The 57,671-nt window shown below is 44.2% G+C and carries 54 protein-coding genes, 2 tRNA genes and 1 riboswitch (1 of these 57 running past the window's edge); of the genes, 35 read left to right on the forward strand and 21 right to left on the reverse strand.

Features of this window, described 5'->3' with window-relative positions; all coding sequences use genetic code 11:
- Nucleotides 1-183 precede the first annotated feature (183 nt).
- The 11 genes from AC0YOD_RS27675 (at nt 184) to AC0YOD_RS27725 (ending at nt 9,796) form a co-directional block, all read left to right on the forward strand.
- Entirely contained in the window at nt 184-1,377 is a 1,194-nt protein-coding gene (locus AC0YOD_RS27675; protein ID WP_475802573.1) for a GNAT family N-acetyltransferase, read from the forward strand.
- Between the two features lie 144 nt (nt 1,378-1,521).
- Complete coding sequence (gene guaB / locus AC0YOD_RS27680; RefSeq protein ID WP_475802574.1) at nt 1,522-2,979, forward strand: IMP dehydrogenase; 1,458 nt, start codon at nt 1,522-1,524, stop codon at nt 2,977-2,979.
- A gap of 233 nt (nt 2,980-3,212) precedes the next feature.
- Nucleotides 3,213-4,502, forward strand: coding sequence for a D-alanyl-D-alanine carboxypeptidase family protein (locus tag AC0YOD_RS27685; RefSeq protein WP_475802632.1), 1,290 nt, complete (start codon nt 3,213-3,215; stop codon nt 4,500-4,502).
- 129 nt (nt 4,503-4,631) lie between these two features.
- Complete coding sequence (gene pdxS / locus AC0YOD_RS27690) at nt 4,632-5,513, forward strand: pyridoxal 5'-phosphate synthase lyase subunit PdxS (protein WP_475802575.1); 882 nt, start codon at nt 4,632-4,634, stop codon at nt 5,511-5,513.
- A 77-nt stretch (nt 5,514-5,590) separates the two neighbouring features.
- Nucleotides 5,591-6,175, forward strand: a complete 585-nt coding sequence (pdxT, locus tag AC0YOD_RS27695) for a pyridoxal 5'-phosphate synthase glutaminase subunit PdxT (protein WP_475802576.1) — start codon at nt 5,591-5,593, stop codon at nt 6,173-6,175.
- 74 nt (nt 6,176-6,249) lie between these two features.
- Nucleotides 6,250-7,530 carry a serine--tRNA ligase gene (serS, locus tag AC0YOD_RS27700; protein ID WP_475802577.1) on the forward strand — a complete coding sequence of 427 codons (1,281 nt, stop codon included), beginning with the start codon at nt 6,250-6,252 and terminating at the stop codon, nt 7,528-7,530.
- A gap of 84 nt (nt 7,531-7,614) precedes the next feature.
- Nucleotides 7,615-7,703 (forward strand) — tRNA-Ser (locus tag AC0YOD_RS27705).
- Nucleotides 7,704-7,822: 119 nt separating this feature from the next.
- Nucleotides 7,823-8,170 (forward strand): hypothetical protein, encoded by a 348-nt coding sequence (locus tag AC0YOD_RS27710; RefSeq protein WP_475802578.1) that lies wholly within the window; start codon nt 7,823-7,825, stop codon nt 8,168-8,170.
- Nucleotides 8,171-8,185: 15 nt separating this feature from the next.
- Nucleotides 8,186-8,362, forward strand: coding sequence for a hypothetical protein (locus tag AC0YOD_RS27715; protein WP_475802579.1), 177 nt, complete (start codon nt 8,186-8,188; stop codon nt 8,360-8,362).
- 79 nt (nt 8,363-8,441) lie between these two features.
- Nucleotides 8,442-8,594 (forward strand): small acid-soluble spore protein P, encoded by a 153-nt coding sequence (locus AC0YOD_RS27720; RefSeq protein WP_475802580.1) that lies wholly within the window; start codon nt 8,442-8,444, stop codon nt 8,592-8,594.
- A 149-nt stretch (nt 8,595-8,743) separates the two neighbouring features.
- Nucleotides 8,744-9,796: a hypothetical protein gene (locus AC0YOD_RS27725; RefSeq protein ID WP_475802581.1), complete on the forward strand. Its 1,053-nt coding sequence runs from the start codon at nt 8,744-8,746 to the stop codon at nt 9,794-9,796.
- Between the two features lie 74 nt (nt 9,797-9,870).
- Here AC0YOD_RS27725 and AC0YOD_RS27730 read toward each other — a convergent pair whose 3' ends face one another.
- From AC0YOD_RS27730 to AC0YOD_RS27740, 3 genes are all read right to left on the reverse strand, one after another.
- Complete coding sequence (locus AC0YOD_RS27730) at nt 9,871-10,227, reverse strand: DUF4870 domain-containing protein (RefSeq protein ID WP_475802582.1); 357 nt, start codon at nt 10,225-10,227, stop codon at nt 9,871-9,873.
- 127 nt (nt 10,228-10,354) lie between these two features.
- Entirely contained in the window at nt 10,355-10,747 is a 393-nt protein-coding gene (locus AC0YOD_RS27735; protein ID WP_475802583.1) for a YhjD family protein, read from the reverse strand.
- Nucleotides 10,748-10,894: 147 nt separating this feature from the next.
- Nucleotides 10,895-11,419, reverse strand: coding sequence for a PadR family transcriptional regulator (locus tag AC0YOD_RS27740; RefSeq protein ID WP_475802584.1), 525 nt, complete (start codon nt 11,417-11,419; stop codon nt 10,895-10,897).
- A 246-nt stretch (nt 11,420-11,665) separates the two neighbouring features.
- On the opposite strand from AC0YOD_RS27740, the gene AC0YOD_RS27745 reads away from it, so the two are divergent.
- The 3 genes from AC0YOD_RS27745 to AC0YOD_RS27755 all read left to right on the forward strand — a co-directional run bounded on the left by AC0YOD_RS27745 (nt 11,666) and on the right by AC0YOD_RS27755 (nt 14,143).
- Nucleotides 11,666-12,310: a lysoplasmalogenase gene (locus AC0YOD_RS27745; RefSeq protein ID WP_475802633.1), complete on the forward strand. Its 645-nt coding sequence runs from the start codon at nt 11,666-11,668 to the stop codon at nt 12,308-12,310.
- Nucleotides 12,311-12,465: 155 nt separating this feature from the next.
- Nucleotides 12,466-12,804, forward strand: coding sequence for a PadR family transcriptional regulator (locus AC0YOD_RS27750; RefSeq protein ID WP_475802585.1), 339 nt, complete (start codon nt 12,466-12,468; stop codon nt 12,802-12,804).
- Nucleotides 12,794-14,143, forward strand: a complete 1,350-nt coding sequence (locus tag AC0YOD_RS27755) for an FtsW/RodA/SpoVE family cell cycle protein (protein ID WP_475802586.1) — start codon at nt 12,794-12,796, stop codon at nt 14,141-14,143. The genes AC0YOD_RS27750 and AC0YOD_RS27755 overlap by 11 nt, the downstream gene beginning before the upstream one ends.
- Before the next feature lie 172 nt (nt 14,144-14,315).
- Here the strand turns inward: AC0YOD_RS27755 and AC0YOD_RS27760 are convergent.
- A tRNA-Arg gene (locus tag AC0YOD_RS27760) sits at nt 14,316-14,392 on the reverse strand.
- A gap of 204 nt (nt 14,393-14,596) precedes the next feature.
- Here AC0YOD_RS27760 and AC0YOD_RS27765 point away from each other — a divergent pair.
- From AC0YOD_RS27765 to AC0YOD_RS27775, 3 genes are all read left to right on the forward strand, one after another.
- On the forward strand, nt 14,597-15,715 hold the full coding sequence (locus tag AC0YOD_RS27765; protein ID WP_475802587.1) for an HD-GYP domain-containing protein: 1,119 nt from the start codon (nt 14,597-14,599) through the stop codon (nt 15,713-15,715).
- A gap of 398 nt (nt 15,716-16,113) precedes the next feature.
- Nucleotides 16,114-19,125: a BclA C-terminal domain-containing protein gene (locus tag AC0YOD_RS27770; RefSeq protein ID WP_475802588.1), complete on the forward strand. Its 3,012-nt coding sequence runs from the start codon at nt 16,114-16,116 to the stop codon at nt 19,123-19,125.
- Nucleotides 19,126-19,200: 75 nt separating this feature from the next.
- A complete protein-coding gene (locus tag AC0YOD_RS27775; RefSeq protein WP_475802589.1) occupies nt 19,201-20,301 on the forward strand; it encodes a tetratricopeptide repeat-containing glycosyltransferase family 2 protein in 1,101 nt (366 codons plus the stop codon).
- A 125-nt stretch (nt 20,302-20,426) separates the two neighbouring features.
- Here AC0YOD_RS27775 and AC0YOD_RS27780 read toward each other — a convergent pair whose 3' ends face one another.
- From AC0YOD_RS27780 to AC0YOD_RS27790, 3 genes are all read right to left on the reverse strand, one after another.
- The gene (locus AC0YOD_RS27780) at nt 20,427-21,140 is read right to left on the reverse strand and encodes an aspartate/glutamate racemase family protein (RefSeq protein WP_475802590.1); all 714 of its coding nucleotides are present in this window, start codon (nt 21,138-21,140) and stop codon (nt 20,427-20,429) included.
- Between the two features lie 185 nt (nt 21,141-21,325).
- The gene (locus tag AC0YOD_RS27785; protein WP_475802591.1) at nt 21,326-22,810 is read right to left on the reverse strand and encodes a UDP-N-acetylmuramoyl-L-alanyl-D-glutamate--2,6-diaminopimelate ligase; all 1,485 of its coding nucleotides are present in this window, start codon (nt 22,808-22,810) and stop codon (nt 21,326-21,328) included.
- Nucleotides 22,811-22,852: 42 nt separating this feature from the next.
- Nucleotides 22,853-24,037: a carboxylate--amine ligase gene (locus AC0YOD_RS27790; RefSeq protein ID WP_475802592.1), complete on the reverse strand. Its 1,185-nt coding sequence runs from the start codon at nt 24,035-24,037 to the stop codon at nt 22,853-22,855.
- Between the two features lie 532 nt (nt 24,038-24,569).
- On the opposite strand from AC0YOD_RS27790, the gene AC0YOD_RS27795 reads away from it, so the two are divergent.
- Entirely contained in the window at nt 24,570-24,764 is a 195-nt protein-coding gene (locus tag AC0YOD_RS27795) for a Spo0E family sporulation regulatory protein-aspartic acid phosphatase (RefSeq protein ID WP_475802593.1), read from the forward strand.
- Nucleotides 24,765-24,769: 5 nt separating this feature from the next.
- Here AC0YOD_RS27795 and tadA read toward each other — a convergent pair whose 3' ends face one another.
- On the reverse strand, nt 24,770-25,234 hold the full coding sequence (tadA, locus tag AC0YOD_RS27800) for a tRNA adenosine(34) deaminase TadA (RefSeq protein ID WP_475802594.1): 465 nt from the start codon (nt 25,232-25,234) through the stop codon (nt 24,770-24,772).
- A gap of 264 nt (nt 25,235-25,498) precedes the next feature.
- On the opposite strand from tadA, the gene AC0YOD_RS27805 reads away from it, so the two are divergent.
- Genes AC0YOD_RS27805 through rluF form a run of 3 tightly spaced genes read left to right on the forward strand, consistent with a single transcriptional unit; the run spans nt 25,499 to nt 28,853 of the window.
- The gene (locus AC0YOD_RS27805; protein WP_475802595.1) at nt 25,499-27,313 is read left to right on the forward strand and encodes an ATP-binding protein; all 1,815 of its coding nucleotides are present in this window, start codon (nt 25,499-25,501) and stop codon (nt 27,311-27,313) included.
- Nucleotides 27,314-27,370: 57 nt separating this feature from the next.
- Nucleotides 27,371-28,144 (forward strand): NAD(P)H-binding protein, encoded by a 774-nt coding sequence (locus AC0YOD_RS27810; protein ID WP_475802596.1) that lies wholly within the window; start codon nt 27,371-27,373, stop codon nt 28,142-28,144.
- 7 nt (nt 28,145-28,151) lie between these two features.
- The gene (rluF, locus tag AC0YOD_RS27815) at nt 28,152-28,853 is read left to right on the forward strand and encodes a 23S rRNA pseudouridine(2604) synthase RluF (protein ID WP_475802597.1); all 702 of its coding nucleotides are present in this window, start codon (nt 28,152-28,154) and stop codon (nt 28,851-28,853) included.
- A gap of 81 nt (nt 28,854-28,934) precedes the next feature.
- Here rluF and AC0YOD_RS27820 read toward each other — a convergent pair whose 3' ends face one another.
- The gene (locus tag AC0YOD_RS27820; RefSeq protein WP_475802598.1) at nt 28,935-29,768 is read right to left on the reverse strand and encodes a flagellar motor protein MotB; all 834 of its coding nucleotides are present in this window, start codon (nt 29,766-29,768) and stop codon (nt 28,935-28,937) included.
- The gene (motA, locus tag AC0YOD_RS27825; RefSeq protein WP_475802634.1) at nt 29,752-30,552 is read right to left on the reverse strand and encodes a flagellar motor stator protein MotA; all 801 of its coding nucleotides are present in this window, start codon (nt 30,550-30,552) and stop codon (nt 29,752-29,754) included. The genes AC0YOD_RS27820 and motA overlap by 17 nt, the downstream gene beginning before the upstream one ends.
- Before the next feature lie 180 nt (nt 30,553-30,732).
- Here motA and AC0YOD_RS27830 point away from each other — a divergent pair, with 180 nt between their 5' ends.
- On the forward strand, nt 30,733-31,026 hold the full coding sequence (locus AC0YOD_RS27830) for a hypothetical protein (protein ID WP_475802599.1): 294 nt from the start codon (nt 30,733-30,735) through the stop codon (nt 31,024-31,026).
- Between the two features lie 129 nt (nt 31,027-31,155).
- Nucleotides 31,156-32,379, forward strand: a complete 1,224-nt coding sequence (locus AC0YOD_RS27835; protein WP_475802600.1) for an EAL domain-containing protein — start codon at nt 31,156-31,158, stop codon at nt 32,377-32,379.
- On the opposite strand, the gene AC0YOD_RS27840 is transcribed toward AC0YOD_RS27835, so the two are convergent.
- Nucleotides 32,376-32,897, reverse strand: a complete 522-nt coding sequence (locus AC0YOD_RS27840) for a GNAT family N-acetyltransferase (RefSeq protein WP_475802601.1) — start codon at nt 32,895-32,897, stop codon at nt 32,376-32,378. The genes AC0YOD_RS27835 and AC0YOD_RS27840 overlap by 4 nt on opposite strands.
- Before the next feature lie 112 nt (nt 32,898-33,009).
- Between AC0YOD_RS27840 and AC0YOD_RS27845 the strand changes: the two genes are divergently transcribed.
- Nucleotides 33,010-34,251 carry an MFS transporter gene (locus AC0YOD_RS27845; protein WP_475802602.1) on the forward strand — a complete coding sequence of 414 codons (1,242 nt, stop codon included), beginning with the start codon at nt 33,010-33,012 and terminating at the stop codon, nt 34,249-34,251.
- 193 nt (nt 34,252-34,444) lie between these two features.
- On the opposite strand, the gene AC0YOD_RS27850 is transcribed toward AC0YOD_RS27845, so the two are convergent.
- The 3 genes from AC0YOD_RS27850 to AC0YOD_RS27860 form a co-directional block, all read right to left on the reverse strand.
- The gene (locus AC0YOD_RS27850) at nt 34,445-34,921 is read right to left on the reverse strand and encodes a C40 family peptidase (RefSeq protein WP_475802603.1); all 477 of its coding nucleotides are present in this window, start codon (nt 34,919-34,921) and stop codon (nt 34,445-34,447) included.
- Between the two features lie 3 nt (nt 34,922-34,924).
- Nucleotides 34,925-35,075, reverse strand: a riboswitch (cyclic di-AMP (ydaO/yuaA leader).
- 369 nt (nt 35,076-35,444) lie between these two features.
- A complete protein-coding gene (locus AC0YOD_RS27855) occupies nt 35,445-36,257 on the reverse strand; it encodes a hypothetical protein (RefSeq protein WP_475802604.1) in 813 nt (270 codons plus the stop codon).
- Between the two features lie 27 nt (nt 36,258-36,284).
- The gene (locus tag AC0YOD_RS27860) at nt 36,285-38,300 is read right to left on the reverse strand and encodes a M1 family metallopeptidase (protein ID WP_475802605.1); all 2,016 of its coding nucleotides are present in this window, start codon (nt 38,298-38,300) and stop codon (nt 36,285-36,287) included.
- 105 nt (nt 38,301-38,405) lie between these two features.
- Between AC0YOD_RS27860 and AC0YOD_RS27865 the strand changes: the two genes are divergently transcribed.
- From AC0YOD_RS27865 to AC0YOD_RS27885, 5 genes are all read left to right on the forward strand, one after another.
- Nucleotides 38,406-38,930 (forward strand): YwhD family protein, encoded by a 525-nt coding sequence (locus tag AC0YOD_RS27865; protein ID WP_475802606.1) that lies wholly within the window; start codon nt 38,406-38,408, stop codon nt 38,928-38,930.
- 302 nt (nt 38,931-39,232) lie between these two features.
- Nucleotides 39,233-39,706 (forward strand): sigma-70 family RNA polymerase sigma factor, encoded by a 474-nt coding sequence (locus AC0YOD_RS27870; protein ID WP_475802635.1) that lies wholly within the window; start codon nt 39,233-39,235, stop codon nt 39,704-39,706.
- Nucleotides 39,703-40,326: a hypothetical protein gene (locus AC0YOD_RS27875; RefSeq protein ID WP_475802607.1), complete on the forward strand. Its 624-nt coding sequence runs from the start codon at nt 39,703-39,705 to the stop codon at nt 40,324-40,326. Before AC0YOD_RS27870 ends, AC0YOD_RS27875 begins: the two co-directional genes overlap by 4 nt.
- 35 nt (nt 40,327-40,361) lie before the next feature.
- Entirely contained in the window at nt 40,362-41,519 is a 1,158-nt protein-coding gene (locus AC0YOD_RS27880) for a hypothetical protein (RefSeq protein WP_475802608.1), read from the forward strand.
- The gene (locus AC0YOD_RS27885; protein WP_475802609.1) at nt 41,516-42,199 is read left to right on the forward strand and encodes a hypothetical protein; all 684 of its coding nucleotides are present in this window, start codon (nt 41,516-41,518) and stop codon (nt 42,197-42,199) included. Before AC0YOD_RS27880 ends, AC0YOD_RS27885 begins: the two co-directional genes overlap by 4 nt.
- 68 nt (nt 42,200-42,267) lie before the next feature.
- Here the strand turns inward: AC0YOD_RS27885 and cyoD are convergent, their stop codons facing one another.
- From cyoD to AC0YOD_RS27915, 6 genes are all read right to left on the reverse strand, one after another.
- Nucleotides 42,268-42,597, reverse strand: a complete 330-nt coding sequence (gene cyoD / locus AC0YOD_RS27890) for a cytochrome o ubiquinol oxidase subunit IV (RefSeq protein ID WP_475802610.1) — start codon at nt 42,595-42,597, stop codon at nt 42,268-42,270.
- Between the two features lies 1 nt (nt 42,598).
- Entirely contained in the window at nt 42,599-43,240 is a 642-nt protein-coding gene (gene cyoC, locus AC0YOD_RS27895) for a cytochrome o ubiquinol oxidase subunit III (protein ID WP_475802611.1), read from the reverse strand.
- Nucleotides 43,240-45,210, reverse strand: coding sequence for a cbb3-type cytochrome c oxidase subunit I (locus AC0YOD_RS27900; protein WP_475802612.1), 1,971 nt, complete (start codon nt 45,208-45,210; stop codon nt 43,240-43,242). The genes cyoC and AC0YOD_RS27900 overlap by 1 nt, the downstream gene beginning before the upstream one ends.
- Before the next feature lie 140 nt (nt 45,211-45,350).
- Nucleotides 45,351-46,346 (reverse strand): cytochrome aa3 quinol oxidase subunit II, encoded by a 996-nt coding sequence (gene qoxA, locus AC0YOD_RS27905; RefSeq protein ID WP_475802613.1) that lies wholly within the window; start codon nt 46,344-46,346, stop codon nt 45,351-45,353.
- A 351-nt stretch (nt 46,347-46,697) separates the two neighbouring features.
- Entirely contained in the window at nt 46,698-46,985 is a 288-nt protein-coding gene (locus AC0YOD_RS27910) for a hypothetical protein (protein ID WP_475802614.1), read from the reverse strand.
- Between the two features lie 180 nt (nt 46,986-47,165).
- Entirely contained in the window at nt 47,166-49,265 is a 2,100-nt protein-coding gene (locus AC0YOD_RS27915; protein ID WP_475802615.1) for a transglycosylase domain-containing protein, read from the reverse strand.
- Between the two features lie 183 nt (nt 49,266-49,448).
- Here AC0YOD_RS27915 and speE point away from each other — a divergent pair, with 183 nt between their 5' ends.
- The 6 genes from speE to argS all read left to right on the forward strand — a co-directional run bounded on the left by speE (nt 49,449) and on the right by argS (nt 56,581).
- Entirely contained in the window at nt 49,449-50,276 is an 828-nt protein-coding gene (speE, locus tag AC0YOD_RS27920; protein ID WP_475802616.1) for a polyamine aminopropyltransferase, read from the forward strand.
- Nucleotides 50,277-50,312: 36 nt separating this feature from the next.
- Nucleotides 50,313-51,182 carry an agmatinase gene (gene speB, locus AC0YOD_RS27925; RefSeq protein WP_102708963.1) on the forward strand — a complete coding sequence of 290 codons (870 nt, stop codon included), beginning with the start codon at nt 50,313-50,315 and terminating at the stop codon, nt 51,180-51,182.
- A gap of 296 nt (nt 51,183-51,478) precedes the next feature.
- Nucleotides 51,479-53,689, forward strand: a complete 2,211-nt coding sequence (locus tag AC0YOD_RS27930; protein WP_475802636.1) for a bifunctional 2',3'-cyclic-nucleotide 2'-phosphodiesterase/3'-nucleotidase — start codon at nt 51,479-51,481, stop codon at nt 53,687-53,689.
- Between the two features lie 159 nt (nt 53,690-53,848).
- Complete coding sequence (locus AC0YOD_RS27935) at nt 53,849-54,358, forward strand: DNA-deoxyinosine glycosylase (RefSeq protein ID WP_475802617.1); 510 nt, start codon at nt 53,849-53,851, stop codon at nt 54,356-54,358.
- A gap of 79 nt (nt 54,359-54,437) precedes the next feature.
- Nucleotides 54,438-54,902 (forward strand): YwiB family protein, encoded by a 465-nt coding sequence (locus AC0YOD_RS27940; RefSeq protein ID WP_475802618.1) that lies wholly within the window; start codon nt 54,438-54,440, stop codon nt 54,900-54,902.
- Complete coding sequence (gene argS / locus AC0YOD_RS27945; protein WP_475802619.1) at nt 54,902-56,581, forward strand: arginine--tRNA ligase; 1,680 nt, start codon at nt 54,902-54,904, stop codon at nt 56,579-56,581. The genes AC0YOD_RS27940 and argS overlap by 1 nt, the downstream gene beginning before the upstream one ends.
- Nucleotides 56,582-56,609: 28 nt before the next feature.
- Here the strand turns inward: argS and AC0YOD_RS27950 are convergent, their stop codons facing one another.
- Nucleotides 56,610-57,671 carry the 3' portion of a S8 family peptidase gene (locus tag AC0YOD_RS27950; protein WP_475802620.1) on the reverse strand. The gene runs 75 nt beyond the window's last position, so the window shows 1,062 of its 1,137 coding nt (coding positions 76-1,137); its start codon lies off the right edge, out of view; the stop codon is at nt 56,610-56,612.

Below are 57,671 nucleotides of genomic sequence, written 5' to 3' on the forward strand. Positions count from 1 at the left end.
ACACGACCGTTAAGCCCTCCAGCGCCAATGGTACTTAGACCGCAGGGTCTTGGGAGAGTAGGACGTCGCCAAGCACGAGAGACCTATCGCATGTGATGCGATAGGTTTTTTTGTTGTTTCTTTGCTTTATACGGTATGATACTTACATATCAATACTTATGAAAATAAGGAGATGTGTAATTCATGAATAAGAAAATTGAAATTAAGCAAATAGGTATTGAGCAATATGAGGAAAATATGAGTTTATCGCAATTTGCCTTTCAATATCAACGTTCCAAGGAGGAGCTTGAGGAAGGAAGAAAACCTTTCGAGACTTTGCCTGCTGCACGCTGGGCGGTCTATGTTGATGATCAATACGCTGCCCAAGCTACCATAATTGAATTTGAAACCTATATTGGCGGAGAACGATTTGCTATGGGCGGTATAGCCGGGGTAGCAACATGGCCGGAATATAGACGTCAGGGGCTAGTCGCCAAGCTGCTTGTTCATTCGTTGAAGGAAATGAAAGCAAAAGGTCAATCGATTTCCTATCTCCATCCCTTTGCATTCGGATTTTATCGTAAATATGGTTGGGAAACCTATACAGAGCATAAGCAATATACAATTAAATCAGAGCTATTGCCAGCGCGGGTTCCCAATGAGGGTCGTATTGAAAGACATAGCGGCAGCTATGAACTTCTACATAAAATGTATGATGCCTATGCAGCAGGATTCAATGGCACATTAGTAAGAACAGCATATTGGTGGAATTATAGTATAAGCAAAAAGAAACCGGGACAAATTTCGATTTATTATGACCAGAGCGGCGAACCAATGGGATATATCATCTATGAAGTGAAAAATTACCAGTTTATTGTTCATGAAATGATTTATTTAAATGAGGAATCAAGAACCGCTCTATGGTCCTTTATATCGCAGCATGATTCCATGATTAACGAAGTGAAAATTACAGTTCCCTCCAACGACATATTGCCTTACTTATTGCCAAACCCGAGAATTGTGCAAGAAACAGTGCCTTATTTCATGGCGAGGATTGTGGATGTTGAAGCTTTTATAGAAAAATATTCATTTAATAATGCTTTGGTAGAAGAGAAACTCTATATAGATCTGACTGATGAACATGCTCCCTGGAATCATGGCCATTATTTACTGCATATAGAGCCTTCCGGGAAAGCTAGCATACGTCGTTTAGATGCAAAAGAGAAAGAAGAAAGTTTTATTAAATTAGATATTGGAACATTAACTACGCTGCTCCTCGGGTACCTCCGTCCACTGTCATTAGCGCAAATGGGACGTGTTGACGGTGAATTGGAAAGTATTAAACGCTTACATTCTCGTATTCCCGAACGAACTACGTATTTGCCTGACTTTTTCTAAGGATTTAGGGCATTCTCCTCCCATAAAGATGGGCGTTAAGTGGATGAAACAAAGGGGTTACCCAGCCTTGACAGCCTATACCCCCTCTGCTAATATTGCTAATAATATATGTGAGACGTACTTAAATATAGGAGGAATGTACTCGTGTGGGAAACAAAATTCGCCAAAGAAGGGCTGACGTTTGATGACGTCCTGCTTATTCCGCGCAAATCAGAAGTGCTACCAAGAGAAGTTGACATCTCGATTCGTTTAAGCGAGAACATTAAGCTAAATATTCCGCTCATTAGCGCAGGCATGGACACTGTAACAGAAGCCGCTTTAGCGATTGCAATTGCGCGTGAGGGTGGTATCGGCATTATCCATAAGAATATGTCGATCGCACAGCAAGCGGAAGAAGTAGACCGCGTAAAACGTTCGGAGAGCGGTGTTATTACTAATCCGTTTTCACTTACACCTGAGCATCATGTATATGATGCAGAGGAATTGATGGGCAAATACCGAATTTCAGGTGTACCAATTGTTGATAACGATAAGAAGCTTGTCGGTATCCTAACAAACCGCGATTTGCGTTTCGTACATGATTACTCCATCAAAATAAATGAAGTTATGACGCGTGACAATCTTGTCACTGCACCTGTAGGTACGACACTTCAGGAAGCTGAAGTTCTTTTGCAGAAGCACAAAATTGAAAAACTGCCGTTAATCGATGAAATGAACACTCTCAAAGGTCTTATTACAATTAAAGACATCGAGAAGGCGATTCAATTCCCGAACGCAGCCAAAGATACACAAGGCAGATTGCTCTGCGGAGCTGCGGTTGGTATTTCCAAAGATACGATGGATCGTGCAGCAGCACTGGTTCAATCGGGTATTGATGTACTCGTTGTGGATTCTGCTCATGGCCATCATATTAATATTCTAGATGCGGTTCGTAAGATCCGTGCTACGTATCCAGACTTAACGATTATTGCAGGAAACGTTGCAACTGGCGACGCTACTCGCGCTTTGATCGAGGCTGGCGCATCCGTAGTCAAGGTTGGTATTGGCCCTGGCTCGATTTGTACTACACGTATTATTGCAGGTATCGGTGTTCCACAAATTACTGCAATATTTGATTGTGCATCGGTAGCTCGTGAATATAACATTCCGGTTATTGCTGACGGTGGTATTAAATACTCCGGAGATATTACGAAAGCAATCGCGTCAGGCGCTAGCGCGATTATGATCGGAAGCTTATTCGCTGGAACTGCTGAAAGCCCAGGAGAGACTGAAATTTTCCAAGGTAGAAGCTTTAAAGTATACCGCGGTATGGGTTCACTTGGCGCAATGAAGGAAGGCAGTAAGGATCGCTACTTCCAAGAGAATGAGAATAAACTTGTTCCAGAAGGTATCGAAGGACGTGTACCTTATAAAGGACCTCTTGCAGATACTGTTCATCAATTACTTGGCGGATTACGTTCGGGTATGGGCTATTGCGGCACATCTTCACTAGAAGAGCTCAAAAACGATACGCAATTTGTTCGGATTACAGGTTCTGGTCTTCGTGAAAGCCATCCGCATGATGTGCAAATTACGAAGGAAGCACCTAACTACTCACTATAATAGCAAGCTTATAGGCTTGAAATTGAAACCAGATAGGAAAGGCGAGAGTATCGCTTTTCTTTATCTGGTTTTTTTGATTCTTTTTAATGGAAGAGCAATGAAAATGGGATCTACTTTAATGAAGGAATACTCATTCTTCTGGGAGCTAAATGAGGTTTAATTGTTAAGGGTCAATATGTTACAATTAACAACAGACTAATGTAGTAGGAAAAGGGGAGACGACGTTGAAGTTAATGGTAAGACCGGGAAGGTTTAAGGTACTAATCGCAGCAAGTATGGCGGTATGGCTGTTAGTGATGACGTTTGGTTCTACCGGAGTATCAGCTATGGGATACGATGGCAGACCTAGCACAGAGAATGATCTAGGATTACAAGTTAAAGCAGCTATTTTAATTGATGCAGAATCCGGTCAAGTATTATATGAGGTAAATTCGGATACACCGCTCCCTGCGGCAAGCATGACTAAATTAATGACGGAATATATCGTACTTGAGGAAATTACGAGCGGACGTCTATCATGGGATGAGGTTGTTGTAACGAGTGAAGAAGCAGCAAACACACCAGCAGACGGTTCATCCGTGTTTCTAGCTCAGGGCGATCAACATACGGTATTGGAATTATATAAAGCAATGGCTGTAGGCTCAGCTAATGACGCAACTATTGCACTTGCTTCAAAGATTTCAGGAAGTGAGCAAAATTTTGTAACAAAAATGAACGAGGTTGCAGATCAGTTAGGTTTGAAAACAGCTATTTTTACTAGTGCTACGGGTCTATCCGAAACGACAGTCATTTCTGCTGGAGAAATGGCCAAGCTTGCACAAATTATTTTGGCAGAGCATCCGGAGTTCCTTGAATACTCCAAGCTTCAAGATTATAAATTCCGTGAACGTGATAAAGCATCTATCGTGAACATTAACTGGATGCTAGGTACGAATGTGAATAAAACAGGTCTTAAACACTTAGCATACGAAGGCGTTGACGGTATGAAAACAGGTTTCATCAACTCTGCCGGCTACAACTTCACGGGAACAGTAAAACGTGGCGAGCAGCGCTTTATCAGCGTTGTCATGGATACAGCTACAAAATCAGCGCGTTTCAACGAAACAGCTAAGATGTATGACTACGGTTTTAGTACGTTTGAGAAAAAGACGGTTCTTGCACCTAAATCTGTAGTAGAAACGATCCCAACGGTTAAGATTAAGAAAGGCAAAGAAAAGAAAGTTTCAGTTGTTACGGACAAGGACATTACATTCATGGTCAAAAAGGGTGTAGATCCGAAGATCGAGCTTGTTGACAGCCAAGTGAAGGCAGAGTCAGAGCTTGTAGCTCCAATAGCAGCGGGTACAGTTGTTGGAACAGTTACGTACAAGTATACTGATGCCGATACAAAGCAAGAGCTTAAGAGTACAGTAAACCTTATTACTACTGAAGATGCCCATAAAGCAGGCTGGTTCCGCCTCATGTTCCGGGCAATCGGCGATTTTTTTGCAGGATTATTTAACGGAATCGTCAATTTGTTCTAATCCGAGTAGAAAACAAGGAAATAAAGCAAATCAAGGGTTGTCGATTATACAGGCTTCCTGTAAAATCAATGGATAGAAGAACTGCGGTAATAGACATATTAAGGGATGAAAAATAGGAGGGTTTACAGGATGGAAACAGGTACATCACGCGTAAAACGCGGCATGGCAGAAATGCAAAAAGGCGGCGTCATCATGGACGTTATGAACGCCGAGCAAGCTAAGGTTGCAGAAGCAGCAGGGGCAACAGCAGTTATGGCGCTTGAGCGCGTCCCTTCCGATATTCGCGCAGCAGGCGGAGTAGCTCGTATGGCTGATCCTACAATTGTAGAAGAAGTTATGAAAGTTGTTTCAATTCCTGTAATGGCGAAAGCTCGTATTGGTCATTATGTAGAAGCGAAAGTTTTAGAATCAATGGGCGTTGACTATATTGATGAGAGCGAAGTTCTCACTCCGGCTGATGAAGTTTTCCACATCAGCAAAAATGAATTCACTATTCCTTTCGTATGCGGCGCTAAAGATCTTGGCGAAGCATTGCGTCGTATTCAAGAAGGCGCAGCAATGCTCCGTACAAAAGGTGAACCAGGAACAGGCAACATCGTTGAAGCCGTTCGTCACCTTCGCTTGATTCACGGACAAATTCGCAAAGTACAAGGCTTGTCGAAGGACGAGCTGTACCATGAAGCGAAACTACTCGGTGTACCTTATGATTTGCTTCTTAACGTACATGAAACAGGCAAGCTTCCAGTTGTTAACTTCGCAGCAGGCGGTGTAGCAACTCCGTCCGATGCTGCGCTTATGATGCATCTTGGTGCTGACGGCGTATTCGTTGGATCTGGTATCTTCAAATCGGATAGCCCAGAGAAATTTGCACGTGCAATCGTTGAAGCTACTACTCATTACCAAGATTACAAGCTTATTGCTGAAGTATCGAAAAACTTGGGAGCACCGATGAAAGGTATCGAAATCTCCAAGTTGGACGCTTCACAACGTATGCAGGATCGCGGAATCTAATAGAAGTAATAAGAGGGTGCCGGCTCAGCGCGTCAAGCGCCGCCGGCTCTTGCTTGTAAAGGAAGGCGTGCAGAGCGATGAAAATAGGCGTACTAGCGCTGCAAGGCGCTGTAGCAGAGCATATACGAAGCCTAGAAGCAGCAGGCGCAGAAGCTGTCGCTGTGAAACGAGTTGAGCAGCTCGAAGAGCTGCAAGGACTTGTAATACCGGGTGGAGAAAGCACGACAATTGGCAAGCTGATGCGCAAATACGGTTTTATGGAAGCTATTGCTGATTTCTCAGCTCAGGGCAAACCGTTGTTTGGCACTTGTGCAGGTCTGATTGTTCTTGCGGATGAGATAGAAGGACAAGAAGATGCGCATTTACGACTCATGGATATGACGGTGGCGAGAAATGCTTTTGGCCGTCAACAAGAAAGTTTTGAAACCGATCTGGATGTAAAAGGTATCGATGAGCCGGTTCGAGCTGTATTCATTCGCGCACCGTTAATAAAACGAGTTGGATCTAACGTAGACGTATTGTCCACGTATAAAGACGAGATTGTTACAGCAAGAGAAGGCCACTTGCTAGCCGTATCCTATCATCCAGAGCTAACGGATGATTTTAGGCTTCATGCTTATTTTGTTGATATGGTGAAAGAAGCTGCTGCGGGTAAGGCTTAAGAAATAGCGTAATAAATCTATAAGTGTAAATAATAAACAATAAAACTACTCCCTTCAGAGAGGGGCTCATGATTGTGCTGGATGTTAAATTATTAAGAAATGAATTTGAAAAGGTCGAGCAAGCGCTTCTTAACCGAGGTGCCTCGCTCGATCTTGTTGCTGATTTTCCGGTATTGGATGCAAGACGCCGTGACCTTATTCAAGAGACAGAGATGCTTAAAGCGCGCCGGAATACAGTTTCGCAAGATGTAGCGAAGTTGAAAAGAACGGGTGGAGATGCTGATTCCCTCATTATTGAGATGAGAGAAGTTGGCGATCGGATTAAAGAGCTGGATGATGAGCTGCGTGAGCTAGAGGTTCAAGTAGTTGAGCTTACTCAAGCTATACCGAATATTCCTAGCGAAACGGTACCAGTCGGTAAGACAGAGGAAGAGAATGTCGAGCTTCGCAGAAATGGCGAGGTTCCAACCTTCCAGTTCGAGGCTAAGCCGCATTGGGAACTCGCTCAATCGCTTGGCATCTTGGACTTTGAGCGTGCAGCGAAGGTAACGGGTTCGCGTTTTACATTCTATCGTGGTCTTGGTGCGCGTCTTGAACGTGCGCTAATTAGCTTTATGATGGATTTGCATAGCGATAAGCATGGTTACGAGGAGATACTGCCTCCATATATCGTAAACCGCGACAGCTTGATCGGCACGGGTCAGCTTCCTAAGTTTGAGGAGGATCTGTTTAAAATTTCAGATTCTGACTACTATCTCATTCCAACGGCAGAGGTTCCAGTAACCAATTTCCATCGGGAAGAGATTTTAACGGCTGAGGATCTGCCTAAATATTTCGTAGCTTACAGCTCATGCTTCCGTTCTGAGGCGGGTTCTGCTGGACGTGATACACGCGGTTTGATTCGCCAGCATCAATTCAACAAGGTTGAGCTGATTAAGCTCACGAAGCCTGAGGACTCTTATGAAGAGCTGGAGAAGATGACAGCTAATGCGGAGAAAGTGCTTCAGCTATTAGGTCTTCCATACCGCGTTCTTGCACTCTGTACGGGTGATATGGGCTTTACAGCGGCTAAGACGTATGATCTTGAGGTTTGGCTGCCTAGTGCAGACACATATCGTGAAATATCATCATGTTCAAACGTAGAGGATTTTCAAGCTCGGCGTGCAGGTATTCGTTTCCGTAGAGATACGAAGAGCAAGCCTGAGTTTGTGCATACATTAAACGGCTCTGGTCTAGCGATCGGACGCACATTTGCTGCTATCATCGAGAATTATCAGCAAGCAGATGGTTCAGTTACGATACCTGAAGTTTTAAGACCATATATGGGCGGAATTAGCACGATTCCAGCTCGTTAAATTTTTTTTAACCACAGGCTAAAAAACAGTTGCATTTATATTTTAGCCTGTGGTACAATATCTCTTGTGACAATCACATGATGTGGAGAGGTACCGAAGCGGTCATAACGGGGCAGTCTTGAAAACTGTTAGAGCGCAAGCTCACGTGGGTTCGAGTCCCACTCTCTCCTCCATAACTTACTTATAACGAACAAGCCTGGACGCCTAGCGTCTGGGCTTTTTTTGTATGAGTTGTATCGTATAAAAAAGTGCCCCTTTTCGCATGTTAAACGATGTGGAGGTGCTTCTAATAATGGGTAAACAAGATGAACTGCAAATTGATCAAGGAAGCTTAGTCAATGGTTGGCAGCAAACATTACAGGATATACTTGGCAGCTCAGACCATTGTCAGGTACTGCCTGATGAGGCGGATGCGAAATCAATGGTTGTAACGATTGAAACAGCTGGCCATCAAGCGTATTCTTTTGATTTCAAAATCACATACGTCGACAGCCGTGAGGTAAAGGTTCAGCTTATGGATGTGGAAAGAGACAAAGTATCCATTGATGAACGAGGAGACGTCGTTCAGCAGCTTATTCAAGATTATACAAGGCATTTGCATGAATGCGCACAAGCGCTTCAACAATTGACGCATGCGTAGAGGAGATGCTCGATTATGGCGAAAGCAAAAGGCAATATAGATAAAAACTTATCAAATGTGGTTGAAGCACTTGATGTCGAGCCCGTTAATGCGCATCAAGCGCAGCAGCTGCAGCAGGACAAAAATGATCGTCGCAATCAAGATGCAATGAATCATGATCAACCAGTTGATTTGGAGCATCAACAAACGTAATCCAAAATATTGAACTGAAATGAAAATGGATTGCTCTTGTTAAGAATCTATAATGCATGGGATAAAAGGAGGGTTTATTTTGAGCAAACCAGACAGCATTCCTGTACCGGATAGCAATCAGCAAAATAACAAGCAAAGAAGTAGAAATAACGGCGGACAGCAGGAGCCTTTATCCGGTTCCAAGAAAACGAAGCAGCGAAATCATGTGGACCACCATAACCCACAAGGTTAATGCAACATAGTCAAAAGTCCTAAAACAATATAGATCTAAATTCCCGCTTTCAGCATGCTGATGCGGGAATTTTTGGTTATAACTTCAAAAAACCTAATATTTAGTATAGAATGGAGGTGTTTATACAAGATAGGGGAGGAAATGAATACATGAAAAAGGTACAGAAAATAGCGGTTCTTTGTTTAGCCGTTATTTTGGTTATTATTGCAGGCTGCAGCTCAGCTAAACCACCAAGAGAAGCGCTTCAATCGGCTATGACGAAGTTGGCAAAGGCAGACTCCTATGCAATGAAAATGTCGATTGGCTTGAATGAGTTAGATATACCACAAGAAATCACGGAATCCGATGCAGCTGGTGCAGCAGCAATGATTGGCATGCTTAAAGATGCCACCATTACGATCGATGCTACATATCAGAAAAATCCTATGCGTACGGATATGAATATGCAAATCGTATTGCCGGGTGATATGGAAATGAAGCTGACGATACCGATGATTATGTCTGAAGAAACATTATATGTAAAGGTTCCAGCAATTCCGATGCTGCCGCTTCCTGATAGCCTAACAGGAAAATATATTAAAATAGATCTGAAAGAGCTTGCTGAACAAGAAGGCACTCCAACAATTGATATGGAGGCTCAGCAGAAGCTTGGTCAGGATATAGCTCAAGTATTGCTTAAAAACTTTGATGAGAAAACGTATTTCAGCGAACCGAAAGCAGCCGACGCAGGCTTACCAGCTGATTTAAAGGCTGATCAGGTTGTTCTTTTCGAAATTAATGAAAGCAACTATGCAAAAACAGTGGAGACCGTCATTAATAAAGTACTTCCTGAACTAATTGATCTACTTCTTAAAAACGAAGATGCACTAAAAGCATTGCAGTTGGAAAAGGCTGATGTAGAAAAAATGAAAACTGAGCTAGAAACAAACAAGGCAGAACTGACGAGTGTTCTTCAAAATGATATTAAAGTAAACACAATGAAGCTTACAGGAGCCATTAAAGATGGTTACCCCGTCTATCAAGATGGAAAAATAAATATTGAAGCAACAGATAAAGATAGCGGTCAAAAGATGAAGATCGGGATGAACATGAATGCAAGCTATTCCGATTTTAACAAGGCGGTAGAATTCCCTGAGCTTCCTGCTGATTCAATTACGCTAACTGAGCTCATGCAGCAGTTCCAATTGCCGGTTGGACTGTAAAACGATCGATTATTAAAAAAACAGCCTCTGAGTTTCAGAGGCTGTTTCTGTTTTTTCTAGTTGTAAGAGCTCTTTTACTTCAAGAAACGAATAGTTAATGCATAACGATAGCTGTTACCTTCAGAAGCTCGAATAGAAGCAATGATCGTTAGGATCAGCCAGAATACAAATAGAGCAATCGAAGTTACAATTCCGATAAGTATGAAGACAAGCAAGCCCGATATGATCCCGTAAATCGCGATGCTAATTTGAAAGTTAAGCGATTCTTTGCCGTGCATATCAACAAAGCTTGATTGATCCTTCTTCAACAACCAAATGACGAGCGGACCTAGAATGCTGCCGAATGGAATAATAAAACCGCTGAAGGCAAGCAAGTGACACAGCATAGCATAAGTCTTTTCCTCTTTATGCAAAGAAAAATGTTGGTTCATTTAAAATTCCCCCTTAAAGAAAGCAGAATAAACAAACATATAGTTATACGTTTGTTTATTCCAAAGCTATGCATAAATACATCAACCAATTCCAAACATTGCAATTATTATTTCTTCTGTATATTTTTTAACCTTGATGGCTGAATATGCTCTTGGTATAAGCGTTTATCCGTTTATTAATTTCTGTACGTATGTATTCTCGGGTGAAGGTCAATTGTCTCTCGAAGCCTCTACAGCTGTAGCTGATGCTTCCGTTGCTTCCTTCGTTCAAAATAATACTCTGGTGAATCAGCTGTCTTCTTGCCTTCGTAATATCAGCCTCTATCCGGGCGCTAATGACGTTTGCTGCTTTAACGAAAATGGGTCGCAATGATCTCGCATTCTTATCTAGTTGCTGCCGGTTATTCTCTATTACGACAAGAGTGAGCGGAAGAAAGATACAATCATATATGAGATGCATTTCTTCTTCCGTGGGAGAGTAAGTATTCCATTCATTTGCTTCGATTAGGTTCATAGCCATCCGAAAATCACCTCACCTCATTATAGGGAACATACGTTCCTAGGTCAATCCTTCTTCATTCATATTTCTGACTTGAAACTATTGTCCTAATACAGAAGAAAGAGCAGCCGAGTGATTAGCTGGGCTGCTCTTGCGATAGTGTTATATTTAACGAAGCTGTGATGCGGAAAATTGTTCAATTTGCTTCTTTAACCAATTCAGTTCGGTTGTAAGAAGGAGGATACGATGCTGAATGGAAAAATCAATGCCGATTCCATGACCGTGTTTTGGCATGTTTTCATATACAGTGAGCATGGACTGTACTTTTTTCAGCCGTTCATTCAAACATTCCACAATCTCTGTGTCAGTAAGATGATCCATGAACATAATACCGATATCTCCTGAAGGCGTTACATCCTCCACATGAGATAGAGCTGTTTTCAGCAATTCAAGAAACTTTGCTTCTCCACTCTTATTTATTGAATATACCTGCTTGAGAGGTCGGTTACCGTCCTGCTCGACAGAAACGTCTACATAACCAGATTGATTAAGCCTCTTTAACAGGGTATAGGCTGTTGATTTCTTCATATCTGAAACTCGTCCTAAATTACGTTCAATAAATTCATTGATCTGATAGCCGTGTTGACTTTGGACCTTTAACAGGCCTAGAACCAGAAGCTCGCGTTCGTCCATAGGGATGGTTCCCCCTCTCTTCATACCTCATTATAATCAATTTTTAACCTTTACGTAAATATGAGCACTTCCAATCATGGATATTGAAGCATAGGTGTCAAATTATATAAGCGTCTAAAAGAATGGAGGAGCCAGACTGCTATGACAAGGTATTTGCTGTAAGAGCAGAGAATATATTGGCTATCATAACATTTTATTAGGGGAGAGATTTTTTTGAAATACCTATTGCCTGTGCTGATTTTGCTAATGAGCATTGTCTACATTTTCTTCATCCCGTCTGATCCGCATGCGATTAAGCTTCTGTTCAAATTAATACCGATGGGACTCATAATCTTATATGGTTATCTGCAAATGCCTAGAGAACGTAAGCGCTATCATATATTGATGGTGATAGGGTTGGTTTTCTGCATGATGGGCGATGGGTTGCTGGGCTGGTTTGTTATTGGACTAACTGCTTTTCTTATTGGACATTTATTTTATATGACGAGTTTTTTTGGCAGATGGCACTTCTCAAAAATAAGATTTGCTATGATTATACCGATTGCTCTCTATGGCGTGTTTATGGGTCAAAAGCTGGTTCAAGCGCTAATTGAAGATGGAAAGGATTCATTAATTGGCCCCGTACTTCTCTATCTTGTTGTAATCTCCTTAATGTTATGGTCAGCCATAATGACCGGCCATAAATGGGCGATTATCGGAAGTATTTTATTTACGATCTCTGATTCTATTTTATCTTGGAACATGTTTATCTCCGATATTGCTAATTCAGGTGTGTTAATTATGACAACCTATTACACCGCACAGTTTCTGATCGCTTACAGCATTCGAACAATAGGAATTGATCGTAATCGTACAGGGGCTATACGACCGGGAAACTCATTTGGTCGTTGATTGGCAACAAGTTAAAAAGAGGCCTGCTAATTAGCAGGTCTCTTTTTATTGTTTGAGTGTTGAACTTTTAGGGGGACTGTTTTATACTAATACATAGATTAACGATGTATAGATTTTCGATGTATAAGAATAGGCTTTGCATGGAGGGAATTCGTATGAAAATTAATAAGGAACTTATGAAGGGCAGCACGGTTATTTTAATATTGACGCTATTAGGACGAAAGGAAATGTACGGGTATGAAATGACCAAAGAGATTGAACGCAGCTCAAGCGGTGTGTTTACCTTTAAAGAAGGCACATTGTATCCCATTCTACATACGTTAGAGGCGCAGCATTTTATTGAATCGTATTGGAATGAAGAGGGAGGTCGCAAGCGAAAATATTACCGGATTACCGAGGATGGCAGACGACAGCTTAAGGAGAAGCAGCAGGAATGGTCGCTATTTCGTACTACGGTAGATCAGGTATTAGGCGGTGCCATTCATGAGCGATAAGCTTAAGCGTAAAGAGCTGGTCACTCAATATTTGACTCAGGTATGCATGCATGTGAAAGCAAAGGATGTCCATAATGAGATAAAGATGGAGATGGAATGCCATTTAGATGAATTGATTGAGGAGAAGCTGTCATGCGGTTTATCAGAGGCGGAAGCAGTAAGCGAGTCATTGGGACAGATGGGTAATCCCGATGAAGTAGGGAAGCAGCTCAACGCTGCGCATAAGCCAAAGGTGGAATGGAGCCTAATTGCTCTAGTCATGGCTATGGTAGGAGTCGGTCTAGTTGCCATGTATGCGATGCAGTTTGCTCTGAGCGAGCGTTACTCGAATCTGCTCTATGTGAAGGCTGTCTATGTTGGTATTGGTGCTGTAGCTTTGATTGTTATTTATTTCTTAGATTATCGGAAAATAAAAGCTTACTCCTGGTATCTATACGGCGGTACAGTTTTGCTCATGTTGATTTCCCATACTTATGGCTTCACTGTGAACGGTACAACAGAATGGATAATAGTTGGACCGTTGTCGCTAGATGTGATGTCTTTTTCACCTTACTTATTTATGCTAGCTTTTGCAGGCTTTTTAACAACGAAGCATAAACAGGAGCAGAATCGAGCAATCCGGTTCGTCCATGGACTTAAAATGGCCTTTGTATATATTTTGGTTCCAGGTGTACTGTATCTGACAGGTCATTCATTTTTAAACCTAGTGGTTTATAGTTTGGGTTTAATCTTCATGTTTTTATTTGTAGCAAGAAGATTAAAGCTGGTCGTTGGTGTGATTACGTCTATGGTCTCTATGGGCGTTATCTATTTTTACTATACTCCGGAATATCAATATCTATTAGTAGGTCGGTTCACCGGTTATTTGAAACCAGATAGTGATCCACAAGGGAGCGGATACATGATCCTTCGCTCGCTTGAGGCGATTCGTTCAGGCGGTATGTGGGGGCAAGGCTTTGGTGTTAAGGCTGAGAAGCTGCCTTACATTCAAACTGATATGATTTTCACGTACTTGGTGTATAGCCTTGGATGGGTGTTCGGATTAGGGTTAGTAGCGCTTTTCTTACTGTTAGTTAGCCGACTGATTGATATGACAGGCAAGCTTAAGGACCATTATGCTAAAGCGGCTGTTATTGGTTTGTCATCAATTATTGGCATACAGTTTGTATGGAGCATCCTTATGTCTATTGGAATTCTTCCGATGACCAGCATCGCATTGCCCTTTATTTCATTTGGCGGATCGCATACGGTCATTGAGTTGGCTGTAGTTGGGTTGATATTAAATGTGTACAAGCGGAAGCAGATGAATGGTGGCAACTCAGGCGGAGTGAAGGTATAAGAGCATCACGTATGGTTAGACATAAATGGCTAAATAGAAAGATTAAGAAAAAATTCATTCAAAAGAAGCGGCATCGTCCTTAGGACGGTGCCGCTTCTTTTGAATGATAATGTCTATGTAAGACGGAGAAAAAATAAAAACCCTTCAGAAAAGGGTTTTAAGAACTTTTTTGTGGCGCGCCCGAGAGGTCTCGAACCTCCTACCTACGGTTTAGGAAACCATCGCTCTATCCGGATGAGCTACGGACGCGCAGCAAAAGTAATTATAGCATGTGTGCTTTTGAGGATGCAAGACGAACATCAATAGCAGGGAGATCTAGCATTTTATGTCGAAAAATAAGTGCGTGAATGGTCCAAATAGGAGGATTTAACATATGTTAGGGCGAATGGCTCTATAGACAATAAGCTTGATTGGCAAGAGGAGTGAAGTTGCGTGCATGATGAACCACATACTTTGAGCTCTTTTAAAACAGACTTATCACCTGAGCAAATACTCAAAGTGATATTTGAATATACGGCTAAAATTGCAAATGAGAAAAAGCTTGAATCGGTACTTATTTTGATGGCTAATATGGGTCGAGAGATGATTATGGCAGATCGTTGTACGGTGTGGCTGATCGATGCTGAACGCAAGGAGTTATTTACGGCAGTAGCCCATGGAGTGGGTGAAATACGGATTCCCTATGGAAGCGGATTGGTCGGTCATGCAATTGTTTCTGGAGAGCCTATTCTTATTGATGATGCTTATGAGGATTCTAGGCATAATCCTGAGACCGATAAGATGACAGGTTATCGCACCAAGGCAATAATGACGATTCCTTTTCGAAATAATCAAGGTGAAATTATTGGTGCCTATCAGGCTATAAATAAAATGACTGAAGCACAGACCTTCTCTGCTAAGGATATGGAATATCTCACGCTTGCTGCCTCTTATTCGGGAAAATCCCTTGAATCGATTATGCTATTAGAAGAAATTATGGATACGCAAAAGGAAATTATTTTCGCAATGGGGGAAATTGGGGAGAGTCGATCGAAGGAAACCGGTAACCATGTTAGGCGAGTGGCGCAGTACTCATATATTTTAGCTCTAGGACTTGGAATGAGTGAAGCTGAGGCAGACAGGCTTCGAAGTGCGTCTCCAATGCATGATATCGGGAAGGTGGCTATACCGGATGCTATTTTGCAAAAGCCGGGCAAGCTGACTAATGATGAATTCGATTGGATGAAAAAACATGCGGAAATCGGTTATCAATTATTGCGAAGCTCAAAGAGACAGCTTTTGCAGGCAGCAGCTATTGTTGCTTTACAGCATCATGAGAAGTGGGATGGGACTGGTTACCCAAAGGGATTAAAAGGGGAAGAAATTCATATCTATGGTCGGATAACGGCGATCGCAGATGTGTTTGATGCATTAGGAAGCGAAAGAGTATATAAACCGTCTTGGAAGCTGGAACGGATTCTGTCTTTCATGCAAGAGGAACGGGGAAAACATTTTGACCCGCGGGTGGTTGATGTTTTCTTAGAACTGTTGCCCCAGCTTCTTGAAATTAGAGATCGAGATGTAGATTTTTAATGAAAATAGATAAATTAACTAAAGACCTATCGGGATAATGCCCTTTAGGTCTTTTTCTTTGTTGTTATGCTTGTACTTTCCTTTTGGTGCTAGGTAAATACCGTGTTCAAAATTTGATTTGGTCATAGACTGATCTAGCTATTGTAAATAGTTGTCAAAAAAATAGTGATAGCTCAAAAAAATGATGAGAGCGAGGTAGGTTCATGAACAGGAGGGATCGATCCCTAAGATTGAATGCTGCGATCAAAAATTTGCAAACAGCGAAAAGACTCATTTATCGAAAGCAACTGGAAGAAGCAAAGAATCAGATACATGATGCCGTTTCTTCATGTGGAAGTTTTGTAAATAATAGCGTAAAAAGTAAGCGTAAAAGCAATTAATGAAGGGAGTGACTTTGTGTGGCAACGACTCGGAGACGATGCTTAAAGAAAATAAACTCAGCTATTGTAGAGCTGCGTAAAGCAAAAAGACTTACTAGAAAAAACAAAATAACAAGTGCTAAAAAGGATGTTAGAGATTCAATAGGCAATCTAAATAAAGCATTACATTGTCTGAGGGGGCAAAAACCATCGCCTAAGCCGAAGCCAAATTCTAAGCCAAACCCTAATAAAAGGTGCAGAAGAGGACCGGTAGGACCGAGAGGCCCAAGGGGACCCAGAGGCTTTAAAGGATCTAGGGGTTCTAGAGGATATAGAGGCTATACAGGTGCGGCAGGAGCAAATGGCTTAACAGGAGCAACTGGTGCAACAGGTCCACGTGGAGCAACAGGCGTAGGTATGACTACAATAGTACCTTTTAATCCACTTTTGGCACCAACGTATCAAGTAGGCCAGGTCGTTTCTTATAACGGCAGTACCTATACAGTCAATAGGGCTGCGCCAATAGGAACACCGGGTATATCGCCTGACTATACGTTATTGGCAGCAGCTGGTGCAACAGGAGCGACAGGAGCAGCTGGTGTAACAGGAGCGACAGGTATAGGGCTAGGTGGAGCAGTTGTATTTAATCCAACGGCAGCACTAAGCTATCCAGTAGGTCAAGTCGTAACGTATGACGGCAGCACGTATATCGTACGGACGGCGCCGCCGACAGGAACACCGGATTTATCACCTGATTATTTGATGCTAGCAGCAAGCGGGGCGACGGGAGCGACAGGTGCCACAGGTGCTGGTGCAACAGGAGCGACAGGAGCAACTGGTGCAACAGGAGCGACAGGTGTAGGACTAGGCGGAGCAGTTGTATTTAATCCAGCGGCAGCACCGGGTTACCCAATAGGTCAAGTCGTAACGTATAACGGCAGCACGTATATTGTACGGACGGCGCCGCCAACAGGAACACCGGATACGTCACTAGATTATCTGCTGCTAGCGGGAAGTGGAGCAACGGGGGCGACAGGAGCAATTGGTGCAACAGGCGCAACTGGAGCAACAGGAGCAACAGGAGCAGCGGGCGCAACAGGAGCAACAGGAGCGACAGGTGTAGGACTAGGCGGAGCAGTTGTATTTAATCCAGCGGCAGCACCGGGTTACCCAGTAGGTCAAGTCGTAACGTATAACGGCAGCACGTATATCGTACGGACGGCGCCGCCAACAGGAACACCGGATACGTCACTAGATTATCTGCTGCTAGCGGGAAGTGGAGCAACGGGGGCGACAGGAGCAACAGGAGCAGGCGAAACGGGAGCGACCGGGGCAGCAGGAGCGACGGGAGCCACAGGCGAAACAGGAGCAACTGGGTCAGTAGGGGCGACAGGAGCAACAGGAGTAGGCGAAACGGGAGCCAAAGGCGAAACAGGAGCAACTGGGTCAGTAGGGGCGACAGGAGCAACAGGAGCAGGCGAAACGGGAGCGACCGGGGCAGCAGGAACGACGGGAGCGACAGGCGAAACGGGAGCAACTGGCTCAGTAGGAGCGACAGGAGCAGGCGAAACGGGAGCGACCGGGGCAGCAGGAGCGACGGGAGCCAAAGGCGAAACAGGAGCAACTGGGTCAGTAGGGGCGACAGGAGCAACTGGTGCAGGAGAAACTGGAGCGACCGGGGCAGCAGGAGCGACGGGAGCCACAGGAGAAACGGGAGCAACTGGCTCAGTAGGAGCAACAGGGGCGGGTGAAACTGGAGCGACCGGGGCAGCAGGAGCGACGGGAGCCACAGGCGAAGCGGGAGCAACTGGCTCAGTAGGAGCGACAGGAGCGACAGGAGCAGGAGAAACTGGAGCGACCGGGGCAGCAGGAGCGACGGGAGCCACAGGCGAAGCGGGAGCAACTGGGTCAGTAGGGGCGACAGGAGCAACAGGAGCAGGCGAAACGGGAGCGACTGGCTCAGCAGGAGCGACGGGAGCCACAGGCGAAGCGGGAGCAACTGGCTCAGTAGGGGCGACAGGAGCAACAGGAGCAGGAGCCACGGGAGCAACAGGCGAAACGGGAGCAACTGGGTCAGTAGGGGCGACGGGAGCAACAGGAGCAACAGGAGCAACAGGAGCGGGTGAAACTGGAGCGACCGGGGCAGCAGGAGCGACAGGAGCCACAGGCGAAACGGGAGCAACTGGATCAGTAGGAGCGACAGGAGCAACAGGAGCAGGAGAAACAGGAGCAACTGGGGTAGCAGGAGCGACGGGAGCGACAGGCGAAACGGGAGCAACTGGCTCAGTAGGAGCGACAGGAGCAACAGGAGCAGGAGAAACAGGAGCAACTGGGGTAGCAGGAGCGACGGGAGCCACAGGCGAAACGGGAGCAACTGGCTCAGTAGGAGCGACAGGAGCAACAGGAGCGGGTGAAACGGGAGCGACCGGGGCAGCAGGTGCGACAGGAGCCACAGGAGAAACAGGAGCAACTGGATCGACAGGTTTAACAGGAGCAACAGGCGCGACAGGAGCAGCGGGTGCAACAGGAGCCACTGGAACAACAGGAGCGACAGGAGCAACCGGGGCCACTGGAGCAACCGGGGCGACAGGCGCAACAGGAGTCACTGGAATAACAGGAACAACAGGAGCAACAGGTACCGGTGTAACGTCTGACTCTGGTTTTGCAGCCAATACGACAGGCGCAATTATTGCAGTCGTACTTGGAGGTTCCAACGTACCGCTTCCAAGCGCACAAAACTTAAGTGCTAATATTACTGTTAACGGAGGTAATGATACCTTTACTGTTGTTAACCCAGGAAGGTACTTCATAAGCTATCAAATTAATACGACAGCGGCTTTGCTTCTAAGCACTCGACTCGTTATTAATACTGCGCCGAATACAGCCTCAACGATTGAACCAGTTCTAAGCCTCTCCAACTTTAATAATGATATTATTGTTAATTTGACTGCCAATAGTACCATTACACTACAAATGTTCGGGTTATTAGGAGCTGCAACTTTGTTACCTGGTTCCGCAGGTGCCGCGTTGACGATTATTCGTTTAAGTTAATGAAGGATGAAGTAACAGGACAATAGTACGAGAATATGATGAATCAATCTAATCAACTCGCGGGGTGAGATTTCGTTGAATACCATCAGCTTGTGCTTAATTGTCAAAAACGAAGAAAAAACACTCGGACGGTGTCTTTCATCAGTGAAGGACATCGTCGATGAAATTATTATTGTGGATACAGGCTCCACGGATTTAACGAAGCAGGTTGCGAGTGAGTTCACTGAAAAAGTTGAGCACTTTACGTGGATTGATGACTTTGCCGCGGCTCGCAACTTCGCCTTTTCCTTGGCAACCGGGTCCTATATCATGTGGCTCGATGCGGACGATGTATTAAAGGAGTCAGACCAGTTGAAGCTGTTGGCGCTCAAGCAGAACCTAGATCCATCTGTTGATTCGGTTTCAATGGACTATCATTTAGCATTCGATGAATTTGGAAATGTCACATCAAAATTGAAACGTAATCGAATAGTGAAGCGGGAGCGGAATTTTAAATGGATCGGTCCGGTTCACGAGTATCTCGAGGTATACGGAAATATTTTGCATAGCGACATCGCTGTTACTCACAGCAGCATTCATCATGACAGTGATCGCAACTTAAACATTTATGAGCAGAGACTTGCTAAAGGCGAGGTGTTTTCTCCACGTGATTTGTTTTATTATGCCAATGAACTCAAAGATCACAGCAAATTTGAAGCCGCGATCCGTTATTACGATCAGTTTCTAACTACAGGCAAAGGATGGGTTGAAGATAATATTTCATCCTGCGGAAGATTGGCTGATTGTTATGCGGAATTAAATGAAACGCAGAATATGGTGAATGCCATCTTCCGTTCCTTTCAATATGATAAGCCGCGTGCAGAGTTCTGCTGCAGATTAGGCTTCTATTTCATGCAGCGTGATGAATTTAAACTTGCGATATATTGGTATAAATTTGCACTCACTACGGAGAAACCAGAGCAAAATATGGGCTTAGAAAATTTGGCTTGCTCTACATGGCTACCTCATCTGCAGCTTTGTGTCTGTTATGATCGCATCGGAGAATATGAAACCGCATTTGCCCATAATGAATTAGCGGGACAATTCAGACCCACAGACGAGCGGATTATTGGGAATCAAGCCTATTTAAAAAATCGTCTTGGAAAAAAAGATGATAAAGAGTTTATTCAAGCATGAGCTTAAGATGTCATAATCGATAGCATATAAAAAAATACGGCGATCCTTTCCCAATCATCTAAAGGGAAGAGATCGCCGATTTATATAAAGCAGGCTACCGTAGAAAAGTATCTTAAACTACATACTTACTGCGATATAGATTTTTTGCCTGACAGTGCAATTGACTTCTCTACAAGCACCGACATCGCATCAACGCAATATTTTGAAACAGTATCACGGATAGGGATGCAAGAGAGCTCGGTGCACGCGATGATCACACAATTGCAGTTGTCATCCACTAGAAGCTGGTTGATAATCCCTTCGAATTCACCTGATTCAACAGGCAGGTTGCGTTTGACTTTATTATAAATAATATCCATAACGTGCTCTTGAATGGCTTCATTTGGCTCATGCAGCTGCATATTGTATTTTTCACAACCGCTTCGATAGACACCGCTGCTTACGGTACCATTCGTCGCCAAAATTCCGATTTTGCAGTTCTCACCGTGGATATTGTAAATTTCCTTTAGTGTTTCGTCGACCATATTAATGATATTAATGCTGGTCATTTGTTGCATGGCATCATAGAAGTAATGTGAAGTATTACACGGTATTGCGATATTTTCCACACCAGCTGCCTCTAGAAGCAGCAAGTCCTTAGCAACGGCATGAAGAAAAACTTCACCCTGATTAGCAAGGATAACGCTTGTGCGATCCGGTAACGTAGCGTGGTTCAGAATAATCATATCGATATGCTCCTGATCACGATCTGCTACAGTATGTTCAATAACTTTATCGAAAAAAACGGAGGTCGCTTTCGGACCCATTCCGCCGATGACGCCTAAGCTTTTATTATTCATGATTCAACCTACTTTTTGCTGTATTGTTTTTGGATATGATTATTTATTCATCGACAATCATAACGCTTGAATATTGCCGCTAATCGTACCTATGAACAACCGTATCCATCATTAGAATAATGATGGATACTCGGACAAAGTCTAATCGACTTTTGCAGTTCTATATTTTTCACTAAGCGAGTGACCTAATGCGTTTGAAGGTTATTTCTATTTCTTTTGATTTCCCGTACAATTTCTGCCTCATTGAAAGGTGTTTCTACTTTGCCGATAATTTGTGTGGTTTCATGACCTTTGCCGGCAATTAGAATAACATCGTCTTTCCGACTGATATCAATTGCAAAAGCAATGGCATCTCTACGGTCAACGACTGCCTCATATTTTCCGCCGGCGCTTTCCATAGCTTCAACGATTTCTCTAATAATGAGCGTATTATCCTGCTCCTTCGGGTTGTCTGAGGTGATGACAGAGAAATCAGCGAACGAAGCAGCAACGTTGGCCATTGCTTTACGCTTCTGTTGACCAGATTCACCATCAGCCGCATATACGCCAAAAACAAGTATGATTCTTCCCTTGGTATAGGGTCTGATGGTTGCGAGCGCCTTCTCTAAGCTGTCCTCTGTGTGTGCAAAATCTATAATAACTTTGCTGTCCTCATCTTGATAGACAACCTCGAGTCTGCCTTTGATTCCATCTACAGCTGCTATACCATCGGCAATTTGCTGCAGGCTAAACTGGTTGCAATAAGCGGCAGCAATTGCTGCCAAGCTGTTATATACATATATCGTCCCAGGTAAATTGACTTTAATGGCGATACTGCCTTTAGGCGTATGAACCGTGTAGGTCGAATAGTCGGCAAAATAACGAATATCTGACGGATAGATATCCGCCTCCTGTTTGATTCCGTATGTAAGCAGCTTTGCTTCTCGGCTTTGCAGTCTCTCTATAAGGATTTGACCATATGGATCATCGGTATTGATAATGTTAAAATCCGTAGTCATCTCGAATAATTTCGCTTTCGCTTCAAAATATTCCGTCATCGTATTATGAAGTTCCAGATGATCGGGCGTCAGGTTAGTGAAAATACCTGTATTGAAGCTGGAATGAGCTACTCGATTTAAATTTAAAGCATGAGACGAGACTTCCATCACACAGTGCTTAGTGTGAGAATCCATCATGTCTGAAAATATATGCTGTAGATTAAGCGACTCTGGTGTCGTGTTTTTATTTTTAATCAACTTGTCGCCTATGACGGTTCCGATCGTACCAATAATGCCGATAGAGGTGTCGGTTTGTTCGAAAATCGATTTTAAAAAATAAGTAGTAGAGGTCTTGCCATTTGTACCCGTAATGCCGATTAAATTTAATTGCTCGGTAGGGCGTCCATAAAAATTAGCTGCAACTCGTGCCAGTGCTTCTCGTGTATCGGCAACCTTAAGCACAGTTACATCAGCTTGGATCACAACATCCTTCTCTACAATAATGGTGGTTGCGCCCAGTGAAATGGCCTTTTCAATGAATTGATGCCCATCCACTGAAAATCCGGAAATGGCGACGAAAACGCCGTCCTTTACTACTTCTCTGGAGTCATAGGCAATGGCGGTTGCTTCAATATGTAAATCACCTTTCACGAGCACGTATTGAAGGTCTTTGACTACGGCGGTTAACAACATACGATCAACTCCATTCTATTGACTATCCTGATTCTGCTTGCTTTACTTTCTAAAAAACTTCTTAGCGATTTTACCGCTGATTATGCCGGCATAGCTGAAGGCAGGTTTAGGGTCTTTCCAATCCCAAATGGCATAGGCTTTGGGCTTAAATAACGAGACAAAAACTTGCTTAAAACTAAGCTGTCCGGTCTTGATATAGTCGCGTATTGCAAGCATATCCTCATAGCCGTACCAGAACACTCGATTCGTATTTTCTTTGACGGCTTTCGGAGGTACAATGTTGCCAGTTAGCTCTTGATACGTAATCCAAGGCATGTTCACGCCAACCTTATACAATAAATTATTGAGGTTCGTGATCCGGCAATTCACCTCGATCAAATAAAACTTACCGGTTTCAGAATCCTTCTTAAACTCGATTTCCGCAAAGCCTTTCCATTTCATTTTCTCTAGAAATGGCGCTCCGATATCAAAAAGCTCCTGGACATATCTCTGGCCAGTATAGACCGATGCACCGAAATTAATAGGATATTGACGGAATTTCTGACAAGTAACCCAATGTGTAACTTTGGAGTCTTGGTTTAAATAAGCATCAAAGGTATACATATGATCATCGAATCCCGGAATAATACGTTGTACGATAACTTCAAGATTAGCTTCACGCGACTGAGCTAATGCCTTCTCAAGCTCGACGCGGTTATTTACCTTAAACAGCTTCCTTCTGAATTTGGCCACGAATGAAGGCGAGTCCGTAGGCTTCACGATACAAGGATATTTGATTATTTCGTCAATCTTGTCGAAAAAGTTCTCTTCATCAACGCGAACCGTTTCTGGAACCGCAACCCCGTTTACCTCAGACAATCGGTGTAAAACTTCTTTATTCATCATGTTCGAATAGATACCTTGCACATCTTGCGGTATCAAATAATACTCCCTTAGCTCAGTCAAATACTGATCAATAACTTCTAAATAAGAATCATGACAAGGGAAAAGAACAGGTGGCGCGCTTTGCTTTCTTGCATATTCCTTCAAAAAACGAATAAATGCTTCCGTATCATCTTTATAGTGAGGAGCGAGAACACGCTCGGATGTATATTTTGAATCAGCGCCATAGTTATCCTTGTCTGAATAGTCAACAGCAACGGTATGAACACCGTTAATGCCCAAACAACGGATCGTACTTAAGCCAATATAATAATTACAACCTAAAATAACTGCCTTGTTGTTCACTAAAGCACATCCCGCTTTCCCAATTTGAGTTCTATTTTTATCGTGAATACTAGTGATGTTTTAAATAATTTTACTTCATACTTTCCTATAATACAAATGGATTTATCCTCATAATAGTGGAAATCAGAGAGCTTTTGTGTCCCTTCTAGCAGCTTTTTGCTTGTTCGTTTTTATTGCAAATTACTTTTAAAATCGACATAAACTTCGAGATGCAGCACACATGAGAACTAGGAGATTTGTCATAATTACATTTTTTGATGCAAAAAAGAATGAAAAAGCTTTAATAATGGATGCCTAAACAAAGTACCCAGGTAAGTAGACAGTTCAATACATCCAAAAAATTACCAAATTTTGTTCGATTACATTAGTTAAAAAGACCTACAAATTGGAAAAAATAGCGGTCATTTGTCGAATAATGCCCGAAAATTGTCCCCGATCGTCGACACGTTTTTACAAACTCTTCAATACTTCGAGAGTATAATAGATTTGAGACCACATGAGTGCTAGATAAGGAGCGTGCCCCGAAGCGCCTATGGACAAAAACCACTTACTTATACAATTGCAGTCGCTGCGGCTAAAGCTTCATGAAATAGCCGAGGCACGCGGCAGTTTGACAGATCCGGATGTTCTGGCGATTAGTGAAGAGGCCGATCAACTTATTGTTGCGATACAGTATTTACAACGAAATGAGCTAACCCATATTTCAATACGCCGCGAAGATATGTAAAGGATCTATCGTTTTCGCAATCGGCGGAAAAATTGAGTTAACAAATCTGCGCACTCGGATTGCAGAATACCGCTTGTGAGCTCCGTTTCATGATTGAAACGGGGCTCTTGTAGTAAGTTCATGAGTGTACCGGCACAGCCAGCCTTAGGATCGGTTGTGCCGTACACAACACGTTTCACACGAGATTGAACAATAGCGCCTGCACACATCGGACAAGGCTCCAGCGTGACGTATAGCGTACAATCGAGCAATCGCCATGCACCAATTCGTTCACAGGCGTCACGAATAGCAACCATTTCAGCGTGAGCGGTGGGATCGAACCGAGTTTCTCTCAAATTGTAGCCCCATCCGATAATCTCATTATTTCTAACAACAACAGCTCCGATTGGTACTTCCCCAATCTGCTCGGCTTTTTTTGCTTCTGCAATAGCTTCCAGCATCCATTTCTGATCTTCTTGTTCTCGTAACATAAGTAAAACTCCTTTATAAATCATTCATTGTACAACGAACAAATATTCCGTTGTTAACATGTGGTGCATAACTTTGTGGATAACTACACTATATGCACATATTTACGCACAAATTATTCAGGGGTGTTTATAAAAACTGTTGATAGTGTTAACAAACTGTGGATAAGTTCATTCTGTAATACCTAAATCAGACGTATTTTGGATATGTGAGCCCATACTGCATGCTCATCTTCTCAAAGGATGTGTCGTTCATTGTCAATTAAGATGAAATTTTCAGTTTTGATCACACTTATCGTTTTAACTATTTTCATTTTCTACCACTTTATGAATGAGTATTCCACGATTCAGAGCATGAATGAGCAAACGCAGCAAACGATGAAGGAAACATCCATGCATGTGGCAAATTCTTTTTCTTTTTACGAAAAACAACTAACTGGAAATTTTCTGCAATTAGGTGATGGCTCTTTCGGTCCAGAGCATGTGTTTGATATAGTGAAATCTTTAAATCCAAATATAAAGGAAATAACCGTGTTTGAGCAAGACACATTACAGGTTCCTTACGGCACGTATACATACCTCGATTCAAAGAGTGATTATTCAATCATAAATAAAGAAATAAGAAATTCTTTTTTGCTGCGCAAAATGAACATCAACGGAGAACCTTATTATCGCAGCTACTATTCCACTGACAAGATGGGCATCTATATCATTAGCATTGTATACGATGGGAAGGCTATAACACAGGTAATTGCCGATAGACGCGACGATACACTCGTTTATACGAGCATTACGATGGTTGTTGTACTCTTTGTCAGCTATTGGCTCGTTGGCGTGATGATTAGACCTTTGAAGGATATCTTGTGGAAGGTCAATGAGGTCTCCTCCGCACGATTTCATCAACCCATTCAAATCAAAAGTAAGGATGAATTTGGATTGCTTGCGTTAAAGGTCAATGCCATGTCACAAAATTTAAGCATCTATATGAACAAGCTGCGTAGAGCCTTTGAGGAAAACCGGCGAATGAAAGAGCATTTGGAGTCCTTTATCAATAATACGAGTGATGCCATTCATCTCTTTGATTTAGATGGAAGGGTCATTCAAGTAAATCGTGCATTCGAGCTGCTGTTTGGCTATGACGAGGATGAGGCGATTGGTCAAATCTATCCTATATTGCCTGTATCCCAAATAGCGGAGTTACAATATATGTTGGATCAGCTCTTAGCGGGTAAGGTGCTTCCGGCTCAGGAAACGTTTAGAGTAACCAAAGCGGGGGAAATGATTCCAGTCAGTGTATCGATCTCGGCGATTCGTGATTCGGATAGCACGATCCGGGCGTTTGCCAGTATTTCAAGAGATATGCGAAGTCGTAACAAGATGGAGGAGCTGCTTCGCAGGTCGGAGAAGCTCACAACGGTGGGCCAATTGGCAGCAGGAGTAGCGCATGAAATTCGAAATCCACTTACGACGCTGCGAGGCTTCCTGCAGCTTCAGCAGGAGAGTAAGAAGCTTACCTTATCGCATGTAAGCCTCATGTTGTCTGAACTTGATCGAATTAATTTGATTGTCGGAGAATTTCTCATTTTGGCAAAGCCTCAGGCGACGAAGTTTGTCACTAGAGACGTTAGAGATGTTCTTCAAGATGTTATTTCGTTGATGAACAGCGAGGCTATCTTACATGATATTGAATTTCGGAGCTCCTTCACGGATGAAGATTGCCGTATTTCTTGTGAAGAAAATCAATTAAAGCAGGTATTTATTAATTTACTCAAAAATGCGATTGAAGCCATGCCGAACGGCGGTTTGATTCATATGTATATCTCTCATAAACGCGGATATATTTCCATTTCTATTACAGATGAGGGTATGGGTATTCCAGAGGATATGATTGCGAAGATTGGTGATCCTTTCTTTACGGCAAAAGAGACCGGTACAGGTCTTGGAATCATGGTCAGTCAGCGTATTATTAACACTCATCGCGGAACACTGGATATTAAGAGTCAAGTTAATGTAGGCACAACCGTACAATTAATGCTTCCTGCTTTGAAAGAAGATAGCGAGAGCAGTATACTAGAAGCATAAACATGAGCGGGACTTCTAGTTAATGAAAGAAGGGAGCGATAGACGCTGGAAAAGCATGTGAGTACGGAAAGTTTAAGTGAGATATACTCGCCACAGGGGGAGGCATCGAGCTTCACATGTCTGTTAGTTGGAGCATCTGGACTTGTAGGCTCTGCACTGCTCAAACAGCTCGTTCATGATCCTTTAGTACATAAAATAACGGTTCTATCCCGACGCCCTTTGGATGTACAAGGATTAGGAAATAACACGACTCTCTCTAAGCTGCATATCATTGTAGCCCCTTTCAATGATTTTGATGCGGTTTTAAAAAATGTAGATGCTGATGTGGTATTCTGTACACTTGGAACGACCATAAAAGTCGCTAAAACGAAGGAAGCATTCCGTGTGGTAGATTATGAATATCCTCTTGCATTGGCAAAATGGGCTGAGAAAAATGGCTCTTATCACTTTCTCGTCGTTACCGCAATGGGGGCGTCCACAAGCTCTATGTTTTTTTACAGCAGAGTGAAGGGTGAACTGCAAGAGAAATTGGCGATGCTTGTAAAACCTGCTGTTCATGTTTTTCAGCCGTCACTTCTGCTGGGGGACCGGCCCAAAGCACGGCTGGGCGAATCAATTGGTGCATGGTTTTCCACATCATTGCAATTTATGATGGTTGGACCCCTGCGAAAGTACAGGGCAATCAAGGGCGAGTATGTAGCTCAGGCGATGAAGCAGGTAGCAAGCCAGGCTATTCTGAAGAGCAGTAAGCATATTACGGCGCCGGCAACCGGAATTCAATATTATACATCGGAGAAAATAGCCGAGCTGGCATTACATACAACGGGGTGAAGCAGAGTTGAGGATTAATAAATTCATAAGTGAAACAGGCTACTGCTCCAGACGTGAGGCGGACAAGCTGGTAGACAGCGGTCGCGTCACTATTAATGGAGCTGTGGCGATGCTTGGCAGTCAAGCAGAGCAAGGTGATGACGTTCGTGTGGACGGACGTAAAATTGGAGAGCAAAAGCGACATGTATATATTGCCCTTAATAAGCCTGTTGGGATAACTAGCACGACTGAGCTCCATATCAGAGGCAATATTGTTGATTTTGTCGGACATAGTGAGCGAATCTTCCCAATTGGGAGGCTGGATAAAGATTCAGAGGGACTTATTTTGCTGACCAATGACGGAGATGTTGTTAACCCTATTCTTCGTTCAGAAGGAAAACATGAGAAAGAATATTTGGTTACCGTGGATAAGCCTGTGACGGCTTCTTTTTTGCAGGGTATGTCGAGCGGTGTACATATTCTTGGAAGCATGACGCTCCCTTGTGAGGTAACAAGAGTAACGGATCGTGTATTCCGAATTGTTTTAACCGAAGGACGCAATCGACAAATTCGCAGAATGTGTGAAGCGTTCGGCTATCACGTGAGAAGACTGCAACGGCAGCGAATTATGAACATTCAGCTTGGCGGACTGCAAGTAGGCAAATGGCGTGATTTGACGGATGCAGAGAAAAGCACATTGTTTCAGACTTTAAGCTATGAGCCGCAATAAAAGATAAAGAAAAATCCCCTGTATGGATACGCTGGATGCGATCAAGACAGGGGATTTATTTTATGGAAAACTGATCATGTATTATTTCGTTGTCGAAAGTGTCTGGACAATAGTAGGATCGGAGTATGAATGGATAATAGAAACCTCTACTCGACGGTTTTTGGCTTTGCCTGCGACCGTATCATTGTCACTAACAGGGCGATACTCACCATATCCAATTGCGCTGAAGCGTTCAGGTTTTAGGTTTTTATTTTCAAGTAAAATATCCATGAATCGAATGGCGCGCGTAGAGCTCAAATCCCAGTTGGATTTGAAAAACATATTTGAAATGGGAGTCGTATCGGTATGACCGGATACAACCACTTCATAATCTGGATATTGCTGAAGCATAAGCCCAATCGCAGTAGCAAGTTCTTTTGATTCTGCTTTCACGTCTGCTTTCGCCGGAGCGAATAGTGCCGTATCGCTGATCGTAATCAAAAGTTGAGAGAAATTAAGCTTCGTTTCCAAATCAGAGGTTAGCCCATTCTTTTCAATATAGGCGTCCACTTTTTTCTTAAGATCTGTGAGCTCTGCTTGTTCCTGTTTGATAAGCTCCTCACGTGCTTTTTCTTCTTCACTTTTTGTCATTGTAGATTCGTTTTTCTTATCTTTATTTAGTTCATCTTCGATATTCTTCTTGCCATCAGCTTCACCTGTTTTGATGACGGATGTCTCAGATAGAACACCGCTGCCGCTGCTGAGAGCAATATTGAAGGCTTGGGACATATCTTCGAACTTTTTGACATCAACAGAGTTCATGGAGTACAGCACGATAAAGAGTGCAAGTAACAGAGTGAGCAAGTCGGCATAAGGAATGAGCCAGGATTCGTCAACATGCTCCTCGTGTTCTTCGTGTCTATGCTTTTTGCTCAACGGCTCCTTCCTCCTTCTCCTTCATCTGCAATCTCTCTGTAGGCGTGAGGAATACCGATAGCTTCTGATTAATAGCAATGGTAGACACGCCTGACTGAATGGATAGAAGCCCTTCAACCATCATAAGACGGATTTGAATTTCTTTCTTCGACATACGTTTCAACTTATTGGCAATAGGATGCCAGAGTACATATCCTGTGAATATACCGAGCAATGTTGCTATAAAGGCGCCGGCAATTGCGTGAGCCAGCTTAGTCATGTCACTCATATCAGCAAGTGCTGCAACCAAGCCTACAACCGCTCCGAGTACACCAAGCGTAGGCGCATAGGTTCCTGCTTGCGTGAAGATCAAAGCACCGGCCTTATGGCGATCTTCTGTAGCTGCGATATCTTCCAGCAATACATCGCGAACAAGATCCTGATCATTTCCGTCAATAATCATACGCATACCGTTGCGAAGAAACGCATCTTCAATATCATCTACTTTAGCTTCAAGAGCGAGCAAGCCTTCACGACGGGTAATGGATGCATATTCCATGAATTGCGTAATCAATTGGTCACGAAGAGGCAGCTTCTGCTCAGAAAATACCATTTTGAACAATTTTCCTAGTTTAGAAAGCTCGGACATCGGAAATGCAATTAAAACAGATGCCGCAGTTCCTAAAATAATGATCATAAAAGCAGCCGGATTCAAGAGAGAGGACAGGTGTGCCCCTTTCAAAACCATGCCTCCGAGTACAGCGACAAAACCTAATACAAGACCTATAATTGTTGAATTTTTCATCATACACCCCGTCCAAATCATTTTCGACATTTATCTACTTCTTCTATTATCGACAAAAAGGTATTCTGAAGTTAGAGTAATTGGAGGATTTGAAGGAGAAGGCGTTAAAAATTCATAAAATGCGGTAGAATAGTAGGAAGAAGTGAAAAAATCTGACGATAGCAAAGGTGGATTATTCCTATGGGAGTCAAACATGCAAGAGAATACGTGGATATATTAAAGGATTTGACAGCAGCGGTAGGAAATATTGAAGGCAGCTACACTTTTTTTGAAATGGAAGAGGAAGAATGGGACGTACTCTCTGCTGACGATCGTCATGAAGTAATGGAAGCTTTGGCGGATGATGTTTTTTTCGGCTTGGGTGAGGACCCGGTGATTGAAGTGGGCAAGGGTACGATCACTTATAATAGCAAACATCACATCATAGAAGTGGCTCAAGGTGATAAAGTCACTCAGATGATAAGATTGATTTAAATTTACGGCAAAAACGAATGTGATATGTGAAATTATTGTCGGTTCTTTACAATTAATGTCGACTAGATTACAATTTCACTTAACACATGGTAGGTTATTTGACACCTCCATGACAGGAGGACGCTATACATGCATGCCAAGCATGGAATACCAAGGCTGCCGGAAGCGCTTGGACTAATCGATGAGAAGCTAGCAGCGTTTTATCAGCCAATCATTGCAATGGATACGAGACGGATTATAGGGTACGAGGTGCTTGGAAGAGCAGTGAAGAACCAGCTTGTTCGCAGCCTCGGTCCTTTTTTCTGTAATGATCAAGTGTCCGATGACGATCACATTGTTGTGGATCGGCTGTTGAGAGAGCAGGCTTTTGCCAAGCTTTCGGAGTATGAAGAGCCGCCTATGCTGTTTATCAATTTAAAGCCTTCATGGATCTATCGCTATGAGGAATTTGGAGAGCTATATACGCTATCGTTATTGGATAAGTACGGGATTGATCCTCATCGTATTGTAATAGAAATTACAGAGCAAACCTTTCAAGGCACAATGGATGGGCTGCGTGCAGTTGTCGACATCTACCGTGCCAGAGGATGCATGATTGCAATTGATGATGTTGGAAGCGGGTTTAGCAACATGGACCGCATCGCCCATATCCAGCCCAATATGCTCAAAATAGATATTAAAATGATCAAGAGAAGTGCTACACATGACGGTTATTATGGTGTGCTCCGTTCCTTCTCTGATCTAGCAGAAAAAATAGGCGCATCACTGCTCGTAGAGGGTGTTGAGACCCAAGAGGATTTGGCGCGTGCTATCGGGGTTGGCGCTCGTTATGTGCAGGGCTTTTTATTTGCTCAAGCGGAGCCGGAGTTTAGAGCTCCTGATTGCTTTTCTTCCATTATAGAAGCGGAGCTTGAGCATAATTTGAAGCGTTTTATCGGTTCAGAGCGGTTTTGGCAGAGGGAAGCTGAAGCATTCGTCAAGATTGTGCATACGGTTAATCTTTCGTTGGGGCTAGATGAATGGATTGAAGCGCTGCTGCCTAGGCTCCCAGAGCACAGCATGCGTCTATATATATGTAATGAAGAAGGTATTCAGCTTTCCTCTAATTATTGCCGGATATCGGCTGAAGAGTGGCGGCGTGAAGAGCAGTATCGCGGTGCAAATTGGAGCTGGCGGCCTTATTTTGTACCTAATCTTGTACAGCTTAATGAGTATCGCAAAGCTACCGTATCCCGTGCCTATACGGATCTTGACTCACAGCTATGGATACGAACGGTTTCTGTTCTCGTTGCGCCTGGACTTATTCTATTTAAGGATTTAAGGGATAAGGAGAGGGAAGTACAGCGCCTCTAGCCATCTATAGGCTCGTACACCATACAATGACACTCAAGAGAGCCCTTCGGAGTCTCCAGTGTATAAGTATCAGTTATATGGAAGCCGGCATGCTCATAAGCTCGGACAGCTCGTTTGTTCCACGTCGCTACCTCAAGATCAATTTCATGTTCGGGCTGGCGTCTACGAGCTTCTAAGGCTATGCACTGAGCTAAGGCTGGACCGAGGCCATGGCTGCAGAGATCAGGACGAAGCCCTAGGCCTAACCGGGTCACGCCTGCGATAGGGAAAAATTGTGCATAGCCAATCAACTCTAACTGATCACCCAGAACAGCAGCATATTGCGCAGCACGCAGGACGGAATCGCCAAACTCGGTTTCGTCTTTTTTCATTTGATCCCAGGAAGGCCAATTATAAGAATCGTAAGGAGCATCGTAGCTCCAGAGGCAAATGGCTTCAGCATGCCAAATTTCCATTGGATGTATAGTCATAGCCATCCCATCTCGTTTATAATAAGTGGAGCTTTGCGTTTGGTTCATTAGTTATTACCTCCAATGCATCATTTGCTTTGCAATGAGCAAGATGAACGATGCAGGATAATTATATCAGATTGGCACAATGGGATGTTCGTGCATAAGGAGAAACAATCGCATGAAAAAGTTATTATGGCTGGGTTGTTTAAGCTATTTGTTGATTGGTATTGCCCATGTGGTGGGCGGCGCTATTTTAGAACAGTTAATGGCACACTATGATTTGGTCTACCAAGATGGCGGACAATGGATTATGAATCAATTTCTCGGATTTCTAGTTGGCGTGCTGTTAGCCCCGTCTATTACAGCAAGAATGGGCAAAAGAGGAGCGGTGCTTCTAGCGATTGGCGTATTGACTGTTGGTGAAGCGGCTTACAGCCTGCTACTCCCTTGGGGTTATATGCTTGCCATTGCACCGTTTGCAGGTCTTGGCTTTGGTATGACAGAAGCTATCGTAGGCGCGATGATTATCGATCTAGTTAAGAATGGAAAGGCTTCTGCAATGAGCCGTTTGGAAACCTTTTTTGGCGTCGGGGCACTGCTAATTCCTATAGCTGCAGCATATCTGATTCAAAAAAACGTGTGGCAGCTATCCTTTCCGATTCTGGCGGCTATATCCGGCATAACCTTTGTTCTTTGGCTGACGACCTCTTTTGGTGAATTGGATGATCAGCTCGTCGTTCAACCGCGCTCTAGCGACGGTTCTGAGGGCTCTAAGACGGCCAATCCATCAAAGGTAGGATCTGAAGGAATATCTGTCTTCTTTGGCTATCAGCGCAAGGTATTGCCGTTTCTATTGCTCTCGGCACTATTCTTTATGATCTATGTAGGGATGGAAATGAGCTTTTCTAACTATTTGCCATCCATTTTAATTGATCGTTCCGGGGTGGGAGAAGCGAGTGCGACAGCTGTGCTCAGCTTGTTCTGGGGAATGATGGTGTTTGGTCGGTTATTTGCAGGCGTGCTTGCTGAACGTATGGGCTATTCACGTTATTTGTTTGTTGCGACTGCAGGAGCTACGGTCGTCTTGATTCTTATGGCGCTAATGGGCGAGCTCAGCTGGATGCTTCTATTTGTAGCGCTAAGCGGATTATTTTTCTCAGGTATATTCGGTATCGCGCTCGTCTATGCTAATGGACTCATACCTGGCATGACTGAGCGGACAACGAGTTTACTCGTTGCTTGCGGTGGTCTGGGCGGAGCCATTTTCCCGCGTTTAACAGGCTGGTTCATGGATCAATATAGTATTGAAACCACGATATGGTTTATAAGTGCACTTGTGGTCCTTATGCTGCTGCTGCTCGGAACGATGCTCTTATTAGGAAGAAATCAAGTGAATCACAATTTGTTATCCAGTAAATAACATAGTAAGGAAAAACCTCCACATTCGTTGTTTCAAAACGGATGTGGAGGTTTATTTATTAGTATCTAGAAATATTTTTGCGGATGAGAAGAAACAACAAAGCCGCATATCATTCCTCTTTCCTCTTAAGGAGAGAAATAATTGCGGCATTGTTGGGTGAGCTTATCTTATAGCCTAGGGGGCTAGGATCGCTCTATTTTTCGTCAGCATAATTAGAGAATGATTCAGAGTCCATAACGCGACGCGCAGTCACGTAGCTGTCCTCATAATAAGAAGAGCTAAGTTTGTCTGTTACAACACCTCGGCTAGAGGATGAGTGTGCAAACTTACCATCTCCAATGTAAATGCCAACGTGGGATACGGAGCCGTTATTGCTGCCGACCGTGTCGAAGAACACGAGATCTCCCGGTTGTAGGTCAGCTTTAGCGACCTTCGTACCTGCTTTTGCTTGGGATGAGGAAGTGCGCGGTAGGTCAATGCCCATTTTCTCGAACACATAGCTCGTAAAACCGGAGCAATCAAAACCTTTCGCCGTCGTTCCACCGCTTTTGTACGGGCTACCAATAACATTATCGATATATCCGTTCATTTTTGAGGCTGCAAAAGCGCTTCCCGTTTGAAATGCAAGCAAAAGAACAAAACCAAAAATAACTGCTGAAAACTTTTTCAATTGTGAAGCTCCTTCCAATGCCGACGAGGTTAGCTGTGGGGTTCGGTTGAAGGCTCCCTATGATTCCTCAGGCGCTGCGAAAAATCAGCGTCGAAATCAATTCACCCAGAGTGGTTCCCCCGTTTCCCCGAAGGGAATTAGGCCGTTTTTTTATTGCTCTTAACAATTATTCTTTTTTTCTCATTAATTTCCTGCCTTTACTCGTTAATTCTAATAATTCTCATGTAACCTTCTGACGATAAGGCTCGTTTAAACATCTTTCTTGCCATTAAACAATGATTAAAAGTACTTTCTAACGATATGTCATGACTCATTTTCATTAATTATGTGGATTTCATGTAAAATATGCCGATTTGTCCTTGTGCGGCTAAGTCATTTGGACTAGCTTAGAGGCTAGCAAATCGTGATCGTTATTCGGTTTTTATCGAAAAATTAAAAATATCTCATTCAAAAAAAACCTTCCAACTAGTTGGAAGGTTTTGATGTATATAGACTTCCCTTTTGAATGTAAAAGGGATTGCTATTAAGATTTTGATTGCAAATATTCATACTGAGCGGCGATGGTCCACACCCTGACCAGAGTGCGAATGAGATAATAGCCCTGATGAAGAATAAGTGCGAACAAACCTGCCCAAAGCATGGATAGACTAGATACAAGGAGACCTAGCGCTGCACCGATAGCCCACATTACGAGCGATATCGCTGCATAGGAGAGAAAGTTTCTTAGAGCGCGCCATAGGTTGCTGAAGGCGCCTGTGCCGTTTGCTGCACCAAGCTGCATAGCAAGAAAGAGAAGATGAAGCACCGTTGCCCATAGCAGCCATACTGCCGCTCCTGGCAGCACCGTCTTGATCAGCTCCGGAGTTGATCCGCTCGATAGCATGGCGTTCAATGCTCGAGGCAGCAGCCACCAGGCAGGGGCGATTGCGAGAACGGACTCTACCCAGTAGAGCAGCATAACAGGCTTCCATGCTCTGCGGATACCTTCTAGGAAGCGGGTGTTGGACTGGCTTCTGAACTGATTGAGCGAGTAGAATAACCCAGCATTAAATAAGGGTGTGAGCAGCATTCTGATGGCTAACAAACCGCCTAGTGCCCATATATAGGGCATGATCAGATCTGTTTTAAACAGTTGGAACTGAGCCTCTGTCAGAAAGAGCTGACGAGCTCCTTCGGCAGGGTAGGAGCTCGGGTAGCGCCGCAGCAGGGGTGAGACGACCGAATCGATAAAGCGGTATAAGAAAAATCCCCAGAGCAGCTGATATAGAAAGAGTAGAATGACAAAGTGAAAGTGTTTGACCGCCAGCTGCCAGCCTTGCTTCATGTGTATCTTCATTTTTTTTCGCTCCTTGAACGCGATTACTTACCAGCCCAGTGCTCCGAGAAGCCCCTCAATAAACGTCACTGTGCCTAGGTTCCAACGTACACGTGTTTTTTCTGGCAGCTGTGCTTGCATATAATTGTTAATATGCTTGTTATCGAGAACATTGTTATGCTCGGGATCAATGATAGCCCATTGAAGCGGAGAGGTATGCAATTGATTGAATTGAATATTCGATTCTTCACCATTCCATCGCTTCGTTATCTTCGTACCGTCTGTAAACTGAAGAACGACAGGGATATCGCCGTTTGTTCCACCATGCCTGCTTAAGACAACAGTCGATTCATACATTTGTGAGCCATTTTCCATGACTGGCTTGACTTGAATGGACGCTATTGAATAATCGGCCATTTGCTTGTCATATACATAATTTCTGAAGTATTCCGTCCATTTTGTTTTGGTTACCTGCTCCACAACACGCTGGAAATCGGCTGTTGAGGGATGCTTAAATTTATATTTTTGAAAATAAGTCCGCAAAATCTTCTGCATCGTTCGTGATCCAACCTCATTCTCAATGCCAATGAGTACAAGCTTCGCTCGCATATATACATTTTCAGCATATTGCGTATGACTGCTGTAGCTCCATGAAAGCAGCTTAAGCGGCGCAGGATCAGTCATATAGCTGGCTTCGAGCGGTAGGTTTGCTTCTAGACCATAAGCGGTTTCCATCACTTTATCCTCGGCATAGGAAGTAAAGCCCTCATCCAGCCATGCTTCTTCGAATTCGTTAGAGGCAGCCATGCCGTACCAATATTGGTGACCAATTTCATGTACGACCGTTCTTTCTAGATCATACCCAGGGTTCTCGGATTCAGCTGAGAATGCCGTAACAAGCGTTGGATATTCCATCCCGCCTGCCCCTCCAGCACCCTTAGGCGGTACGACAATTGATAATGTACTGTATGGGTATTCGCCATACCATTTCGCATAGCTCGATAACGCAGATTTGGCTGCATGCATATAGCGGTCCTTAAGCTCGGCATGTGAAGGGTCTAAATAGAGCTTGATTCTTACGCCGGGAATGCCCGTATCGGAGTATGCAGTCTCTTCATAAACAAAATTAGGTGATGCCGACCAAGCAAAGTCATGCACATCATCGGCATAGAATTGATAGATCTTCGTTTGATCTTTCATTTCAATTGCTTTCGTTTGAAACCCAGTTGCTGCTACGGTGTAGGCTTCAGGTACATGAATCCTAACGCTGTAGATACCAAAATCGCTGTAAAACTCGGAATTTCCATGGTATTGATGTGCATTCCAGCCCTCCTCCGCGCGGCCGCGGGTCCCGGCAGTTTCGTATACAGCGACTTTAGGGAACCATTGGCCAGCCATTACGAAGTCACCAGAGTAGCCCATTCTTGCAAAAACCTCTGGCATCTTTACTTCATAGCTCATTCGCAATGTAACGGATTGTCCAGGCGCCACTGGCTCAGGCAGGCGAATTCTTGCTAAGGTGAAGTCATTCTCATTGCCATCATCGGGCTGAGCATATTGCAGCCTCGGCAGGAGACTTTCCCCGCTTTCTGTTTGCAGCGTTAACAGCTTCATATAACCGGTGCTGTTCGAGGTAGCTTTGTCTGAACGAAGCTTGCCGCCAGATTCTTGCATAAACGTCGTTTTGTCCGATTGGAATGCGTTGGGGTAAAGGTTAAAGTAGAGCTCGGACACTGTTTTTTTGCCTGGATTGATCCAGGTCACCGTTTGTTCGCCGTCCAGATGCTGCGCATCCTCGCGTAATTGAACGTTGATATGATACTCAACAATTCGTTTGCTAAGGGATTGCGGCTTAGGAGTCAAAACCGTATTCGGCTCCTGTACAACAGGCGGCTTGGACGATTTTTGGGCAGGAGCAGGCGCTTGCGCAGTCATGCCGGCAGTAGCGAAAGCATAAGTGTATTGTGATTGCCAAGCAGCCCCGAAGCCGTACTGCACAGACAAGCCGAGCGTGACGACTGCGAGTATTACGATTACAAATCGTTTGAAATAGCGTGGAGTCATTGAACGTTTCCCTCCCGTTGACAAGCATCTACAGCATGTATATGTTTGCTTTTCGAGGAATATTAGCTAAAATGGAATTAATGTATGGGGAAGGTGTGATTGAACATGACGGAAGAACAAGGATTGCCTGCTCAACCGGAAAAAAAGGAAAAGAAATCACTGTCGCTCAACGTAGTGAGCAACAAACAACATAAAGGTTTTGGAGCAGGAACAATCGATTTAAGTGCGGTATCCTGTATTATTATTGATGATGGTGTTGCCTACATCGATGTTGGCGCTATGCACGCAAAGAGCAAGGTTGAACGCGGCATTAAGTTCTCGACAAACAAAGACGATACGCCGAATGGACGCCAATGCTGGATTGTATGGGTAGCTGTCGATCGTAATGAGGAAGGCTCCTATTATGCAGGAGCACAAGCTTGCGAGATGCTAATCGATACGGAAGCACGCCGCGGATGGAAAATTCTTGCTGACCATGTGAACAAGCTGGATCACTCCCTTAAGCGCCGTTATAATTTGACGGAGCTTGGCGATGTAGATAGAGCAGCGCTTCGCAAGCTATTGGTTGAACACAATCAAGAGTGGTGGGATCGTTCACCGGAAGAGCTGAAGCAGGCATTGAACGTATAATAGGACGAACCTTGCGACTTTAATAGAAGCTGACTAGTTCACTATATAGGAGTAAGGAATAAGGATGAGAACCTCATCGTTCGTGAAGCTTTCTTTACGAATGATGAGGTTTTCCGCGTTATAAGGGGCTTTGCAACAGAAAAAAATATTTTTTTAGAGAAGGTGCAGGGTAAGCGAGGGCGGTTGACGTCTATTAAGTTGGGAAGGGGGGGAGCGACATTCAAGACGAGGATTGGATCAAAGCAGTACAAAGCGGAGGGCCCGAGCACTATCGACCGTTCGTACAAGCCTATGGTCCTTATATATATAAAACAGTCTTCGCAGTTCTTCATTCGCCGCATGACGCGGAGGATATTACACAAGAAGTACTGCTGCAAATCTATCGCTCCCTTCCAGATTGCCGATTAGATGGGCTGAAGACGTGGATTACCCGCATTGCTGTCAATCGGGCTATTGATTTCAAGAGAAGCAGAGCGCGTAGACCTGAGGAATTGACGGATAGTGAGGATATGTCTCAGAAGGTTCACGAAGAGACAGGGGGCATCCCTGCTGCTGAGATGACGGCTATTGAGCTTGAGGACAGGCGTCAGGTACGAAGACAGGTAGAAAAAATGCCTACTAATTATCGCGAGGTCGTAACGGCTTATTATATGGAAGACAAATCCTATGAACAAATTGCAGCGGATACGGGGCTGGAACGCAAGAGTGTGGAATCTAGACTATATCGAGCCCGAAACTGGATGAAGCGCCACTGGAGAAAGGAGGATTTCGAATGAATGACGGCAACAAGAGGAGTGAAAATTCAATCAACAAGGAAGGGTTAATTGGGGGGGACAACTCCGATCAAATGAAACGATATGTTCTCGGACTATTGCCAGAAGATGAGCAGTTTCAGATGGAACAGCAAATGCAAGCAAATGATGCATATTTAGAGCTGTTCATGGCAACGGTTGAGAGGGTTGAGGCAGAAGCTGCGCTAACGCTTGATGAACTAAAGCCTATATCGCCTGACATGGAGCTGATTGAACAACGCGTAGTGTCACAGTTATTAAGCGAACAGAAAGCGATAGTTCCGATGGAGCTTGTACAAAAAGAAGCCCTTTCGCAGGCTCCTAAGCCAGTTGTCCATGAGAAATCATACCGAAGAACCACTTGGCTGCAGCATCCTGCTACACACTACACGATAGCTGCCTCAATCACGCTGCTTTTGCTTGGGAGCGGTACCTTCTCCTCATTCTCACAAAAGCTTGCGCAGATTGATATGAATGCAAACGTGCAGAAGCCTAAGCCTTCCATATCAGTCCCTGTAGATGAACAATCGGAATCCTGGTCGGACAAAATAGTGGACCAAACAGGATCATGGCTAGATGGACTTCAAAAGATCCGTTTTAAATAAATCGGTAATCAAAGAATGAGAGGAATGATAGATCCATGAATAAAAATCCGCTTGTCGCGTTTTTTCTTTCGCTTATACCGGGGGCTGGGTTTGCGTATTTGGGGCGGGCTTTCCGCACCATTTTCTATGGAGGGGCTTTCTTTGGCTCCCTACTAATAGCCTTTCTTTTAGCTATTTCGAACAGCGATGCTGAAGAGTTTATCATTTTCTTCATGTTTGTTGCGGCAATAGCCTGGGGGATAAATATGATTGATATGATCTTTATGCTTATTTCAGGTAAAGCACTGGGTCTGCAAGGTCAGGGAGGAGGAACTGCTCCTAATGGCGCTTATCCTGAATTTCTAGCTGGCCACGCTTCGTTGTCGCTTGAGCATCAGCGAGAGAAGTCGCGCACCATTATGATGTCTATTGTGCCTGGTCTGGGGCATATGGGTCTTGGACTCATGCAGCGCGGAATTACGCTGCTGATTTCATTTATTGGGCTTTTTGCGATAATCGTGTTCCTCAGCTCGATTATGAACACGGGAGCGCTTCTTATTTTCTTATTGGCTTTGCCAATCATATGGATTTACGGCATGTTTGATGCGATCCAGCTTCTTCAGGCGAAGCATCGGGGAGAGCAATTGATAGATCGTGCAATATTTGAGGATCTGGAGTCGCATATCTCATCCGGACGTAAGAACAAGGTGTTTGCTATCGCTTTGTCTATTTTCCCTGGCGCGGGCCATCTATACCTTGGACTGCAAAAGCGGGGACTTCAACTCATGGGCGGCTTCCTGCTGGCTATATATATTATGGATAATTTGCGGTTGTCACTATTTTTCTTTCTTCTTCCGTTGTTCTGGTGCTTTGCGTTCTTCGATGCGCTGCAGCAGGTTTCACGATATGAACGTAATGAGTTGACAGATGAACCGATTGTGCAGCAATTCGTTCCTTATCAACGCTGGTTTGGTATTGCTATGATTGGCTTTGGTATCTATTATTTGCTGAATCGTGTCGTATCCGATCTAATAGGTAGATATTTTGGGAAATTCTACGATGCATATATGAGTGTAGTCTATGTGATTCCGACGGTTATCGTATCCTTTGTTCTTATATTCCTTGGCTTGCGGTTAACGTTTGGCCAGACAGGAGCTGCCAAGAAGACAACAGCGCCTCCTGTCCATCCACGTAAAGAGGAGGGGATAAAATGAGTCAAGCAAACGTTATAAATGATTCAGTGAGGCCACAAGGCATCCGTACTTGGCGCGTTGGCTCCTTATCAATGGGTGTAACACTATTGCTAATGGGAACGGCGCTTGCCGTATCCCTATGGCAAAATATTGAGGCGTACGAAATACTTATGTGGATAGCTCCAATCGTATTTATCATGTTAGGTGCAGAACTGTTGCTTTACTTGAAGTTTTCTGGCAGTGAGCATGCTATCGTACGTTACGATTGGATCAGTGTATTTTTTGTAGGGACAATAGGTATCATTAGTTTAGGACTCGCGCTACTCATGTCTACAGGTCTATTCGATGAGCTGCAAAGAGGGCTGCAAATGACACAACGCTCGGCTTTTGTTGAGACGAAGACGGAGCAAGTGCCAACCACTATTAATAAAATTGTCATAGATTCATTGAGTGGATTAAATATTGATGAAATTGATACGCGTGAGGTTAAGCTTCTAGGGCAAATCCAATATTGGTCATCAGACAAGCTGGAAAAGGGTTTGAACGATAATATCCTTAAAATTAATACAGTTGGAAGTACGATGTATGTCACGATAGGATCAATTGCTCACAGGGACGGCGGTTTGATATCTGACACAGTAGCTGCGCAGCTAACCCTAGTGGTTCCTAAGGGAGTAGAGGTCGTTCAGCGCAGGTCATAACGTTTCCTTATAGAAAAGAGAAGAAGCTCAGGGCAATAGCCCTGAGCTTCTTCTCTTTTGTTATTCGATTAACCAACTGTATTGTAAGTCATAATCCAGACGGATCCAGCAACGATCGTTAATAGTATAACGAGTCCGAATATAAGAGCCATCAAGTTGTAACGCGGTTTCTCTTCATCGCGAATGTGCATGAAGAAGATCAGTTGTACGGCAAACTGCAGGATAGCCATTACAAGAATGACTATAGTTGTAGCTTTTTTGCTCAATAGATCATTAAGCACGACAACGAGTGGAATAACCGTCAGGATTATAGAGAACAGGAATCCGATCACATATTGCTTCATTGAGCCGCCATGGGAGCCGTGTGCATCCTGTGCATGTGTATTATGCTTCTCCATCCTACATCACCCCCATCAAGTAAACGATCGTAAATACGAAGATCCATACGACGTCAAGGAAGTGCCAATATAAGCTGATGATGCCGACTTTACGTTTTGTTACCGGCGTGATGCCCCGGCGTTTCAGCTGGAGCATAATAGAAATCATCCAGACAAGTCCAAGCGATACGTGGAGTCCATGCGTACCTACCAAGGTGAAGAAGGCTGACCAGTACGCACTTGTACCAATCGTAGCACCCTCATGCACCAAGTGCATAAACTCAGTTACTTCCAAATAGATAAATGATGCGCCAAGCAATGCCGTAATGGCGAGCCAAGTAATGAGGCCGCGTTTATTGCCTTTATTCATTTCTAGAACGGCTATTCCGCTCGTAAAGCTACTTGTGAGAAGGATAAACGTCGAAATGATTATCCCGTTTAATTCGATAAGCTCCGCACCAGTCGGTCCAACATCCGTACTGAAACGAAGGACGACAAAGGTAGCGAACAAGGTACCGAATAGAATAACGTCGGTAATAAGAAACAGCCAGAAGCCAAATGTTTTTAATGATTCTTGATCGTGATGATCATCATGGTGACCGCCGCCGTGTACGGCTTCGTGACCACCATGCGCTCCGGCTTTCTTGGAAACTGCATGTGCCATTATTTTGTCCCCCTTAACGCTGCTTCCGTACGTTCAATCTCTTCTACCGAGATGTAATAATCGGTGTCGTAGGAGAACGAACGAACAAGCATACAGATGGCTACGCCGACTAGACCAGGAATCGCCATCCACAGCCAATCCCATACAAATCCGAAGCCGGCGATAAACCAGCAGATCGACATGATGAAAGGAATACCTGAGTTTTTAGGCATATGAATCGGTTCAAGCGGTGCAAGCGGTTTGGCAGGCTCGCCATTAGCGATACGCTGCTTCTCTTCCCACCAATCATCTTGATGAGTAACTTGCGGTATGCGAGCAAAGTTATATAACGGTGCAGGTGATGGAATTGACCACTCAAGTGTACGACCATCCCAAGCATCGCCATTTTTTTCTTTTTTGTAGAATCTAATACTGTGAGCAATTTGCCATACTTGGAATAGGAATGCGATACCCATCAAGAATCCGCCGACTGTTGAAACCACGTTAAGCGGCAACCAGCCCATATCGAAGTCGTATGTGTTGACACGACGAGTCATACCCATTAAACCAAGTACATATTGCGGCATGAAGCAGACATAGAAACCAATGTTCCAGAACCAGAATGCCCATTTACCAAGGCCTTCATGCAAGCGGAATCCGAATACTTTTGGCCACCAGTAATAAAGACCTGCGAAATAACCGAACACAACGCCGCCGATAAGCACCTGATGGAAATGCGCGATCAGGAAGTAGCTGTTGTGGAACTGGAAGTCGGCTGGTGCGACTGATAAGAGTACGCCGGTCATACCGCCTATGACGAAACACGGAATGAACGCGACTGCCCACATCATCGGGGTCGTAAAGGTAATACGTCCTCGGAACATCGTGAACATCCAGTTAAAGACCTTCACCCCGGTCGGGATGGCAATAAGCATAGTTGTTAAGGCAAAGAATGCATTGACGTTAGCGCCGGAGCCCATCGTGAAGAAGTGATGCGCCCAAGTGAAGAACGAGAAGAAACTAATAGACATAAGGGCAAATACCATTGATTTGTAGCCGAATAGTTTTTTCTTCGAGAAGGCTGAAACAACCTCAGAGAAAATACCGAATGCCGGCAGTATGACGATATATACCTCGGGATGTCCCCACATCCAAATGAGGTTGATATACATCATTGGATTTCCTCCGCCGTCGAGCGTAAAGAAATGTGCGCCCAGATAGCGGTCAATGAACAGCAAGAACAATGTTACGGTTAGAATTGGGAATGCGAAAATGATAGTGACACAAGATGAGAAAACAGACCATACGAACATCGGCATTTTCATAAGTGTCATGCCTGGTGCACGCATTTTTAGAATCGTAACGATAAAGTTGATCCCTGTTGCCAAGGAACCAATACCGGAAATTTGAATACCCCAGATATAGAAGTCCTGTCCAAGACCCGGACTGCCTGACAGTTCAGAAAGCGGTGGATAGGCAAGCCATCCAGCATCTGGCGAACCGCCGATAATGAATGATACGTTAAACAGCATCGCACCAAAGAAGAACATCCAGAAGCTTAGTGAGTTCAGGAATGGAAAGGCAACGTCACGCGCCCCGATGTGTAACGGTACAACAAGGTTGAACAAACCAAACATGAGCGGCATGGCCATGAACAAAATCATAATAACGCCATGCGTGGTGAATATCTGATTATAATGCTCTGCTTGCAAGAAATCTAACTGCGGTGCAGCGAGCTGCACACGCATAAGCAACGCATCAACGCCGCCGCGGAAGAGCATAAGCAATGAAGCGATGACATACATAATACCGATCTTTTTATGATCGACAGTAGTTAGCCATTCTGTCCAAAGCCAGCGCCATTTTTTGAAAAAGGTTAGTGTAAATATGATGGCAACTACCGATAATCCGATAGATACTTGAGCCCCTAAAATAAGCGGGTCGCCAGTAACAAAGAACTCGGAAGCGAAGTCTTTAATTTTGTCTAACATACGGGACCTCCTAAAAGTTTTGTGAAGCAAAACTTCACTTCGTAAGCATTGACTTAGTTTTGTGAAGCAAAACTTCACTTCGTAAGCACTAGCTTAGTTTTGTGAAGCATATTTGCTTCAAAGCATCTGAATACGCGGGATTAATGTCCCGCGTGATTAGCATGTGCATTAGTGTCGCTGTCTGATGGCGTTTCATCCTTAGCGGGAGTTTCGTCTGACATATCCATATCTTCAGACATATCCATCTCTTCAGAATCTGAAGATCCGCCATGATGGTGACCGCTATTGGAGCCATTTGCGTATTGCATAACGATTTTATCGAACAGACCCTCAGGGAAGCTGGAGAACAATTGCTTCTCGGATGAACCCGGCTCAGTCAGCTTCTCAAAGCCTTCCATAGTAAGAGCAGGAGACGTTGCTTTGACATCTGCGATCCAAAGCTTGTAGTCCTCTTCTGATGTTGCATCTACTTTAAAGCGCATTTGCGCAAAATCTTTACCGTTAAAGTTGGCGCCTGAGCCAAAATAACTGCCTTGCTCATCGGCTTGCAAGAAGAGCGTCATCGCCATGCCTGACATGGTATAGATTTGACCGCCAAGCTGCGGTACCCAGAAGGAGTTCATGGCAGTGTCAGAAGTAAGCTGGAACTTAACTGGCACATCCTCAGGGATTTTAATGTAGTTGACGGTAGCAATGCCTTCCTCCGGATATTTGAATAGCCATTTCCAATCAAGTGACGTGACTTGAATGGTTACCGGCGCCTTTTCAGATACAATAGGCTTTGAAGGCTCGAGTGCGTACGTGTACTTAACAGTGATCACTGCCAAAATCAAGATGGCAACAATCGGAATACTCCACCAAGTAACCTCTAGCTTCGTGTTGTGCTCCCAGTTCGGCTTATATGAAGCCTTTCTTCCTGCCTTATCACGATAACGCCAGACGATAATGCCTGCCAGGATTAGCGTAGGAATGATAATAACTGCGCAAATAATGGTAGAGATATAAATCAGGTCTTTCTGAGACTCACCGATTGGTCCTTTTGGATCGAGCACAATTAATTGCTCGCCGCAGCCTGAAAGTGTAAAGGCCATCAACAAAAAGAGTATCGGGGTCAGCATACGAATAAACGGTCTCATATCGGTTCAACTCCTCAAAATTACTGCTTACGTTTACAATAGCAGATATGATACGGAATAACTGCGGGGTTAACAATTACGTCAATAATTCGTCTTTATTCTGTAATACAAAGTTCACGTCTTAGACAACAGTTATAAAGTGGATATTAATGCTTCATTATAAGAGCCGTATTTATATGGTGTCTGTAAAATATGAATGAAGATCTTAAACCTATTAAAATGATTCTCTTTTCTCTTCTTTTAATACCCACTTTTGCTCATTTTGTCACATATATAATAGATATATATAAGCACATATAACAAAACAAAGAGGCAGCCCTAGGGACTGCCTCTTTGTTTTGTTATGCTGATTTACATTTGCTGATCATTGGAGTCCATTGAGGACTGATCTTGATTCCGTCTTGCATGCACAAGTCCGATTGCAGTTCCAATTACATAAATATGAACACTGCCGATTAGGAATCCGATACCAACCATGAGACCGACATTTTTATCACTAAAGTGGCTTAAGTTAATTAAACAAAGTAGAACACCGATACCAAGTATGCCCCAAGCAATGGCGGTCATAGCTTTGACAAGACGCTTTACATCTGATTTGGAAGGTTGAACTTGGCTAATTATTGCTGTTTTTGTTGTCATTTTGAACACCTCTGATTATTGTAAGTGTTTTCTTTGTATTTACTATACCACAACTTACCATAAAAGTTCAAAGAAAATTCACTTTTTGATCATAAAACAGACAAAAATGTGCAAAGGTCACCGGTAGAGAATGTGCAGGAGGAGCTTCCTCATTATGAGTAAAAGTAGAAAGAAGCTCCCTTAGTCTGTCCACCAACGTTTTAAATCATTCCACCATGAACGTCCTTTTTCACCTTTGGCATCGTTCTTATTGTTAGCTTCATCTACTGCAGCAGGCTCACCGCATACATCAGTCGGTTCTGTTCCAACCAGAAAGTTCTCCAGCCTCTTATTTGCACAGCTGTCTGCGGCAAGCTTGCCGCTAGCTGGATCGATGTATGTGCTAACGACACCTGCTGGCACTGAAAAGATTTTTGGTGGAACAGATGCAAGCGCCTGCTCCGTAAACTTTGCAAATATAGGTGCAGCTCTGTACGCCTCCGCTACTGTCAGCTTGCGATCCTTATCGTAGCCCACCCATACGGCAGTTGCGAGCTCAGGCGTATAGCCAACAAGCCAAGCATCTGTCGGTGTAGTGCCCGTCTTGCCAGCGACAGGCCGCTTCATAATAGAAGAAACTCGTAAGCCGGTGCCGCCTTCCTGGAATACGCTCTCCATTAAGCTGGTCATTACATAAGCTTCAGCAGGAGCAATGGCTTGTACGGCATTACGCTTTGCTTCATATAGAACTTCGCCTTTGCGATCTACGATTCGTAAGATAGCTATGGGCTCGACATGAATGCCTCCATTAGCGAAAGTTCCAAAGGCGGAAGCCATCTCGAAGGGGCTGACCGGGAATGTACCGAGCGCAAGTGACGGCACGGGCTGCATTTTGCTATGGATACCAAGCTTTTTAGCTGTTTCAATAACTTTATCTGCACCTACAGTCATAATTGTATTTACGGCATAAATATTGTCTGAGCTTGCAATCGCTTGGCGCATGTCAATGAGATCATTCACATACTTCTCTCCATAATTACGCGGCTCATAGGTTTTACGTCCTTCATCATAGGTGAACACCGTCGGCTCACTCATGAACTTAGTGACGGGTGTCATAAACCGACTTTGCAGTGCGGTTAAATATAGGAAAGGCTTGAATGAGGAGCCGGGCTGACGCGTTTGGGCGAACACACGGTTAAATTGATTTTTCTTATAGTCCCGTCCCCCAACCATCGCTTTGATATATCCGCTTCTCGGATCAATAGCAATTAAAGCTGCCTGTTGCTCCGAGCTTTCGGGCATTCCCTTTGCAATAACCTCCTCCGCGGTTGCTTGCGCCACAGGATCGAGTGTCGTATATATGGTAATGCCGCCCTCATTGAGCAAATGCTCATTAATACCAAGCTTATCGACAGCGATATTCCTTATATAGTCACGGAAATACGGAGCGAATCCTTCTTGCTTGCCTGATCCCAACGTCTGAAAGTTAAGTACCTCCGCATAAGCGGCGTCGGCTTGTTGAGATGTAATGGAGCCGCCCTCCAGCATAGCCTGCAAAATCGTTAGCTGACGATCCTTCGCGTTTTTCATATTCAAGTAAGGAGAATAGTATTTGGGCCCCTTAGGGATGCCTGCCAGCATGGCGCTCTCAGCGAGCGATAGCTCCGAGGCATGTTTGTCAAAGTACATCATTGCGGCTGCTTCTATGCCATATGAGCCATGACCATAATAGATTTGATTTAAATACATACCCAAAATTTCGTCTTTTGAATATCGCATCTCCAGCTGGGCGGTGTATATGGCTTCCTTCACCTTGCGCTGCCAGGTTCGCTCATGTGTCAAATACAAATTACGCGCAAGCTGCTGTGTCAGCGTGCTTGCTCCTTGACGTGTAGATAGGCTTTGCACGTTGACCATGACAGCACGCGCCATTCCTTTCATATCAAAGCCATGATGATTGTAGAAGCGACGATCCTCGATGGCGAGTGTTGCATCAATAACGTAATGAGATATATCTGCCAGCTGAACGGAGCGTCGATTCTCTCCAGCATGGAAGGTGTCTATGACATTGCCCTGCAGATCCAGCATCTGCGAGGTTTGGCTGATGGAGGCAACAGGTAAGGCTTGCGTACGTAAATAAATAAGCATGCCGGATACTAGGAGCACGAGCACCGTAAACAATGCTGTACCGATTCGAAGCCATTTTTTCATTTTCATAAGCTGGGGAAGAAACCGCTCAGTGATAATAGGGAAATAAGGTCGACGGCGGGATTTTCCCGGTCGATTGGAATGCTTTTTCATGGAGCAGGCTCCCTTCGGTGCAAAGCTACACTTTTCCTTAGTATGGAAAAATAGAGAGCGTACTATTCATGAGGAGAAGGCAATCCATTAAATTTTTCTATAGATGACGGGAAAAGGTTGCTTTTTTGGGGTAATTAACTATAATACATCTTGAACGATTGAAGGAAAGAAGGGATTTTCGACATGGAATTGTGGTATACAGAAAAACAAACAGACAGCTTCGGCATTACGGCGAAGATTACTAAGACTTATGTAAATGAACAAACGGACTTTCAACAGCTTGATATGATTGAAACGGAAGAGTTTGGAACGATGCTTGTCCTTGATGGCATGGTTATGACAACAGTTAAGGATGAATTTGTATACCATGAAATGGTTGCTCATCCTGTTCTTTTCACGCACCCTAATCCAGAGAACGTTTTGGTTGTAGGCGGCGGAGACGGCGGCGTTATTCGCGAAGTAATGAAGCATCCAAAAGTGAAAAAAGCTGTTCTCGTTGATATTGACGGGAAAGTTATTGAATATTCCAAAAAATATTTGCCATCCATCGCTGGCGAGCTCGACAACCCTCGCGTTGAAGTGCTTGTAAACGACGGATTTATGCATATTCATGATCATAAAAACAGCTATGACGTTATCATGGTTGACTCCACAGAACCAGTTGGTCCTGCTGCCAACCTATTCACAAAGGGCTTCTACCAAGGTATTTACGAATCCTTGAAGGAAGACGGCATCTTTGTTGCTCAAACGGACAACCCATGGTTCAAAGCAGATCTTATTCAAAGCGTAAACAAAGACGTGAAGGAAGTATTCCCAATCGTCCGTGTATACGGAGCTAACATTCCAACGTATCCAAGTGGTCTATGGACGTTCACAATGGGCAGCAAAAAGTATGATCCACTAGCGGTTGATGAAACGGCAATTCCAGAAATCGACACTAAATATTACACACCGCGTCTTCACAAAGCAGCATTCGTGTTGCCTAAATTCGTTGAAGATCTTATTAAGTAAATAGCGGATACGGTATAGGAAAGAGGGACAACCCTTATGAAATTGGATCAAAAATATTCCGGCAATGTCTTCATCCTGAGCTCTGAGAATTACGAAGCTTCCAAAGCGGTTATCTACGGCATGCCGATGGATTTCACGGTTAGCTTCCGTCCAGGCTCACGCTTCGGTCCTCCTCGTATTCGCGAGGTGTCGATCGGCTTGGAAGAATACAGCCCTTATCTGGATCGCAGCCTTGAGGACATCGAGTATTTCGATGCGGGAGATTTGCTGCTTCCATTCGGAAACGCTGCACGAAGCCTTGAAATCATCGGTGAGTTTGTACGCGGTGTTCTAGACGATGGCAAAATTCCGGTAGGTCTTGGCGGCGAACATCTCGTGTCTTGGCCCATTTTCCAAGAGGTATATAAGAAATATCCGGATCTTGCAATCATTCACTTTGACGCTCACGCTGATCTGCGCGAGTCGTATGAAGGTGAGCCGCTGTCACACTCGACTCCACTGCGCAAAGCAGCTGGTCTAATGGGTGGACAAAACATCTATCAGTTCGGTATTCGTTCGGGCTCACGCGAGGAATGGCAATATGCACGCGAGAACATTAACTTCCACCCATTCGAGGTATTGGAGCCGCTTAAGAAGGTGCTTCCTGAGCTTGAGGGTCGCCCTGTTTACTTGACGATTGATATCGACGTGCTTGATCCATCCGCAGCGCCTGGCACAGGCACAGCGGAAGCTGGAGGCATTACGTCGAAGGAACTAATTGAATCGGTCCATGCTATTGCACGTTCCGGCGTTAACATTGTAGGCTTTGACCTTGTAGAGGTAGCGCCTGCTTATGATCCGACGGAACAAACGCAAATCGTTGCGGCTAAAGTGATTCGTGAAATGCTGCTCGGTTTCTTGAAATAATGGATGGGCAAAATGGAGAATCCGCAATAGCGGATTCCTTATTGTCTGATTATGGTTTTAAATGAACGAAAACAATAGTTATTCCAAACCGCCGGCTGCTGCTGTGCGGTTTTTTTATTGCATAGATCGTATTCGACAGAACCTCCAATAGACTGACAGGATAGTTGAATGACAATTCAGAATATTTAAACTATTATAGTTGTTGAATAGATCGTTCATCATGAGAATTATTACCATACATACGTGAGATAAATAGAGATTATAAGGAGGAGTAATTAGTGGTGAGACCGATCAAAATGAAAACGATGTGGAAGGGGGCTCTAACGGCTGCGCTTTCCATCAGTATTGCAGCAATTCCGATCACGGTCACAGCGGAAACGAGCGGAGGCAGCACCGTAGAATTACGTATTATGGAAACATCAGACCTCCACGTCAACATGGTCAACTATGATTATTTTGCGGACAAGCCTACCGATGAGTATGGACTAGCGAAGACGGCCTCGCTCATCAAGAAAGCGCGTCAGGAGGCGCCTAACAGCTTGTTGTTCGATAACGGCGACTTGATTCAAGGCAATCCTTTGGGTGACTATGTGGCGACAGTGGACAAACTACAGCAAGGTGAGACGCATCCGGTATATAAGGCTATGAATCTGCTGGGTTACGATGCTGGAAATCTAGGTAATCACGAGTTTAATTACGGTCTCTCCTTTTTAGAAACTTCATTAGCTGGTGCAAACTTCCCCTATGTAAATGCAAATATATATAAGGATGATGGTGATAAGGACGAGACAAATGACGTTAACCTGTTCACTCCCTATCTTATTTTGGATAAAGAAGTGACTGATGAAGGGGGCGCAAAGCATAAACTGAAAGTTGGTGTGATTGGCTTCGTGCCGCCGCAAATAGCGAGCTGGGATAAGGCTCACTTGGAAGGAAAGGTAAAAGTAAAGGATATCGTGAAGACAGCGGAGAAATTTGTGCCGGAAATGAAGGCAAAGGGAGCAGATCTCATTATCGCTATTCCGCACTCTGGCTTTGAGGATATTCCTCAGTCAGCTTTAATGGAAAATTCGGTTCTCTATTTGAGTAAAGTAGCGGGCATAGACGCCATTTTATTCGGACATGCGCATAAAGTGTTTCCTGATGCGTCTTTTGCAGGAAAGTCAGGTATCGATCTTGCGAAAGGAACGATAAACGGAGTTCCTTCCGTCGAACCTGGCTTCTGGGGAAATAACCTTGGTATTATTGATTTGACGTTGCAGCAAAAAGACGGAAAGTGGAAGGTTATTGATTCCAAGACAGCAGTGAAGCCTATCTTTGATTCGGTAAATAAGGTACCTCTTGTCGAAGCTGATCAATCCATTATTGATGCGGTTAAAGAGGATCATGAGCAAACGCTTAAATACGTGCGCGGCCCGGTAGGGAAGACGACAGCGTCTATCAACAGCTGGTTTGCACTCATCCAAGATGATCCTTCCATTCAGATCGTAACCAATGCGCAAAAATGGTACGTTGAGAAGCAGCTGCAGGGTACTGAATACGAAGGTATCCCTGTTCTGTCAGCAGGAGCGCCGTTCAAGGCAGGCGGACGACAAGGTCCGAACTACTATACCAATATTAAAGAAGGCGATATTGCGATCAAAAACGTCGCCGATTTATATTTATACTCTAATACGGTGAATGCCGTGCTTGTTACAGGTGCCGAACTGAAAGAATGGCTGGAGTGGTCCGCCGGTCAATTCAAGCAAATTGATCCCGCAAGCAAGGAGAAGCAAGAACTGATTAATTATGATTTTCCAACCTACAACTTTGATGTCATTGATGGTGTAACCTATCAGATTGACGTTACGCAGCCGCAAAAATATGAAGCAAACGGCAATCTCAAAAACGAAGGCGCCAAAAGGATCGTCAATTTAAACTTTAACGGAAAGCCAATTAAAGCCGATCAGAAGTTTGTTGTTGCTTCAAATAACTATCGTGCATCGTCAAGTAAATTTGCAAATCCAGATGGTAAACGAATCATATTAGCGGCACCCGATGAGAATCGTCAAGTCGTCATTGATTACATCCGCTCGTTCAAGTCAATTAATCCAGCGGCAGATGGCAATTGGTCGCTTGCGTCAATTAATGCTACTGTGAATGTAACATTCAAAACATCACCTGAGGCAAAGGCCGAGGATGAAGCGAATAAAGGTGTTTCTTTTACAGCTGATACGGAAGATGGCTATGCGGAGTTCCGGATTGATTTGAGTAAGAAGACCCTGGTGGTGGATCCAGCCCCTACCGATCCAACGAAGCCTGTAGTGAAGCCGGTTGAACCGACTAACCCTGAAACCCCTTCAACAACGGTGCCGCAGATATCGGTTTATACAGTTAAAGCAGGCGACACTCTCTACGCGATTGCGTTGAAATACGGAACGACTTGGGAAAAGCTGGCCAGCTACAATAAGCTCAAAAATCCGCATGTCATTTATCCAGGCCAAAAAATTAAAATACCCGCGAAATAGGGAAATCAGCTGATGAGTTAAAAAAGACGTTTTCCGAGCCTATACTTCGGGAAGCGTCTTTTTCTATGAACCTATAAGGATGTACTGGTAAAATAGAGGTTAGACTTAATCTATATGTATCGAGACCACTTGCATAAAATATAATTAGAGGGTGTTTACATGCGTGTATATTCCTATCCGCCAGTTATTGATGAAAATGCTCGTGTCCTTATACTTGGGACAGCGCCAAGTGTGAAATCACTAGAATATGGTCAATTTTACGGACATCCACAAAACTTTATGTGGCGTATCCTATATCGATTGTTTAGCGAGTCTGATGCTGATCCCGTATATGAGAATCGAATCGCTTATTTACATGAGCATCGTTTAGCGCTTTGGGATGTCATTGAATCCTGCGAGCGAGAAGGAAGCCTAGACGTAAATATTAAGGATATCGTCCCGCAAAAACTGCCGGAGTTGGTAGAAAAGTATCCGCAGCTTCGCTGCTTTGCTTTTAACGGAGCCAAAGCTTATGACACATTCCAAAAGTATTACCGCGGGCATGAGAGCTTTCGCGATATTACGGTGTTTAAGCTTCCTTCCTCCAGCCCAATCCCGACTCCACGCATGCGAACGCTTGAGGATCGTGTAGAAGCATGGAGCGTAATTGTACCTTTTGCGAGAAGTTAAAGGTGCTCTAGCGTTGAAATTAAGAGGGTTCCTGTATATAGTAGTTACATAAGATTACACTGATAACAGGAGCAAGGTCATGAATGAAAGCAGGAAAGTAAGCATTACTTTGGAGAGCGTGCTGGACGGAAACTCGCAAACACATACCTATGAGGGCGAATGGTTTCGCAAGGAGCTTTCGGTATTTATCCGCTATAACGAGTACCCGTTTGAGGGTGATTCTGAAGCTGGCGAGGTGCGTACGCTTGTGCGTTATCGTCCGAATGAGATGTCCATTGTACGGCGCGGAGCTATTCAATCGGAGCAGCTATTCATGCTCGGACATAGGCAACCGGGTTCTTATCGCTCGCCGATGACGTCATTTTCGTTGGAGACGGAGACGATGAAGCTAACACTGGATGCAACACATGAGAACCCTGAAGGGGTAGATGAGTTGCCTTCGCATTTGCCTTTTACAATAGAGTGGGAGTATGAGATGTACGTAAGTGATCAAATGTCGGGCCGGTTTCAAATGCGGCTCCATATACAGGAGGAACAAATTTAATGAGTGCAAATGTACTGGAGAACATGTATGAACAGGTGAAAGCAGCTATTGCAGATGCGGCAGTGGCAGCAGGCCTTGCAGCCCGTGAGGAGCTTCCTGCATTCGTGCTGGAAGTGCCGAAGGATAAATCACATGGGGACTTGGCAACTAATGCGGCGATGCAGTTGACGAAGCTGGCTAAGAAAAACCCGCGTCAAATTGCAGAAGCGATTATTGCTAATCTAGATACAAAGCAAGCTTCTATTCAATCGGCTGAGATTGCTGGTCCTGGTTTTATTAACTTCCGCATGGATAACAGCTACCTATACCCTGTAGTGAACGCAGCGCTTGAAGCTGGAGAAAACTATGGACGGGTTGATGAAGGCAAAGGGAAGCGGGTTCAAGTAGAGTACGTGAGTGCGAATCCTACAGGAAGCCTGCATCTAGGGCATGCACGCGGCGCGGCAGTAGGCGATGCGCTTTGCAATGTGCTTGATTATGCCGGATACGATGTAACGCGGGAATACTATATTAATGATGCGGGCAAGCAAGTTGAGAATCTTGCCTTGTCCATTGAAGCACGCTACCGTCAGGAATTGGGACAAACAGCGGATATGCCGGAGGATGGTTATCACGGCGAGGATATTATCGGTTTCGCTAAGCTGCTTGTGGAGCAAGAGGGAGATAAGCTGCTTCAGCTAACGGATAAGGAACGTAATACGTTCTTCCGTGAATTCGGATTAGAGCGTGAGCTTGATAAAATCAAACGTGACCTTGGTCGCTTCCGTGTTGGCTTTGATGTTTGGTATAGCGAAACTTCGCTCTATGAGAGCGGTCAAGTCGAGCAAGGGCTAGAAGCGCTTAAAGCAACGGGTCACGTATATGAAGAAGAAGGAGCAACGTGGCTCAATACCATGGAATTTGGTGACGACAAAAACCGCGTGCTTGTAAAAAATGACGGATCATACACGTATTTGACGCCGGATATCGCTTATCACCGTGATAAATACGGCCGTGGATTTGATCAAATGATCAATATTTGGGGAGCCGATCATCATGGTTATATCCCACGTGTCAAAGCAGCGATGGAAGCGTTAGGCAATGATCCTAAGAAGCTTACTGTTCTGATAGCCCAAATGGTTAGCTTATTCCAAAACGGCGAAAAAATGAAAATGTCCAAACGTACAGGTAAAGCTGTTACGATGCAGGATCTGATGGATGAGGTAGGAATCGATGCTATTCGTTACTTCTTCTCCATGCGCAGCATGGATTCCCATTTGGATTTTGATATGGACTTGGCTATTTCAACTTCCAATGAAAACCCAGTTTTCTATGTGCAATATGCGCACGCGCGTATTTGCAGCATTTTCAGACAAGCTGAGGAGCAAGGTGTTGTTCTGAAGGCTGTGGAATCAATTGATTTCAGCAAGTTGACAGCAGAAACAGAATTCGACCTTTTACGCAAAATTGGAGAGCTGCCGCAAGAAATCTCTGAAGCTGCTGCTCAATATGCGCCACATCGCCTCATTCGCTATGTATATGACTTGGCTGCGCAATTCCATAGCTATTACAGAGCGGAACGTGTCATTACAGAGGACGCTGAACAAACACAAGCTCGTCTTGCTTTGCTAGGAGCTGTTCGTCTTACAATTGCGAATGTATTGCGTCTTGTAGGCGTATCGGCACCAGACCGGATGTAACGGTTATAAAAACAAAACAAGCCGTGAATTATATTTTATCCACGGCTTTCATCATACGCTGTATATCAAGCTCGCCGATCGTTCGGCGGGCTTTGCTGCCCCTAAGGGGCAGAATGGACTTTTTAATAATCGCTTTAATTTCAGTTGGAGTTAGTTCAGGCTTATGCGCGAGCAAGAGAGCAATAGCGCCGCTGACATGCGAGGTTGCCATTGAAGTGCCGCTCATTTCGTTATAGTTACCGTTCAGCCACGCGGAAACGATTTTGTCACCTGGCGCATATACATCGATATGCGAACCCCGATTGCTAAACGGAGCTACACGTCGAAGCTTCGTTGTTGCACCTACCGAAATCGTTTGCGGGTACCGTGCCGGATAATCAACAGTGCGTCGCTTGCCGTCGTTACCGGAGGAAGCAACAATAATAACACCTGCATTATGAGCATTAATAACGGCGCCAAGCAGTGCTTTGCTCTTAGTCTTCATTCCAAAGCTCATGTTAATGATGTGCATGCGATTTCGTATGCACCATTCGATACCAAGAATAATATCGGACACGAAGGCGCTCCCATTGTGATCGAAAGCTTTTACGGGAGCGATTAATGAACGCGGAGCAACGCCGATCATGCCTTGCAGCTGATTAGCTGCTGCGATCGTACCGGCAATATGGGTCCCGTGACCATTGTCATCATGCGGAAGCATGCTTCGATTAAGCAAATTGATGCCTCTAATGAGAGACTGTCTCAGATCCGGATGATTGAAATCAATGCCGGTATCAATGACACCAATCCTAATTCGATGTCCAGTTGTTGTGCTCCATGCTTGAGGAGCCTTTATTTGATTCACGCCCCAAGGAATGCCTTTCTCCAGCACAACTGATTTTTGGCTAGGAGCGTGAACACTTATCTTACAATCCTTCTCAATCCATACGCTGCCTCCGAATTGCTCTAGCGTTTCATCCTTTGGCAAGCGGCAGGATATTCCACGAATGATAGGCATCTTCCTAATGCTCTTTTGAGGCGATGACGACGAAGGGACCACAGAAAGCTGCTGTAGGAAATATCGGTAGTCGCTCAAGTGTTGAAAGCGAAT

This window comes from Paenibacillus sp. J31P13 (assembly GCF_056269295.1).

Bases quoted from the DNA above. Each gene is read 5' to 3' on its own strand.
- AC0YOD_RS27675 (WP_475802573.1), top strand. From the start codon at position 184: ATGAATAAGAAAATTGAAATTAAGCAAATAGGTATTGAGCAATATGAG.
- AC0YOD_RS27685 (WP_475802632.1), top strand. From the start codon at position 3,213: ATGGTAAGACCGGGAAGGTTTAAGGTACTAATCGCAGCAAGTATGGCG.
- pdxS (WP_475802575.1), top strand. From the start codon at position 4,632: ATGGAAACAGGTACATCACGCGTAAAACGCGGCATGGCAGAAATGCAA.
- pdxT (WP_475802576.1), top strand. From the start codon at position 5,591: ATGAAAATAGGCGTACTAGCGCTGCAAGGCGCTGTAGCAGAGCATATA.
- AC0YOD_RS27710 (WP_475802578.1), top strand. From the start codon at position 7,823: ATGGGTAAACAAGATGAACTGCAAATTGATCAAGGAAGCTTAGTCAAT.
- AC0YOD_RS27715 (WP_475802579.1), top strand. From the start codon at position 8,186: ATGGCGAAAGCAAAAGGCAATATAGATAAAAACTTATCAAATGTGGTT.
- AC0YOD_RS27725 (WP_475802581.1), top strand. From the start codon at position 8,744: ATGAAAAAGGTACAGAAAATAGCGGTTCTTTGTTTAGCCGTTATTTTG.
- AC0YOD_RS27730 (WP_475802582.1), bottom strand. From the start codon at position 10,227: ATGAACCAACATTTTTCTTTGCATAAAGAGGAAAAGACTTATGCTATG.
- AC0YOD_RS27735 (WP_475802583.1), bottom strand. From the start codon at position 10,747: ATGGCTATGAACCTAATCGAAGCAAATGAATGGAATACTTACTCTCCC.
- AC0YOD_RS27740 (WP_475802584.1), bottom strand. From the start codon at position 11,419: ATGGACGAACGCGAGCTTCTGGTTCTAGGCCTGTTAAAGGTCCAAAGT.
- AC0YOD_RS27745 (WP_475802633.1), top strand. From the start codon at position 11,666: ATGAGCATTGTCTACATTTTCTTCATCCCGTCTGATCCGCATGCGATT.
- AC0YOD_RS27750 (WP_475802585.1), top strand. From the start codon at position 12,466: ATGAAAATTAATAAGGAACTTATGAAGGGCAGCACGGTTATTTTAATA.
- AC0YOD_RS27755 (WP_475802586.1), top strand. From the start codon at position 12,794: ATGAGCGATAAGCTTAAGCGTAAAGAGCTGGTCACTCAATATTTGACT.
- AC0YOD_RS27780 (WP_475802590.1), bottom strand. From the start codon at position 21,140: ATGAATAATAAAAGCTTAGGCGTCATCGGCGGAATGGGTCCGAAAGCG.
- AC0YOD_RS27785 (WP_475802591.1), bottom strand. From the start codon at position 22,810: ATGTTGTTAACCGCCGTAGTCAAAGACCTTCAATACGTGCTCGTGAAA.
- AC0YOD_RS27795 (WP_475802593.1), top strand. From the start codon at position 24,570: ATGGACAAAAACCACTTACTTATACAATTGCAGTCGCTGCGGCTAAAG.
- tadA (WP_475802594.1), bottom strand. From the start codon at position 25,234: ATGTTACGAGAACAAGAAGATCAGAAATGGATGCTGGAAGCTATTGCA.
- AC0YOD_RS27805 (WP_475802595.1), top strand. From the start codon at position 25,499: ATGAAATTTTCAGTTTTGATCACACTTATCGTTTTAACTATTTTCATT.
- motA (WP_475802634.1), bottom strand. From the start codon at position 30,552: ATGAAAAATTCAACAATTATAGGTCTTGTATTAGGTTTTGTCGCTGTA.
- AC0YOD_RS27830 (WP_475802599.1), top strand. From the start codon at position 30,733: ATGGGAGTCAAACATGCAAGAGAATACGTGGATATATTAAAGGATTTG.
- AC0YOD_RS27835 (WP_475802600.1), top strand. From the start codon at position 31,156: ATGCATGCCAAGCATGGAATACCAAGGCTGCCGGAAGCGCTTGGACTA.
- AC0YOD_RS27840 (WP_475802601.1), bottom strand. From the start codon at position 32,897: ATGAACCAAACGCAAAGCTCCACTTATTATAAACGAGATGGGATGGCT.
- AC0YOD_RS27845 (WP_475802602.1), top strand. From the start codon at position 33,010: ATGAAAAAGTTATTATGGCTGGGTTGTTTAAGCTATTTGTTGATTGGT.
- AC0YOD_RS27855 (WP_475802604.1), bottom strand. From the start codon at position 36,257: ATGAAGATACACATGAAGCAAGGCTGGCAGCTGGCGGTCAAACACTTT.
- AC0YOD_RS27860 (WP_475802605.1), bottom strand. From the start codon at position 38,300: ATGACTCCACGCTATTTCAAACGATTTGTAATCGTAATACTCGCAGTC.
- AC0YOD_RS27865 (WP_475802606.1), top strand. From the start codon at position 38,406: ATGACGGAAGAACAAGGATTGCCTGCTCAACCGGAAAAAAAGGAAAAG.
- AC0YOD_RS27875 (WP_475802607.1), top strand. From the start codon at position 39,703: ATGAATGACGGCAACAAGAGGAGTGAAAATTCAATCAACAAGGAAGGG.
- AC0YOD_RS27880 (WP_475802608.1), top strand. From the start codon at position 40,362: ATGAATAAAAATCCGCTTGTCGCGTTTTTTCTTTCGCTTATACCGGGG.
- AC0YOD_RS27885 (WP_475802609.1), top strand. From the start codon at position 41,516: ATGAGTCAAGCAAACGTTATAAATGATTCAGTGAGGCCACAAGGCATC.
- cyoD (WP_475802610.1), bottom strand. From the start codon at position 42,597: ATGGAGAAGCATAATACACATGCACAGGATGCACACGGCTCCCATGGC.
- cyoC (WP_475802611.1), bottom strand. From the start codon at position 43,240: ATGGCACATGCAGTTTCCAAGAAAGCCGGAGCGCATGGTGGTCACGAA.
- AC0YOD_RS27900 (WP_475802612.1), bottom strand. From the start codon at position 45,210: ATGTTAGACAAAATTAAAGACTTCGCTTCCGAGTTCTTTGTTACTGGC.
- qoxA (WP_475802613.1), bottom strand. From the start codon at position 46,346: ATGAGACCGTTTATTCGTATGCTGACCCCGATACTCTTTTTGTTGATG.
- AC0YOD_RS27910 (WP_475802614.1), bottom strand. From the start codon at position 46,985: ATGACAACAAAAACAGCAATAATTAGCCAAGTTCAACCTTCCAAATCA.
- AC0YOD_RS27915 (WP_475802615.1), bottom strand. From the start codon at position 49,265: ATGAAAAAGCATTCCAATCGACCGGGAAAATCCCGCCGTCGACCTTAT.
- speE (WP_475802616.1), top strand. From the start codon at position 49,449: ATGGAATTGTGGTATACAGAAAAACAAACAGACAGCTTCGGCATTACG.
- speB (WP_102708963.1), top strand. From the start codon at position 50,313: ATGAAATTGGATCAAAAATATTCCGGCAATGTCTTCATCCTGAGCTCT.
- AC0YOD_RS27930 (WP_475802636.1), top strand. From the start codon at position 51,479: ATGAAAACGATGTGGAAGGGGGCTCTAACGGCTGCGCTTTCCATCAGT.
- AC0YOD_RS27935 (WP_475802617.1), top strand. From the start codon at position 53,849: ATGCGTGTATATTCCTATCCGCCAGTTATTGATGAAAATGCTCGTGTC.
- AC0YOD_RS27940 (WP_475802618.1), top strand. From the start codon at position 54,438: ATGAATGAAAGCAGGAAAGTAAGCATTACTTTGGAGAGCGTGCTGGAC.
- argS (WP_475802619.1), top strand. From the start codon at position 54,902: ATGAGTGCAAATGTACTGGAGAACATGTATGAACAGGTGAAAGCAGCT.